The organism is Aeromonas sp. 130281 (assembly GCF_056642115.1).
On sequence record NZ_JBWVQS010000012.1, the window covers coordinates 1 to 55,759 of the forward strand.

Annotated in this window: 54 protein-coding genes and 2 pseudogenes (1 of these 56 cut by a window edge); 28 read left to right on the forward strand and 28 right to left on the reverse strand. The window is 62.4% G+C overall.

The window, feature by feature from the left end; all coding sequences use genetic code 11:
* Positions 1-282: 282 nt before the first annotated feature.
* Genes hemG through pepQ form a run of 4 tightly spaced genes read right to left on the reverse strand, consistent with a single transcriptional unit; the run spans position 283 to position 4,248 of the window.
* Positions 283-807 carry a menaquinone-dependent protoporphyrinogen IX dehydrogenase gene (gene hemG / locus AC1IN8_RS19690; RefSeq protein WP_161507752.1) on the reverse strand — a complete coding sequence of 175 codons (525 nt, stop codon included), beginning with the start codon at positions 805-807 and terminating at the stop codon, positions 283-285.
* Positions 808-814: 7 nt separating this feature from the next.
* Positions 815-2,272 carry a TrkH family potassium uptake protein gene (locus tag AC1IN8_RS19695; protein WP_139438646.1) on the reverse strand — a complete coding sequence of 486 codons (1,458 nt, stop codon included), beginning with the start codon at positions 2,270-2,272 and terminating at the stop codon, positions 815-817.
* Positions 2,273-2,308: 36 nt separating this feature from the next.
* Positions 2,309-2,926, reverse strand: coding sequence for a YigZ family protein (locus AC1IN8_RS19700; protein ID WP_479760275.1), 618 nt, complete (start codon positions 2,924-2,926; stop codon positions 2,309-2,311).
* Positions 2,926-4,248, reverse strand: coding sequence for a Xaa-Pro dipeptidase (gene pepQ / locus AC1IN8_RS19705; RefSeq protein ID WP_479760277.1), 1,323 nt, complete (start codon positions 4,246-4,248; stop codon positions 2,926-2,928). Before pepQ ends, AC1IN8_RS19700 begins: the two co-directional genes overlap by 1 nt.
* A 196-nt stretch (positions 4,249-4,444) precedes the next feature.
* Between pepQ and AC1IN8_RS19710 the strand changes: the two genes are divergently transcribed.
* The 6 genes from AC1IN8_RS19710 (at position 4,445) to AC1IN8_RS19735 (ending at position 13,834) form a co-directional block, all read left to right on the forward strand.
* Positions 4,445-6,382, forward strand: coding sequence for an acetoacetate--CoA ligase (locus tag AC1IN8_RS19710; RefSeq protein ID WP_479760278.1), 1,938 nt, complete (start codon positions 4,445-4,447; stop codon positions 6,380-6,382).
* Between the two features lie 204 nt (positions 6,383-6,586).
* Positions 6,587-8,734, forward strand: coding sequence for a fatty acid oxidation complex subunit alpha FadB (gene fadB, locus AC1IN8_RS19715; protein WP_479760280.1), 2,148 nt, complete (start codon positions 6,587-6,589; stop codon positions 8,732-8,734).
* 21 nt (positions 8,735-8,755) lie between these two features.
* Positions 8,756-9,919, forward strand: coding sequence for an acetyl-CoA C-acyltransferase FadA (gene fadA, locus AC1IN8_RS19720; RefSeq protein WP_277395096.1), 1,164 nt, complete (start codon positions 8,756-8,758; stop codon positions 9,917-9,919).
* Between the two features lie 284 nt (positions 9,920-10,203).
* Positions 10,204-10,926 (forward strand): response regulator, encoded by a 723-nt coding sequence (locus AC1IN8_RS19725; RefSeq protein ID WP_162519278.1) that lies wholly within the window; start codon positions 10,204-10,206, stop codon positions 10,924-10,926.
* Positions 10,927-10,995: 69 nt separating this feature from the next.
* The gene (locus tag AC1IN8_RS19730; protein WP_247627758.1) at positions 10,996-12,441 is read left to right on the forward strand and encodes an ATP-binding protein; all 1,446 of its coding nucleotides are present in this window, start codon (positions 10,996-10,998) and stop codon (positions 12,439-12,441) included.
* Between the two features lie 136 nt (positions 12,442-12,577).
* The gene (locus tag AC1IN8_RS19735) at positions 12,578-13,834 is read left to right on the forward strand and encodes an ABC transporter substrate-binding protein (protein ID WP_479760283.1); all 1,257 of its coding nucleotides are present in this window, start codon (positions 12,578-12,580) and stop codon (positions 13,832-13,834) included.
* A 45-nt stretch (positions 13,835-13,879) separates the two neighbouring features.
* On the opposite strand, the gene AC1IN8_RS19740 is transcribed toward AC1IN8_RS19735, so the two are convergent.
* Entirely contained in the window at positions 13,880-14,071 is a 192-nt protein-coding gene (locus tag AC1IN8_RS19740) for a hypothetical protein (protein WP_025328793.1), read from the reverse strand.
* 281 nt (positions 14,072-14,352) lie between these two features.
* Between AC1IN8_RS19740 and tusA the strand changes: the two genes are divergently transcribed.
* From tusA to AC1IN8_RS19760, 4 genes and pseudogenes are all read left to right on the forward strand, one after another.
* Positions 14,353-14,598, forward strand: coding sequence for a sulfurtransferase TusA (gene tusA / locus AC1IN8_RS19745; protein ID WP_043128975.1), 246 nt, complete (start codon positions 14,353-14,355; stop codon positions 14,596-14,598).
* Between the two features lie 21 nt (positions 14,599-14,619).
* Complete coding sequence (locus tag AC1IN8_RS19750) at positions 14,620-14,964, forward strand: RidA family protein (RefSeq protein ID WP_106885435.1); 345 nt, start codon at positions 14,620-14,622, stop codon at positions 14,962-14,964.
* Between the two features lie 10 nt (positions 14,965-14,974).
* Entirely contained in the window at positions 14,975-15,082 is a 108-nt protein-coding gene (locus tag AC1IN8_RS19755) for a RidA family protein (RefSeq protein ID WP_010672406.1), read from the forward strand.
* A 28-nt stretch (positions 15,083-15,110) separates the two neighbouring features.
* A pseudogene (locus tag AC1IN8_RS19760) lies at positions 15,111-15,200 on the forward strand (endoribonuclease L-PSP); the annotation flags it as partial.
* A 143-nt stretch (positions 15,201-15,343) separates the two neighbouring features.
* Here AC1IN8_RS19760 and AC1IN8_RS19765 read toward each other — a convergent pair.
* From AC1IN8_RS19765 to AC1IN8_RS19780, 4 genes are all read right to left on the reverse strand, one after another.
* Positions 15,344-16,000: an OmpA family lipoprotein gene (locus tag AC1IN8_RS19765; protein WP_247627755.1), complete on the reverse strand. Its 657-nt coding sequence runs from the start codon at positions 15,998-16,000 to the stop codon at positions 15,344-15,346.
* Between the two features lie 160 nt (positions 16,001-16,160).
* A complete protein-coding gene (locus AC1IN8_RS19770; RefSeq protein WP_005323913.1) occupies positions 16,161-16,403 on the reverse strand; it encodes a hypothetical protein in 243 nt (80 codons plus the stop codon).
* 104 nt (positions 16,404-16,507) lie between these two features.
* The gene (locus AC1IN8_RS19775) at positions 16,508-16,750 is read right to left on the reverse strand and encodes a hypothetical protein (RefSeq protein ID WP_106885433.1); all 243 of its coding nucleotides are present in this window, start codon (positions 16,748-16,750) and stop codon (positions 16,508-16,510) included.
* A gap of 167 nt (positions 16,751-16,917) precedes the next feature.
* Positions 16,918-17,172 carry a hypothetical protein gene (locus tag AC1IN8_RS19780; RefSeq protein ID WP_139438627.1) on the reverse strand — a complete coding sequence of 85 codons (255 nt, stop codon included), beginning with the start codon at positions 17,170-17,172 and terminating at the stop codon, positions 16,918-16,920.
* A 261-nt stretch (positions 17,173-17,433) separates the two neighbouring features.
* Here AC1IN8_RS19780 and AC1IN8_RS19785 point away from each other — a divergent pair, with 261 nt between their 5' ends.
* Entirely contained in the window at positions 17,434-17,994 is a 561-nt protein-coding gene (locus AC1IN8_RS19785) for a cysteine hydrolase family protein (protein WP_479760286.1), read from the forward strand.
* Positions 17,995-18,056: 62 nt separating this feature from the next.
* On the opposite strand, the gene AC1IN8_RS19790 is transcribed toward AC1IN8_RS19785, so the two are convergent.
* The gene (locus AC1IN8_RS19790) at positions 18,057-18,629 is read right to left on the reverse strand and encodes a DNA-3-methyladenine glycosylase I (protein ID WP_479760288.1); all 573 of its coding nucleotides are present in this window, start codon (positions 18,627-18,629) and stop codon (positions 18,057-18,059) included.
* A 188-nt stretch (positions 18,630-18,817) separates the two neighbouring features.
* On the opposite strand from AC1IN8_RS19790, the gene glyQ reads away from it, so the two are divergent.
* The 6 genes and pseudogenes from glyQ (at position 18,818) to AC1IN8_RS19820 (ending at position 24,623) form a co-directional block, all read left to right on the forward strand.
* Complete coding sequence (gene glyQ / locus AC1IN8_RS19795; protein WP_005339464.1) at positions 18,818-19,741, forward strand: glycine--tRNA ligase subunit alpha; 924 nt, start codon at positions 18,818-18,820, stop codon at positions 19,739-19,741.
* A 9-nt stretch (positions 19,742-19,750) separates the two neighbouring features.
* Positions 19,751-21,820 (forward strand): glycine--tRNA ligase subunit beta, encoded by a 2,070-nt coding sequence (gene glyS / locus AC1IN8_RS19800; protein ID WP_479760289.1) that lies wholly within the window; start codon positions 19,751-19,753, stop codon positions 21,818-21,820.
* A gap of 129 nt (positions 21,821-21,949) precedes the next feature.
* Positions 21,950-22,447, forward strand: a complete 498-nt coding sequence (locus tag AC1IN8_RS19805; protein WP_479760291.1) for a hypothetical protein — start codon at positions 21,950-21,952, stop codon at positions 22,445-22,447.
* Between the two features lie 274 nt (positions 22,448-22,721).
* Positions 22,722-22,844 (forward strand): annotated as a pseudogene (locus AC1IN8_RS19810) (alpha-amylase family glycosyl hydrolase); the annotation flags it as partial.
* A gap of 97 nt (positions 22,845-22,941) precedes the next feature.
* Positions 22,942-23,892, forward strand: coding sequence for a transposase (locus AC1IN8_RS19815; protein WP_479760293.1), 951 nt, complete (start codon positions 22,942-22,944; stop codon positions 23,890-23,892).
* A gap of 503 nt (positions 23,893-24,395) precedes the next feature.
* A complete protein-coding gene (locus AC1IN8_RS19820; protein WP_479760295.1) occupies positions 24,396-24,623 on the forward strand; it encodes a hypothetical protein in 228 nt (75 codons plus the stop codon).
* Positions 24,624-24,793: 170 nt separating this feature from the next.
* On the opposite strand, the gene AC1IN8_RS19825 is transcribed toward AC1IN8_RS19820, so the two are convergent.
* The 10 genes from AC1IN8_RS19825 to norV form a co-directional block, all read right to left on the reverse strand.
* Complete coding sequence (locus AC1IN8_RS19825) at positions 24,794-25,474, reverse strand: ArsR/SmtB family transcription factor (protein ID WP_479760296.1); 681 nt, start codon at positions 25,472-25,474, stop codon at positions 24,794-24,796.
* 24 nt (positions 25,475-25,498) lie between these two features.
* Positions 25,499-25,879 carry a hypothetical protein gene (locus AC1IN8_RS19830; protein ID WP_429110259.1) on the reverse strand — a complete coding sequence of 127 codons (381 nt, stop codon included), beginning with the start codon at positions 25,877-25,879 and terminating at the stop codon, positions 25,499-25,501.
* Positions 25,880-26,040: 161 nt separating this feature from the next.
* Positions 26,041-27,258 (reverse strand): aromatic amino acid transporter, encoded by a 1,218-nt coding sequence (locus tag AC1IN8_RS19835; protein WP_139438601.1) that lies wholly within the window; start codon positions 27,256-27,258, stop codon positions 26,041-26,043.
* A gap of 237 nt (positions 27,259-27,495) precedes the next feature.
* Complete coding sequence (locus AC1IN8_RS19840) at positions 27,496-28,710, reverse strand: aromatic amino acid transporter (RefSeq protein WP_479760298.1); 1,215 nt, start codon at positions 28,708-28,710, stop codon at positions 27,496-27,498.
* Between the two features lie 69 nt (positions 28,711-28,779).
* Positions 28,780-30,246 (reverse strand): tryptophanase, encoded by a 1,467-nt coding sequence (tnaA, locus tag AC1IN8_RS19845; protein ID WP_479760300.1) that lies wholly within the window; start codon positions 30,244-30,246, stop codon positions 28,780-28,782.
* A gap of 202 nt (positions 30,247-30,448) precedes the next feature.
* Entirely contained in the window at positions 30,449-30,532 is an 84-nt protein-coding gene (tnaC, locus tag AC1IN8_RS19850; protein ID WP_069652909.1) for a tryptophanase leader peptide, read from the reverse strand.
* Positions 30,533-30,703: 171 nt separating this feature from the next.
* Positions 30,704-31,921 (reverse strand): 4Fe-4S binding protein, encoded by a 1,218-nt coding sequence (locus tag AC1IN8_RS19855; RefSeq protein WP_479760302.1) that lies wholly within the window; start codon positions 31,919-31,921, stop codon positions 30,704-30,706.
* Between the two features lie 123 nt (positions 31,922-32,044).
* Positions 32,045-32,386, reverse strand: coding sequence for a TehB family protein (locus AC1IN8_RS19860; RefSeq protein WP_479760303.1), 342 nt, complete (start codon positions 32,384-32,386; stop codon positions 32,045-32,047).
* Between the two features lie 51 nt (positions 32,387-32,437).
* Complete coding sequence (gene norW, locus AC1IN8_RS19865) at positions 32,438-33,604, reverse strand: NADH:flavorubredoxin reductase NorW (protein ID WP_479760305.1); 1,167 nt, start codon at positions 33,602-33,604, stop codon at positions 32,438-32,440.
* Complete coding sequence (gene norV / locus AC1IN8_RS19870; protein ID WP_479760306.1) at positions 33,601-35,082, reverse strand: anaerobic nitric oxide reductase flavorubredoxin; 1,482 nt, start codon at positions 35,080-35,082, stop codon at positions 33,601-33,603. The genes norW and norV overlap by 4 nt, the downstream gene beginning before the upstream one ends.
* A gap of 170 nt (positions 35,083-35,252) precedes the next feature.
* Here norV and norR point away from each other — a divergent pair, with 170 nt between their 5' ends.
* On the forward strand, positions 35,253-36,776 hold the full coding sequence (norR, locus tag AC1IN8_RS19875) for a nitric oxide reductase transcriptional regulator NorR (protein WP_479760308.1): 1,524 nt from the start codon (positions 35,253-35,255) through the stop codon (positions 36,774-36,776).
* A gap of 76 nt (positions 36,777-36,852) precedes the next feature.
* On the opposite strand, the gene AC1IN8_RS19880 is transcribed toward norR, so the two are convergent.
* Positions 36,853-37,857: a substrate-binding domain-containing protein gene (locus AC1IN8_RS19880; protein WP_025328814.1), complete on the reverse strand. Its 1,005-nt coding sequence runs from the start codon at positions 37,855-37,857 to the stop codon at positions 36,853-36,855.
* A gap of 435 nt (positions 37,858-38,292) precedes the next feature.
* On the opposite strand from AC1IN8_RS19880, the gene AC1IN8_RS19885 reads away from it, so the two are divergent.
* From AC1IN8_RS19885 to AC1IN8_RS19910, 6 genes are all read left to right on the forward strand, one after another.
* Positions 38,293-39,414: a branched-chain amino acid ABC transporter substrate-binding protein gene (locus AC1IN8_RS19885; protein WP_162519276.1), complete on the forward strand. Its 1,122-nt coding sequence runs from the start codon at positions 38,293-38,295 to the stop codon at positions 39,412-39,414.
* Positions 39,415-39,480: 66 nt separating this feature from the next.
* On the forward strand, positions 39,481-40,407 hold the full coding sequence (gene livH / locus AC1IN8_RS19890; RefSeq protein WP_025328816.1) for a high-affinity branched-chain amino acid ABC transporter permease LivH: 927 nt from the start codon (positions 39,481-39,483) through the stop codon (positions 40,405-40,407).
* On the forward strand, positions 40,404-41,672 hold the full coding sequence (locus AC1IN8_RS19895; RefSeq protein WP_139438550.1) for a high-affinity branched-chain amino acid ABC transporter permease LivM: 1,269 nt from the start codon (positions 40,404-40,406) through the stop codon (positions 41,670-41,672). The genes livH and AC1IN8_RS19895 overlap by 4 nt, the downstream gene beginning before the upstream one ends.
* Positions 41,669-42,454 carry a high-affinity branched-chain amino acid ABC transporter ATP-binding protein LivG gene (gene livG, locus AC1IN8_RS19900; RefSeq protein ID WP_139438547.1) on the forward strand — a complete coding sequence of 262 codons (786 nt, stop codon included), beginning with the start codon at positions 41,669-41,671 and terminating at the stop codon, positions 42,452-42,454. Before AC1IN8_RS19895 ends, livG begins: the two co-directional genes overlap by 4 nt.
* A gap of 10 nt (positions 42,455-42,464) precedes the next feature.
* Complete coding sequence (locus AC1IN8_RS19905) at positions 42,465-43,166, forward strand: ABC transporter ATP-binding protein (protein ID WP_025328819.1); 702 nt, start codon at positions 42,465-42,467, stop codon at positions 43,164-43,166.
* Between the two features lie 2 nt (positions 43,167-43,168).
* Complete coding sequence (locus AC1IN8_RS19910; RefSeq protein ID WP_319914034.1) at positions 43,169-44,014, forward strand: AraC family transcriptional regulator; 846 nt, start codon at positions 43,169-43,171, stop codon at positions 44,012-44,014.
* Here AC1IN8_RS19910 and AC1IN8_RS19915 read toward each other — a convergent pair.
* Positions 43,993-44,586 (reverse strand): LysE family translocator, encoded by a 594-nt coding sequence (locus tag AC1IN8_RS19915; protein ID WP_479760312.1) that lies wholly within the window; start codon positions 44,584-44,586, stop codon positions 43,993-43,995. The two genes, AC1IN8_RS19910 and AC1IN8_RS19915, sit on opposite strands and share 22 nt — an antisense overlap.
* 167 nt (positions 44,587-44,753) lie before the next feature.
* Between AC1IN8_RS19915 and glpE the strand changes: the two genes are divergently transcribed.
* Both glpE and glpG read left to right on the forward strand, forming a co-directional pair.
* The gene (glpE, locus tag AC1IN8_RS19920; protein WP_043763931.1) at positions 44,754-45,077 is read left to right on the forward strand and encodes a thiosulfate sulfurtransferase GlpE; all 324 of its coding nucleotides are present in this window, start codon (positions 44,754-44,756) and stop codon (positions 45,075-45,077) included.
* 29 nt (positions 45,078-45,106) lie between these two features.
* A complete protein-coding gene (glpG, locus tag AC1IN8_RS19925) occupies positions 45,107-45,940 on the forward strand; it encodes a rhomboid family intramembrane serine protease GlpG (protein WP_479760336.1) in 834 nt (277 codons plus the stop codon).
* A 76-nt stretch (positions 45,941-46,016) separates the two neighbouring features.
* On the opposite strand, the gene AC1IN8_RS19930 is transcribed toward glpG, so the two are convergent.
* On the reverse strand, positions 46,017-48,434 hold the full coding sequence (locus AC1IN8_RS19930) for a VolA/Pla-1 family phospholipase (protein WP_479760314.1): 2,418 nt from the start codon (positions 48,432-48,434) through the stop codon (positions 46,017-46,019).
* Between the two features lie 301 nt (positions 48,435-48,735).
* On the opposite strand from AC1IN8_RS19930, the gene ubiK reads away from it, so the two are divergent.
* The gene (gene ubiK, locus AC1IN8_RS19935) at positions 48,736-48,993 is read left to right on the forward strand and encodes a ubiquinone biosynthesis accessory factor UbiK (RefSeq protein WP_010672374.1); all 258 of its coding nucleotides are present in this window, start codon (positions 48,736-48,738) and stop codon (positions 48,991-48,993) included.
* A 183-nt stretch (positions 48,994-49,176) separates the two neighbouring features.
* Here ubiK and fre read toward each other — a convergent pair whose 3' ends face one another.
* From fre to trxA, 5 genes are all read right to left on the reverse strand, one after another.
* Positions 49,177-49,875, reverse strand: coding sequence for an NAD(P)H-flavin reductase (gene fre, locus AC1IN8_RS19940; protein WP_042648685.1), 699 nt, complete (start codon positions 49,873-49,875; stop codon positions 49,177-49,179).
* Between the two features lie 155 nt (positions 49,876-50,030).
* On the reverse strand, positions 50,031-51,500 hold the full coding sequence (gene ubiD / locus AC1IN8_RS19945) for a 4-hydroxy-3-polyprenylbenzoate decarboxylase (protein WP_479760317.1): 1,470 nt from the start codon (positions 51,498-51,500) through the stop codon (positions 50,031-50,033).
* A 33-nt stretch (positions 51,501-51,533) separates the two neighbouring features.
* On the reverse strand, positions 51,534-52,538 hold the full coding sequence (locus tag AC1IN8_RS19950; RefSeq protein WP_479760318.1) for a hypothetical protein: 1,005 nt from the start codon (positions 52,536-52,538) through the stop codon (positions 51,534-51,536).
* A 107-nt stretch (positions 52,539-52,645) separates the two neighbouring features.
* Positions 52,646-53,911 (reverse strand): transcription termination factor Rho, encoded by a 1,266-nt coding sequence (gene rho / locus AC1IN8_RS19955; protein ID WP_010672370.1) that lies wholly within the window; start codon positions 53,909-53,911, stop codon positions 52,646-52,648.
* Between the two features lie 206 nt (positions 53,912-54,117).
* Positions 54,118-54,444 carry a thioredoxin TrxA gene (gene trxA / locus AC1IN8_RS19960; RefSeq protein ID WP_025328829.1) on the reverse strand — a complete coding sequence of 109 codons (327 nt, stop codon included), beginning with the start codon at positions 54,442-54,444 and terminating at the stop codon, positions 54,118-54,120.
* Positions 54,445-54,557: 113 nt separating this feature from the next.
* Here trxA and rhlB point away from each other — a divergent pair, with 113 nt between their 5' ends.
* Positions 54,558-55,759, forward strand: partial view of an ATP-dependent RNA helicase RhlB gene (gene rhlB, locus AC1IN8_RS19965; RefSeq protein WP_025328830.1) — the 5' portion only. It continues 88 nt past the right edge of the window; the window shows 1,202 of its 1,290 coding nt (coding positions 1-1,202); its start codon is at positions 54,558-54,560; its stop codon lies off the right edge, out of view.

Here is a 55,759-nt window from a genome sequence, read left to right on the forward strand (position 1 = left end):
GTCACGCTTATCGCGTTGAGGAGGCGCATCTTACGCTCCTCACTTCGAAAGTCAAGCGGTTGTTTTCGCTTTTCTTTCGGCGCCCACTTCGCTAGGAAGCTGGCTCATCAGGTTGGCGTGTTCCGCCGTGCTGGTAGGGGCGCATTATAGGGAGCCGCGCCGGGATGGCAAGGGTAAAACTGCAAAAAATGGCACTTTTTGCAGCTTGGTGGTTCAAACGCCTATTTATCAAACAAAACGCCCCGCATAAGCGGGGCGTCAACGAGCAAGAGTGCGGATTTGCTACCTTTTTGACCAGAACTCCCGGGCAAAGGCGCGTACCTTTTCCCAGTCGGTGAATTCGATGTCCTGGCTGGTATCCGTACTGCCACCAGTGATCGTCATGATCAGCTGGATGATGCGGGTCTGCCACCAGTTGTAGCGGGAGTATCGCAGCGCACCGGCAAACACCCCCAGGGTCTTTGGCTTCCACGGCGAGAGACGCAGAAACTTCTTCATATAGGCATTGGTCTGTGGTGTCTGCTTCTCGGGCTTGCGCGCCGTCAGGTTGACACAGAAGAAGGCGGCGTTGGCCACTTCCAGCTGTTCATGGTGAGCATGAATAAAGCTGAGCAGACTGGGGTGGAAGTTGCCATAGCGGATGGAGGCACCGATCAATACCTTGGCATATTTGCTAAGGTTGCACATCGGCAGGGTGTGCAGATCCTGCATCACCACTTCGCATCCTGATATCTCCTCCAGCATGACATCCACAATTTTCCGCGTTTGCCCGTCCCGGGAAGAATAAAGCACCAAAATCTTGTCCATACCAACCTCAACTACGCCAGAATGCAGGAGTAAACAGTACCAGAAGTGTGAAGATTTCCAATCGGCCAAACAGCATGGCGACCACCAGGATCCACTGTGCCGTCGCCGAGATATTGCCAAAGTTGCTGGAGACCTCACCCAACCCGGGCCCCACGTTGGTGAAGGCGGCCGCCACAGCCGTGAACGCGGTCACCTCGTTCAACCCTGTCATCAGCAACAGCAGCATGAAGATGAAGAACAGGATGATGTAGGTGGCGAAATAGCCCCACACCGCCTCGACGATCCGCTCCGGCACCGCGCGCCGCCCCAGCTTCAGGGTATAGATGGCCCGTGGGTGCACCAGCCGCTTGAGCTCGCGCATCCCCTGCAGGAAGAGGATCATGAAGCGCATCACCTTGATGCCACCCCCGGTGCTGCCGGCACAGCAGCCGATAAAGGCCGAGAACATCAGCAACATGGGCAGGAAGGAGGGCCAGTCGGCGTAGCTGGTCGTGCTGTAGCCCGTGGTCGTGCCAAGGGAGACCGCCTGGAACAGGCCGTGGTTGAGCGCCTCCTGCCAGGTGGCGTAGTGACCGTGGAACAGCAGGGAGACGAAACAGATCAGCACCAGCACGCCCTGGATCCCCAGGAACACCTTCAATTCGGAGTCCCGCAGATAGCTGCTCAACCGCACTGGCTTGTGGGCGAACACCATGAAGTGCAGGGCGAAGTTGACGCTGGCCAGCAGCAGGAACAGCACGGTGATCAGGTTGATGGCCGGGCTGTTGAAGAAACCTATGCTGGCATCGTGAGTCGAGAAGCCGCCCACCGACAAGGTGGAGAAGGAGTGGCAGATGGCATCGAACAGTGTCATTCCCGCCATCCAGTAGGCCAGGGCACAGAGGGTAGTCAGCAACAGGTAGATGAACCAGAGCGCCTTGGCCGTCTCGGCGATGCGCGGGGTCACCTTGTTATCCTTGACCGGCCCCGGGATCTCGGCGCGATAGAGCTGCATGCCCCCGATGCCGAGCAAGGGCAGCACGGCCACGGCCAGCACTATGATCCCCATGCCCCCCAACCATTGCAGCAGCTGGCGGTAGAACAAAAAGGCCTTGGGCAGGCTGTCCAGCCCGGTCAGCACTGTCGCCCCCGTGGTCGTCAGGCCGGAGAATGATTCGAAGAAGGCCTCGGAGACCGACATGTTCGGCACGTCGCTGATGATGAAGGGGACGGCCCCCACGCTGCCCAGCACCACCCAGAACAGCACAACGATGAGGAAACCCTCCTTGGATCTGAGGTCTTTCTTATGATGGCGATTGGGGAACCAGAGCAGGGTGCCGAGCAGGAGGGCGATGAAGAAGGAGTTCACAAACTCGGCACCGCCCCCATCGCGATACCCAAAAGCAACCATCGCTGGCAGCAGCATGGTCGAGCTGAACAGCGCGACCAAGAGACCGACGATACGAATGATGCTCAGAATCTGCATTCCGGCTCCCCCTTCAGGCTAAAAGAGCGATGGATTCTAGCCATCTAAGGAGCGAAGAGATACCCGGCCATGGGTTCGGTCTGTCATTTCCTGATCCACCTGACTCCAGATGGCCGCATTCCAGGCCACCTGCAGACGAACCTGCTGGCCATAATCGGCGGCCAGCAACTGGCCCTGATGGGTCGAGATCAGGGCTTCCACCACCCCCATGTCGCCATAGTCGCAGCAGATAAGGGAAGGAGTTTGCTGGCGCTTGATGCGGGTCTCGAGCCGCTTGAGCGCCGCCCCCACCCCGCCGCCATAGGCCTTGACCAGGCCGCCGGTCCCGAGCAGGACGCCACCGTAGTAGCGCACCACCACGGCCGCGACCTCGCCGATACCGGCTCCCATCAGCTGGGCCAGCATGGGCTTGCCGGCTGTGCCCGAGGGTTCGCCGTCATCGCTGAAGCCATAGACCTGGCTGTCTTGCGGCGCCCCGGCGACGAAGGCCCAGCAATGGTGCCGGGCCGTCGGGTGCTGCCGCTTCACCTCGGCGATCCAGGCCTTGGCGGCCTCGACCGTCGGCGCGTGGGCAATCAGGGTGATGAAGCGACTCTTCTTGATCTCCTCGCAAAACTCCAGCGGCGCAGCCGGTATGGCATAGTCTACGGCCATCAGAGCCCTGCTTGCCTGGTGAGGTTCTCCACCCCGTCCCCATGCAGAACCACGTTGTCCTCGATCCGGATGCCACCGAAGGGGCGCAGCGCCTCGACCTTGTTCCAGTTGACCCGTTTGCCCTGCTCGCCGCGGCGTAGCGGCTCCAGCAGGCTGTCGATGAAGTAGAAACCGGGTTCTATGGTGAACACCTGACCCACCTCCATCACCCGGGTACAGCGCAGGTAGGGGAACTGCTCGGGCGCCGCCAGATGGGTACCCCGCTCGTCCTGCATGAAGCCACCGGCATCGTGCACCTGCAGGCCGAGGAAGTGGCCGAGCCCATGGGGGAAGAACACATTGGTCACCCCGGTGTGGATCATCTCGTCCACCGACATGTCCACCAGCTCGGTGGCCTGCAGCAAGCGCGCCAGTCTGTGGTGCATCTGCAGGTGCAGCTCGCTGTAACGGCGACCGGGTTTGATCTCCGCGATGATCTCCTGCTGCTGGGCATCCAGCGCCGCGATGAGATCGGCAAACTCGCCCCGGCGCCAGGCCCAGGTCCGGGTGATGTCGGAGGCATAGCCGTGATAATCCGCCCCGGCATCGATCAGGAAGGAGTGGCGCTCCGCATCCGGCACCCGCTGGGTCGACAGATGGGTGTAATGAAGGATGGCCGCGTTGCGGTTGATGGCGACTATGTTGCCGTAAGGCGCCTCATTGGCCCCCTGCCCGACCGCCTTCATGTAGGCCAGGTTGATCTCGAACTCGCTCGCCCCCGCCATGAAGGAGTCCTTGGCCGCGATGTGGCCACGCACCCCGAGTCGATTCGCCGCCCGCAGACACTCCAGCTCATAGGGCGTCTTGTAGGCACGGTGGTAGTGCAGGTAGTTGAGCACAGCCTCCGGATTGGGCTGCCCCAGTCCCACCAGCTGGGCCACCTCGAGATGACCACCCAGATAGGCCCACTCCTGCTTGTCGGCTGGCAAGTGATTCGCCACCTGTTCCGGCCTGGTCAGCAAGCGGATGTCGAAGAAATCGACCCAGAAGGCATTGGGCAAGTCCGCCACCTTGTGCCAGAAGTCCACCGGCCGGTAGAACAGCAGCACCGGCTTGCTCACCCCGTCCACCAGCAACCAGCAGTGGGGATTGTCCAGTACCGGCAACCAGGCCTTGAAGTGAGGATTGACCTTGAAGGGGTAATCCTGGTCGTCGAGGAAGATGCGGTGAGTCTGGCCTGAATGAATGGCCAGTCCGCTGAGCCCCTGCTGTTGCAGTATGTCGCGGGTGCGCTGCTGCAGGGTGTCGAGATGCTGGGCAAAAAGTTGACTGTAACTGCTCATGGCGTCCTGCTCCGGGCAAATGTGACTTCAGCATAACATCAAGCGAATCAGGGCTCGAGCCGTCAGGCTGCCGCTTCGTGAGGTAACGCATGAGTCAGGGGGTTTTTGTTATGAAACGAAAACCTGCGATTAACAAATAAAGAACAATTCAATACACTGCCGATAGACAGTAGATATCAGCAGTCAGGAACGATTCATGCAAAACCTTTGTCTGTGGAAACCGGATCAGGACAGGATGCAGCACTCCAACCTCCACCAGTTCATGGCCGAGGTCAACCACTTCCACGGCCTGCAACTGCGCAGCTACGCCGACCTCTATCAATGGTCGGTGGAGAAGACCACCCGTTTCTGGCCACTGGTGTGGCAGCACTGCGGCGTCAAGGGAGAGCTGGGCGACATAGTGGCGGAGAACCGCCAGGATATGCAGCGCGCCCGCTGGTTCCCCGACAGCCGGCTCAACTTCGCCGAGAACCTGCTGCGCCGCCAGGACGAGAGCCCAGCCATCATCTCCCGCATCGAGGGTAGCCCAAGCCAGACCTTGAGCTGGCGCGAGCTGGCAGATCAGGTAGCCCGGCTGGCTCAGTGGCTGCGCAGCCAGGGCATAGGCCGTGGCGACGTGGTGGCGGCCTATCTGCCCAATATTCCGGAAACCGTCGTTGCCATGCTGGCTACCACCAGCCTGGGTGCTATCTGGACCTCCACCAGCCCCGACTTCGGCGAGGCCAGCGTGGTGGAGCGCTTCGGCCAGACCCGGCCCAGGGTGCTGTTTGCGGTGGACGGCTATCGCTATGGCGGCAAGGCCATCGACATTCAGGCCAAGGTCGCCAGCGTGGTGAGCCAGTTAGACAGCATAGAGCAGACTGTGGTGATCCCCCTGCTGGGCAACCCGCTGCAACTCGGTCACGACTGGCATCAGGTGCTGGCCAGTCAGCCCGGGGCCCAGCTCGCCTTCGAGCCCATGGCCTTCAACGACCCGCTCTACATCCTCTATTCGTCCGGCACCACCGGCAAACCCAAGTGCATAGTCCACGGCATAGGCGGCACCCTGCTGCAGCACCTGAAAGAGCACCAGCTGCACTGCGACATCAAGCCGGGGGAGCGGGTCTTCTACTTCACCACCTGCGGCTGGATGATGTGGAACTGGCTGGTGAGCGCGCTCGCCTCCGGCGCGACTCTGGTGCTCTACGACGGATCCCCCTTCTACCCGGACGGCAACGTGTTGTGGGATCTCGCCCGCGACGAAGAGGTCGCCCTGTTCGGCACCTCGGCCAAATACCTGGATGCGCTGCACAAGCAGGACTATGCCCCGATCAAGACCCACCCGCTGCCGCAGTTGCGGCTGATCTGCAGCACCGGCTCCGTGCTGTCGCCGGAGGGATTCGACTACGTCTACCAGCAGATCAAGCGGGATGTGCAACTCAGCTCCATCTCCGGTGGCACCGACATCTGCTCCTGCTTCGTCATCGGCAACCCGCTCAGCCCCGTCTATCGCGGCGAGAGTCAGGGGCGCGGCCTTGGCCTCGCGGTGCAGGTGTTCAACGAGGCCGGCCAGTCGGTACAGGGGGAGAAGGGCGAGCTGGTCTGCACCAAGCCCTTCCCGGCCCAGCCCATCTACTTCTGGGGCGACGAGAACGGCGACAAGTACCACGCCGCCTACTTCGAGCGCTTTGACAACATCTGGTGCCACGGCGACTGGATCGAGCTGACCCCGACCGGCGGCATCCTCTTCTACGGCCGCTCCGACGCCACCCTCAACCCGGGGGGGGTGCGCATCGGCACCAGCGAGATCTACCGCTACGTGGAGCAGCTCGACGAGGTAGAGGAGAGCATCGTCATCGGCCAGCAGTGGCAGCAGGACGAGCGGGTAGTGCTGTTCGTCAAGCTCAAGGCAGGCTGCAAGCTGGACGAGCCGCTGCGCGAGCGGATCCGCCAGCAGATCAAACGGCACTGCACCGCCCGCCACGTACCCGCCCGCATACTGCAGGTGGATGCCATTCCTCGCACCAAGTCCGGCAAGATAGTCGAGCTGGCAGTGCGGGAGGTGGTGCACAACAGGCCCGTCAACAACACCCATGCCCTCGCCGACCCCGAGGTGCTGAACCAGTATCGCGACAGGCCGGAGCTGGCCAGTTGATAAACGACTCATACCCAGAGCAGGCGCCGCAGGGCGCCTCTCTTTTGCCCGTTTTGTGATGAGGAGCTTTTACTCGAGATCTGTTAAACAAATGTTTTAAATAGGTGTTGAAAATGTCTCCTTTTGGATCAATAGTGAGCCTCGCCCCCTGCTGGGGAGAAAGGAGCAAAGCCCCCCACCGCGTGGGAACAAGGAGACACTCTCATGATCTACCAAGGCGAAACCCTGTCGGTCAGCTACCTCGAAGACGGCATTGCCGAGCTGAGGTTTGATGCCCCGGGTTCAGTCAACAAGCTGGATCGCGCTACCCTGCTCTCGCTGAGCGAAGCGATCCCCGCATTAAAGCAACAAGCCGATTTGAAGGGTCTGATCCTCACCTCCGGCAAAGACGCCTTTATCGTCGGCGCCGACATCACCGAATTCCTGGAACTGTTCAGCCTGCCGCAAGAAGATCTGCTCGGCTGGCTGAAAAAGGCCAACGACATCTTCAGCGCCATCGAAGATCTGCCGGTGCCGACCCTGTCCGCCATCAAGGGCCACGCCCTGGGCGGCGGCTGCGAGACCATACTCTCCACCGATTTCCGTCTGGCTGACACCACCGCCAAGATCGGCCTGCCCGAGACCAAGCTCGGCATCATGCCGGGCTTTGGCGGCACAGTCCGTCTGCCGCGCCTCATCGGCGCCGACAACGCCCTGGAGTGGATCACCACAGGCAAGGATTATCGTGCCGATGACGCCCTCAAGGTGGGTGCCATCGACGCCGTGGTCGCCCCCGCAGCGCTGCAGAGCGCCGCCGTGCAGATGATGAGAGACGCCATCGCGGGCAAGCTGGACTGGCAGAGCCGTCGCGCCGCCAAGAAGGCGCCGCTGCGCCTCTCCAAGCTGGAAGCCATGATGAGCTTCACCACCGCCGCCGGCATGGTTGCCGCCGTGGCCGGAAAACACTATCCGGCGCCCATGACCGCGGTGAAAACCGTCGAGGCCGCCGCCGGCATGAGCCGCGACGAGGCGCTCAACGTCGAGGCGCAAGGTTTCATCAAGCTGGCCAAGACCGACGTGGCCAAGGCGCTGGTCGGCATCTTCCTGAACGATCAGCACATCAAGGCGCTGGCCAAGAAAGCCGCCAAGCAGGCGAACAAGGCCACCGGCCACGCCGCAGTGCTGGGTGCCGGCATCATGGGGGGCGGTATCGCCTACCAGTCCGCCAGCAAGGGCATCCCGGCCGTGATGAAGGACATCAACGAGAAGGCGCTGGCGCTTGGCATGGGCGAGGCCACCAAGCTGCTCAACGGACAGCTCGAGCGCGGTCGCATCGACGGCATCAAGATGGGCCAGGTGCTCTCCGCCATCACCCCGACCCTCAGCTATGACAACGTCAAGCATGTGGACGTGGTGGTCGAAGCCGTGGTTGAAAACCCGAAAGTGAAGGCCGCCGTACTGGGCGAAGTGGAAGGCATTATCGGTGACGACGCCGTGCTCGCCAGCAACACCTCCACCATCCCCATCTCCCTGCTGGCCAAGGGGCTGAAGCGCCCCGAGAACTTCTGCGGCATGCACTTCTTCAACCCGGTGCACCGCATGCCCCTGGTGGAGATCATCCGCGGCGAGCAGACGTCGGACGACACCATCAACCGCGTGGTGGCCTACGCCGCCGCCATGGGCAAGTCCCCAGTGGTGGTCAACGACTGCCCGGGCTTCTTCGTCAACCGCGTGCTCTTCCCCTACTTCTTCGGTTTCAACAAGCTGGTTGCTGATGGCGCCGACTTCGCCGCCGTCGACAAGGTGATGGAGAAGGAGTTCGGCTGGCCCATGGGCCCCGCCTACCTGCTGGACGTGGTCGGCATCGACACCGGCCACCATGCCGGTGACGTCATGGCCCAGGGCTTCCCGACTCGCATGAGCAAGGAAGGGCGCACCGCCATCGACGTGATGTATGAGGTGAGCCGTTTCGGTCAGAAGAATGGCAAGGGTTTCTACGCCTACGAGCAGGACAAGAAAGGCAAGCCGAAGAAGGTGGCCGATGCCGCTGCCTACGAGCTGCTGGCCCCCATCGCCAAGGCGAAGCAGGAGTTCGACAAGGACGCCATCATAGCCCGCATGATGATCCCCATGATCAACGAGGTGGTGCTCTGTCTGGAAGAGGGCATAGTTGCCACGCCAGCCGAAGCCGACATCGCGCTGGTCTACGGTCTGGGCTTCCCTCCCTTCCGCGGTGGCGTGTTCCGCTATCTGGACACCATTGGTCTGGATCGCTACGTGGCCATGGCCGACCAGTATGCCGATCTGGGCCCGCTCTACCGCGTCAGCGACAAGCTGCGTGAGATGGCCGCCCAGGGCAAAACCTTCTACTGATTGCGGAAAGGAGATCCATTCATGAAAGACGTAGTCATTGTCGACTGTATCCGGACCCCCATGGGCCGGTCCAAGGGCGGCGCCTTCCGCAACGTGCGTGCAGAAGATCTGTCCGCGCACCTGATGAGCTCCATCCTGCTGCGCAACCCCAACCTCGACCCGAACGAGATCGAGGATATCTACTGGGGCTGCGTGCAGCAGACCCTGGAGCAGGGCTTCAACATCGCCCGCAACGCCGCCTTGCTGGCCGGCATCCCGAAACAGGTGGGGGCGGTCACCGTCAACCGCCTGTGCGGATCCAGCATGCAGGCGCTGCATGACGCCTCTCGCGCCATTCAGGTGGGTGATGGGGACATCTTCATCATCGGCGGCGTCGAGCACATGGGCCACGTGCCCATGAGCCACGGGGTCGACTTCCACCCCGGCATGGCCAAATCGGTGGCCAAGGCCTCCGGCATGATGGGGCTGACCGCCGAGATGCTCGGCAAGCTGCACGGCATCAGCCGAGCGCAGCAGGACGAGTTTGCCGCCCGCTCCCATCGCCGCGCCCATGCTGCCACCGTGGAAGGACGCTTCGCCAGGGAGATCGTCGGGCTGGAAGGGCACGACGCCAGCGGCGCCCGCTTCTTCTACGACTACGACGAGGTGATCCGCCCGGAGACCACGGTCGACACCCTGAGCCAGCTGCGCCCGGTGTTTGACCCGGTCAACGGCACCGTCACCGCCGGCACCTCCTCGGCCCTGTCAGACGGTGCCGCCGCCATGCTGGTGATGAGCGCTGACCGCGCCAAGGCGCTGGGACTCACCCCCCGCGCCAGGGTGCGCGCCATGGCCATCGCCGGCTGTGACGCCGCCATCATGGGTTACGGCCCTGTGCCGGCCACCCAGAAGGCGCTCAAGCGTGCCGGTCTGACCGTCGGCGACATCGACCTGTTCGAGCTGAACGAGGCGTTCGCCGCCCAGTCCCTGCCCTGCGTCAAGGATCTCGGTCTGCAGGATCTGGTGGACGAGAAGGTGAACCTGAACGGCGGCGCCATTGCGCTGGGCCACCCGCTGGGCTGCTCCGGCGCGCGCATCTCCACCACCCTGATCAACCTGATGGAGGAGAAGGATGCCACTCTGGGGGTCGCCACCATGTGCATCGGCCTGGGTCAGGGTATCGCCACAGTGTTCGAGCGGGTGTGATCTAGGCGGCTCACGCCAGGCGTGAGCCGCCATTGTCTTGTTGGGGTCGGCCCGTCCGGCCCGTTGTCGAGTCTGTGGAGCGCGCCACACGGGGTGCGCTCCTGCCGTCGGAATCTGCGTGTTGGCCGGCCCGTTTGGGTCGGCCTTTTTTATTCCGTTATCCCGATCAGGGCCAATTCGGGGGCTATATTGCCCATAACTTCACATTAGAGGGGGGCCTTGCTTGCTTTTTGCTCCCCCGACAGGTTCAATCTGCACAAAAAAATGGGTGGATGCACATACATATGTCAACGAGCAAACAACTGCTTATCGTCGACGACGATCAGGAGATCCGCGAGCTGCTCAACGAATACCTGACCCGGGCGGGTTTCCAGGTATTGACGGCGGCAGGAGGCGACGAGATGCGCCAGCAACTCGCCCAGCACAGCCCGGACCTCATCATTCTGGACATCATGATGCCCGGCGACGACGGCTTTACCCTCTGCCAGCAGATCCGTCGCGACTCCCAGGTCCCCATCATCATGCTGACCGCTGCCTCCGATGAGGCGGATCGGGTGATCGGCCTCGAACTCGGCGCCGACGACTACATCGCCAAGCCGTTCAGCCCGCGTGAGCTGCAGGCCCGCATCAAGGCGCTGCTGCGCCGTGCCGAATTCCGCCAGCCGGAGAAAGAGAAGGAGCCGAGCCGCCGCCTGCGCTTCGCCGACTGGACACTGGACACCCTGAGCCACCAGCTGACCCACGACGACGGCAGCCTGCTGGATCTCTCCGGCAGCGACGCCCTGCTGCTCGGCATGTTCCTGCAACAGCCCGGCGTGGTGCTGGACAGGGACACCATCTCCGATGCCACCCGGGGCCGCGAGAGCCTGCCCATGGAGCGCGGCATCGACGTGCAGATCAGCCGTCTGCGCCAGAAGCTGGGTGACAACGGCAAGAGCCCGCGCATCATCAAGACCATACGCGGCAGCGGCTACATGCTGATCGCGGAAGTACACGAGATCCCGTGAAAGGGGAGAGGCAAGCGGCACGGCTCAGAGGCAGGGCCAGATGCTGACTGACAAGAGGCACGCAATCCCATGAGAAGTCGGCGATTCTGGCAGGCACTGATCCCCCGCTCCCTGCTGTCACGGATGCTGCTGTTGTTGCTGCTCGCCATCCTGCTCTCCCAGACCATACTCACCGGCATCTGGATGCAGCAGATCCAGAAGCGGGAGCTGGAGGGCATGCTCAGCACCACCCGCAACCTGGCGCTCTCCGCCGCCTCCACAGTCAACTTCTTCAAGTCACTGCCGCTGCAGTACCGCCACATCGCCCTGGACCAGCTGCGCAACATGGGGGGCAGCCGCTTCTTCGTCTCCCTGAACGAGGAAGAGATCCACATCAGCGCCATCCCGGACAGCGAGCGCAAGACGCTGGTGCTGAAGGAGGTGGAGGAGGTGCTGACCCGCAAGCTCTCCGACGCCATGGCCATCAAGGTGGATTTCTCGCGGCCCGAGGAGCTGCACGTCTTCAACAACGACACTTTGCTGGCGGATCTGCCCTCCTCCTGGGCCCGCTACACCCTGTCGCTGGAGCCCATCAACCCGCCGGTGCTGGTGACCCAGATCGAGATAGAACCGGGGGAGTGGCTCTATCTGGCGGCCCTGCTGCCCGCCCCCTACATGACGCTGGATGACACCGTCATGCCGAGCAACCAGGTGCGCTTCATCGCCCTGATGACCGTCTTCCTCTGCTTCTTCACCTTCATGCTGGTGCGCTGGCAGACCCGGCCCCTGCGCCGGCTGGCCAAGGCGGCGGTCAACCTCGGCAAGGACATCGACCAGCCCTCTCTCAAGGAGGAGGGCGCCTCCGAAATCGTGGCGGCGACCCGTGCCTTCAACATCATGCAGCAGCGCATCCGCCGCTTCATAGACGACAGGGAACGCCTGTTCAGCTCCATCTCTCACGATCTCAAGACCCCCATCACCCGGCTGCGACTGCGGGTCGAGCTGCTCGACGACGAGGCCCAGATAGCCAAGTTCAACAAGGATTTGGACGAGCTGGAGCTGATGGTGAAGGGGGCGCTGCAGACGGTGAAGGAGACCGACATCCACGAGAACCTCGAGCTCATCGACATCAATGCCCTGCTGGAGCAGATGGCGGAGGCCATGAACCTGCACGAGGATCTGCTCACCATAGAGGGGCACTGCAAGTGGCCCTATCGCGGCAAGCTGCTGGCCCTCAAGCGCTGCATCGGCAACCTGGTGGACAACGGCATCAAGTACGGCCATAGGGTGCGCGTCATCCTGATGGATGACGAGGAGATGCTGATCCTCTTCATCATGGACGAGGGCCCCGGTCTGCCGGAGGATCAGTTCGAGCGCATCTTCGAGCCCTACTACCGCCTCAGCACGGATTCTGCCGGAACCGGGCTGGGTCTTGGCATAGCCCGCAACATAGCCCACGCCCACGGCGGCGATCTGGTGCTGGAAAATCGCCCCCAGGGCGGCCTGCAGGCCACCCTCTCCCTACCAAGGCAGTAAAGCTTATGAAGTGGTTGTCGTTTTCTGTCATCGCCCTGTTGTCCCTGCCCGTCGGCGCCTCCCAGCGCGTCGGGGTGCTGCACGGGTGGCGTGTGGTAGGCACCGACCACTCTCCTTCCATCAAGGCAGTCACAGTATGAAGCTGTTCCCGTTTGCCATTGTCGCCCTGCTCTCCCTGCCCGTCGGTGCCTCCCAGGTGGAGGTGTTGCACTGGTGGACCTCCGGCGGCGAGGCCAAGGCGGTAGAGGTACTCAAGTCGGAATGGGCCGAGCAGGGCAACCAGTGGAACGACTTCGCGGTACAGGGCGGCGGCGGCAAGAGCGCCATGACGGTGCTGAAAAGCCGGGCGCTGGCGGCCAACCCGCCGGAGGCGGCACACCTCAAGGGATATGAGCTGCACGAGTGGGCCAGCCTGGGCTTCCTGCGCGACCTCAGCCCCATGGCCGAGCACCTCGGCTGGTACCCGCAACTCTCCCCCATGGTCCGTGACACCCTCAGCCAGAACGGCGCCCTGATGGCGGTGCCCACCGGCATCCACAGAGTCAACTGGCTGTGGCTCAACCGCAAGCTGTTCGAGCGGCTGGGGCTGACACCCCCCACCGACTGGGTCCAGTTCGTGGTGGTGGCGGACAAGCTCAAGGCGCAGGGCGTCACCCCGCTGGCCATCGGCAACGAACCCTGGCAGCTGGCTGTGCTGTTCGAGACGGTGGCGCTAGGTGAAGGGGGCAAGGCCTTCTATCGCAAGGCCTTTCTGGAGCAGGACAGCGCCACCCTGACCGGCCCCGACATGGTGCGGGTGCTGACCCGATTCCAGCAGCTGCGCGCCTATGTACCGGAAAAATACGCCGGCCTGAAGTGGCACCAGGCCACCAACCTGCTGGAGAGCGGCGGCGCCGCCATGCAGATCATGGGAGACTGGGTGAAGGGGGAGCTGAGCGCCGGCAACTACAGACCCGGGGAGGACATCGACTGCCTGCCAAGCCCGGGGAGCCAGGGCCTCTTCAGCTACAACCTGGACTCCATCGCCATGTTCAAGCAGCGGGATCCGGCCCAGCTGCAGGCCCAGGGCGAGCTGGCCCGCCTGCTGATGACACCGCGCTTCCAGGAGGAGTTCAACCGGGTGAAGGGCTCCATCCCGGCGCTCACCAAACCGGACATGAGCAAGTTCGATCGCTGCGCCATCCGCTCCTATCAGGACTTCCTCCACGCCGAGCAGCAGGACAACCTGCTGCCCAGCATGGCGGAGGGGATGGCGGTTCCGACCAATATGCGCCAGGGGATCATGGATGTGCTGAGCAGCTTCTTCAACGACCCCAACGCCAACCCGGCACAGACAGCGCAGCAGCTGGAGCGCGCCATGCGCTCGACCCGCTCGGGCGCGGAGCAGAAATGACAAAGGCGGACATCGTCCGCCTTTGTGGGTGAATCGTCATCCGATTCAGGATTGATCGTTCTCGTCCTCATCCTCGTCGTAGTAGTCGCTGAGCTCGATCCAGAGCCCCAGCCCTATCATCACCATGGACCCGAACCAGGTGCCGGTGTTTCCGATCGGGCTGCCCAGCACTATCATGGCGAACGACAGGAACCCCATACCTGCGTAGGCTTGCAATCTGCCGTAGGAGACCTGCATATTCACACCTCCTTGTTGAATATGGTTCAATTTTTATATTACTCATCGGGCAAGGTCTGGATAGAGCCGGATCACACTTTGGTTACATATGCTGTCTGAAGACCCTGATGTTTGATTATTTTTTCGCCTTGAGTATCATTGGCAGCTGAATTGGTTGAAGGTTGATTATTGATGAGTGCTTTATTCTGCGATGCGACTCATGAGTTGGACGCAATCGGGCTTCGTTGCCCCGAGCCAGTGACGATAGCGCGCAAGAAGGTGCGGCTGAAGGTTGATTATTGATGAGTACTTTATTCTGCGATGCAACTCATGAGTTGGACGCAATCGGGCTTCGTTGCCCTGAACCCGTGATGATGGTTCGCAAGAAAGTGCGGCTGATGGCCGAAGGCGAGACCCTGCTGGTCAGTGCCGACGATCCTTCCACCACCCGCGACATCCCGAGTTTCTGCCGCTTCATGGATCACACCCTGATCGCCAGCGAGACAGAGCAGGCCCCCTATCGCTATCTGATCCGCAAGGGTCAATGAGCCCCAGTACCGGAGCAATCCATGACGATTACCCGAATCGGCACCACGGCCCGCTGGTCTGATGTTGTCATCCACAACGGCACCCTCTATGTGGTGGAAGTCCCCGCCACCGACGAGGCCGACATTCACCAGCAGACCCGCGAAGTGCTGACCAGCCTGCAACGCCTGCTGGAGGCCAACGGTTCCGGGGTCGACAAGATCCTGATGGCCAACATCTATCTCAAGGACATTGGCGACATCGCCGCCTTCAACGCCCAGTGGGATGCCTGGATCCCGGCTGGCACCGCACCGGTGAGAGCCTGCGTACAGGCCCGTCTGGCCCACGAAGGCTACAAGGTGGAAGTGCAGCTGACTGCCGCCGTCTAAACAAAGCAGAATGCCTGGCTCCCCTGATGCCGACACAGCCCCCGTTCGCGCCTGCGTGCAGGCCCGCCTGGCCCACGAAGGCTACAAGGTAGAAGTGCAGCTGACTGCCGCCGTCTAAACAAAGCAGGATGCCTGGCTCCCCTGATGCCGACACAGCCCCCGTTCGCGCCTGCGTGCAGGCCCGCCTGGCCCACGAAGGCTACAAGGTGGAAGTGCAGCTGACCGCTGCTGTCTGAGACACGGTTCGCCCCTCATCCCCGGCCCTTCTCCCGATGGGGAGAAGGGAGCAAAGAGCGCCGATACAATCGGGCCACGGCACCCATAGCAAAAGGCCCCGCCAGTAATGGCGGGGCCTTTTCGTTACCGGTAACCGGGCGACTCAGGCAGTCGGGGTCAGGGTGATGGTCACCCGACGGTTCTGGGCCTTGCCGGCGGCAGTGCTGTTGGTGGCAACCGGCTGATCCGGGCCCACGCCACTGGTGGAAATGCGGCTGCCGGTCACGCCCTGACCGATCAGCTGGGCGGCGACGGCGTCAGCACGCTGGGCGGAGAGCTTCATGTTCAGCTCGCGGGAGCCGGTGCTGTCGGTGTGACCGACCACGTTCAGGCGAGTCTTGTCGAACTCGGCCACCACCATGGCCACGCCGGACAGGGTGTTGGCACCGGCGGCTTTGAGCTGGGCGCTGGAGCTGTCGAAGGTGACGTTGTTCGGCATGTTGAGGATCAGCTGATCACCATTGCGGGTCACGCTGACGCCGGTCCCCTGCAGCTTCTCGCGCAGCTTGGCTTCCTGCACATCCATGTAGTAACCGATACCACCACCCAGGGCGGCGCCGGCGGCCACGCCGGTCAGGATCCCCTTCTTGCGATCCCCCTTGCTGGAGGAGAGCGCACCCACGGCAGCGCCGGTCGCCGCACCGGCCAGTGCGCCCCAGGCACCCTTGGAGGTCTGGGATTCACCGGTATAGGGATTGGTGGTGCAGCCTGTCATGGCGATGGTCAGGGCAAGCGCAGGAACCAGTTTCTTGAAATGCATGAAAAAACCTCTGAAAAAGAACGACTCTAGCCGATGGCCGCGCATTCTACCCCAGAGAGGCGCCAGAGTGTGACGCGCGCATTGCGGATATGAACAAGGGGGCCAAAGCCCCCCTGTGTCATGCCGTGAACGGCAGCTGCCTGCCCGGGCAGGCCGGACATCAATATTTGATGTCGCGCGCCTCGTCACGCCCTTCCTGCTTGTTGTCGCGATGCTCCTGACGGCAATCGGCATTGCCCACCAGGCCTTCGCGGCACTCCTGCTTGGCGTCGCGGGATTCCTGACGGGTATCCTGACGCACATCGCGCGCTTCGCGACGCTCCTGGGCCTGTTTGGTTGCCTGTGCAGGCAGGGCAGCCAACAAGGCGGTGGCTGCAAGCAGCGCGAATACGGTCTTCTTCATGGTGGCTCCTTGGCTAAACGAAATACACCGGCTTGGGATGTCTAAATTATACATTGGGGTCAAGATAACCGCCGGACGGGCGCCAGCAGGGCGACCCGGCGGGATCAGTATTTGACGTCGCGGGCCTCGTCTCGGCCCTCCTGCTTGCTGTCGCGATGATCCTGACGGCAATCGGCATTGCCGACCACGCCTTCACGGCACTCCTGCTTGGCATCGCGGGATTCATCCCGGGTGTCCTGACGCACGTCACGGGCATCACGGCGCTCTGCGGCCTGTTCGGTTGCCTGCGCCGGCAACGAGGAGAGCAGGGCGCTGGCAGCCAGCAAGATAAAGGCACATTTCTTCATGATTAACTCCACGGGGTCGACGAGATGGCGGGGCATCCGGCAACTGATTTATATGAATTCACGGGTGGTGGTGTCTGGCGAGTTACCCGCCAGCAGGCCCTTGGGGGCGGCTAGCCTGCTCGGCTGAGGGCCCGATATGCCGCTTGCCGGCTAATCGGGTGCGCTCATCAGCGTTTGACGTCGTTGGCTTTCTCTCTGACGTCCTGTTTGACTTCACGCTTGTCCTGACGGCACTCGTAGTTGTCCTTCTGATCGGCTTCACGGCAGTCCTGCTTGGCATCGCGGATCTCGGGACGCACCTCCTGACGCACGTCGCGGGAATCCTGGCGATCAGTCGCCTGGGCGGGCAGCGTTGCCAGCAGGGAACAAGCCGCCAGAAGCAAACTGCCGGCCGTGCGAATGCGAGATGAATTCAGTGACATGGATTAACCCTCAAAGTTGATGGGCCAATTTTGAGCAGGAGTGACTGTATGCCAGCTGTACCGAAAGGAGAAAACGGGCCCCTGCCCCGTTGGCGCCTGGCCTGGCAGCGGCGGCCGACGAGGTGCTCCTTCATCACGCCTGGGCCAGCACAAGGGTAGGGCGGGCAAGATGGGACAGCGCTTGCCTCCCCCCAGATGCGGGGTTGTCTCACAAGAGCCCATGACCCCAGAGTGGGTGACCTTTCTCACGGAGCCATGCCCATGTCGTCCCTCTCCCGCCCCGCTCTGCTCATCATCGACATCCAGGTGGGCCTCCTTCACGGCCCGGAGGCACCCCATGCCGGTGCCGAGACCCTGGCCAACATCAATCGCCTGAGCCAGGCGGCCCGCAGTGCCGGTCTCCCCGTGCTGGCGGTGCGCCACACGGGCCCGGCCGGCAGCCCCATCGCCGCCGGCAGCCCGTTCTGGCAGCTTGCCCCTGAGCTGGTTATCGGCGACGCCGACCGGGTGTTCGACAAGCAGCGTCCCAGCGCCTTTCATGGCACCGGCCTCGACGACTGGCTGAAGGAGGGCGGGGTGCAAACCCTGATCGTCACCGGCATGAAGACCCAGTACTGCATAGACAGCACCTGCCGGGCCGCAGCGGATCTCGGCTACGCCGTGGTGCTGGTGAGCGATGCCCACACCTGCATGGATACGCCACAGCTGGCCGCAACCCAGATCATCGCCCACCACAACGCCACCCTGGCCGGCCCCTTCGTGCGGCTGATGAGCAGCGACGAGCTGTGCGAGGCGCTGAGCCACGCCCTAGAACCCGGTTGATGGCGGCCCCACAACGAAGAAGGGAGGCCTGAGCCTCCCTTCTCTTTTGACGTGCGCCCGATCTACCCCTGCTGCTGGCACTCGGCGTGGCAGGGGCAGGTCACCAGATGATCGTTCACCATGCCCACCGCCTGCATGAAGGCGTAGCAGATGGTGCTGCCGACGAAGGTGAAGCCGCGTTTCTTGAGGGCCTTGGACATGGCATCCGACTCCTTTGATGTCGCCGGAATGTCGCCGTTGCCCTGGCGCTGGTTGACGATGGGGGCACCGCCCACGAAGCCCCACAGATACTCCACGAAGTCGATGCCTTCCGCCTCCAGCGCCAGATAGGCGTGGGCGTTTTTGATGATCGACTGCACCTTGAGCCGGTTGCGGATGATGCCGCTGTCTTGCATCAATCTCTCCACATCCTGCTCGTCGAACTGCACTATGCGTAGCGGATCGAAGTCGGCATAGGCGCGATGGTAGCTCTCGGTGCGCTTGAGGATGGTGATCCACGACAGCCCCGCCTGCTGACCATCGAGGCAGAGCTTGGCAAACAGCTCCTGCGGGTCACGGACCGGCCTGCCCCACTGCTTGTCATGGTATTCGATGTATTCCGGGTCCCTGGTCACCCAGGCGCAGCGCAGTTCCATTTCCTCTCCCTTGTCATTTCATCGGCCATCAACAGGCCGCTTCCGTCGGCGACATCATAGGGCAAGCGGCAGCATATCCCCACTAATCCCCTGTAATTTCGCCTATTATCCGACCATGCCAGACGGTATACTCCCTCGGTTCACATTCAGCAAATCTTGCTCTGATTTCATTTCGCGCGAAAAACACTATGCAAAAATTCGATGTCAAAACCTTTCAGGGCCTGATCCTGCAGTTGCAGGACTATTGGTCCCGCCAGGGCTGTACCATCATTCAGCCGCTGGATATGGAAGTGGGTGCCGGTACCTCCCACCCCATGACCTGCCTGCGCGCCCTGGGCCCGGAGCCCATCGCCTGCGCCTACGTACAACCGTCCCGCCGTCCCACCGACGGCCGCTACGGCGAGAACCCGAACCGCCTGCAGCACTACTACCAGTTCCAGGTCATCATCAAGCCTTCCCCCGACAACATTCAGGAACTCTATCTGGGCTCCCTGAAAGAGCTGGGCATGGATCCCGAGATCCACGACATCCGCTTCGTGGAAGACAACTGGGAAAACCCGACGCTGGGTGCCTGGGGTCTGGGTTGGGAAGTGTGGCTGAACGGCATGGAAGTGACCCAGTTCACCTACTTCCAGCAGGTTGGCGGCCTCGAGTGCAAGCCGGTCACCGGCGAGATCACCTACGGTCTCGAGCGTCTGGCCATGTACATCCAGGGCGTGGACAGCGTCTACGATCTGGTCTGGTCTGACGGCCCCCTGGGCAAGACCACCTACGGCGACGTCTTCCACCAGAACGAAGTGGAGCAATCCACCTACAACTTCGAACACGCCGATGTGGAGTTCCTGTTCCACTGCTTCGAGCAGTACGAGAAGGAAGCCCAGAATCTGCTGGCACTGGAAAAACCGCTGCCGCTGCCTGCCTACGAGCGCATCCTCAAAGCCGCTCACTCCTTCAACCTGCTGGATGCCCGCAAGGCCATCTCGGTCACCGAGCGTCAGCGCTACATCCTGCGCATTCGCACCCTGACCAAGGCCGTGGCAGAGGCATACTACGCCTCCCGCGAAGCGCTGGGCTTCCCTATGTGTCAGCGCAGTGAGAACAAGCAAGGTTAAGGAACGAACATGGCACAACATACATTTCTGGTAGAGATCGGTACTGCTGAGCTGCCGCCCAAAGCCCTGCGCTCCCTGGCCGAAGCCTTTGCCGACAACTTCAAAGCCGAACTGACCAAGGCCGATCTGGCCTTCGGCGACGTCGAGTGGTTTGCCTCACCGCGCCGTCTGGCGCTGAAAGTGAGCGAGCTAGCTGGCGAACAGCCGAGCAAGAGCGTAGAGAAGCGCGGCCCGGCCGTATCTCAGGCGTTCGATGCGGACGGCAAGCCGACCAAGGCTGCCGAAGGCTGGGCCCGTGGCAACGGCATCACCGTTGAACAGGCCGAGCGTCTGGTCACCGATAAGGGCGAGTGGCTGGTTCACACCGCCAAGGTCGAAGGCCGTCCGGCCAAAGATCTGCTGGGCGAGCTGGTTAGCCAGGCGCTGGCCAAGCTGCCGATCCCGAAAATGATGCGCTGGGGCGACAAGACCATCCAGTTCGTGCGTCCGGTCTTCACCGTGACCCTGCTGCTGGATGGCGATCTGGTTCCCGCTCACATTCTGGGTATCGACTCTGCCCGCACCCTGCGCGGCCACCGCTTTATGGGCGAGAGCGAGTTCACCATCGACAACGCCAGCCAGTACCCGCAGATCCTGCAGGAGCGCGGCATGGTGATTGCCGACTTTATGGCGCGCAAGGCCAAGATCAAGGCTGACGCCGAAGCGGCCGCTGCCGCCTTCGGTGGCGTTGCCGATCTGGACGACGCCCTGCTGGAAGAGGTCACTGCACTGGTCGAGTGGCCTGTGGTGCTGACCGCCAACTTCGAAGAGAAGTTCCTGGCCGTTCCAGCTGAAGCGCTGGTTCACACCATGAAGGGTGACCAGAAGTACTTCCCGGTCTACGACAAGAACGGCAAGCTGCTGCCGAAGTTCATCTTCGTCACCAACATCGAGTCCAAAGACCCGAGCCAGATCATCAGCGGCAACGAGAAGGTGGTTCGCCCCCGTCTCTCAGACGCCGAGTTCTTCTTCAAGACCGACCTCAAGCAAACTCTGGCCTCCCGCCTGCCACGCCTTGAAACCGTGCTGTTCCAACAACAGCTGGGCACCGTCAAGGCCAAGGTCGAGCGCATCGAGAGCGTCGCCGGCTTCATCGCCGAGCGTATCGGCGCCGACGTGGCTCAGGCCAAGCGTGCCGGTCTGCTCTCCAAGTGTGATCTGATGACCAACATGGTCGGCGAGTTCACCGACACCCAGGGTGTCATGGGGATGCACTACGCCCGTCACGATGGCGAAGACGAAGCGGTCGCCGTGGCCCTCAACGAGCAGTACATGCCGCGCTTTGCCGGTGATGCCCTGCCGTCCGGTCTGGTTGCCTGCGCCGTGGCGCTGGCCGACAAGTTCGACACCCTGGCCGGTATCTTCGGCATCGGCATGCTGCCGAAGGGCGACAAAGACCCGTTCGCCCTGCGTCGCGCCGCCATCGGTGCCCTGCGCATCATGACCGAGAAGCAGCTGGATCTGGATCTGGTTGAACTGGTTGAAGAAGCGGTACGCGTCTACGGCGACAAGCTGACCAACAACACCGTCGTCACCGACGTGGTCGACTTCATGCTGGGCCGCTTCCGCGCCGCCTATCAGGACGAAGGTATCGGTGCCGATGTGGTGCTGGCCGTACTGGCCCGCCGCCCGACCCGTCCGCTCGACTTCGATCGTCGCGTCAAGGCCGTCAGCCACTTCCGCAGCCTGGATGCCGCACTGGCACTGGCTGCCGCCAACAAGCGCGTGAGCAACATCCTGGCCAAGGTCGAAGGCGAGTTGCCGACTGCCGTCAAACCGGAACTGCTGGTCGATGCCGCCGAGAAGGCGCTGGCCACCCAGGTTGCCCAACTGCAAGCCGAACTGGCCCCGCTGTTCGCCGCCGGTGACTATCAGGCTGCCCTCACCCGTCTGGCCGCCCTGCGCGAGCCGGTCGATACCTTCTTCAACGAAGTGATGGTGATGGCCGACGACGAGGCCCTCAAGGCCAACCGTCTGGCACTGCTGAACAACTTGCGCAACCTGTTCCTGCAAGTCGCGGATATCTCCCTGCTGCAGTGATTAGAGTTTGCTAACCAGATCAAAAAACGGCGTCGTAAGGCGCCGTTTTTATATGGCAAGATACAAAAACATATTACGATATAAGCGTTTTTTGAAAAACTAGGTTAATCACCCCATGGATGGAACACTATGAATAAAATATTAATTACCACCACTTTATTTTTAATCAACTCTTCATTTGCAGCTGATGACGCCACAATACCTCGTTTAGTAAGAGACTACAGTGAGACTGTCGCTTGCCAAGTAGATGGCGAAGGGGAGCTTGGTGAGTTAAAACAATATAGTGCGGTAAGATTATCAGAAGGTTACTCTGTAGAAGATGATGTAGGCTCGAAATGGTTAGTTTATTGGGCTGGTGATATAGGATGTAATGGTGGGAATGGAACTCGGCTACCACAACTAACCGTGGTTGCAATTAATGGCTTTAGGAACACACCTGTTGTTGACACTAGTTATAAATTACCTGATATCAATCTCGTGCAGGTAACAGAAATGAAAAATGACCAAGGCATGGTAACCATTTCCGGTCTTGCTTATGGTGATAATGATACCCAACACCATCCACGAGAAAAAGTTACATATAAGTTTAAATTTGATGAGCAAAACAATAAGTTTATTCCACAGTAAATATTAAAATTAGTTTTTATACAGATAGAAAAACTGGGACACCCATCTAACCCCTGCTTTGACAACTAACTCTCCCTCCACTTTCCTTAAACCGAAAGACCCGAGGAGAAAGCCGCCATGACCATCGCCCGTTCACGCCAGATCAGCCTCGCCGATACGCCCTATCGCGAAACACTGGGACACCAAGAAAAAGTTGGGGCACCCACCCAATCCCAGCTTTGACAACTCACTCTCCCTCCACTTTCCTTAAACCGAGAGAGCCGAGGAGGTTTCCATGACCATCGCCCGTTCACGCCAGATCAGCCTCGCCGATACGCCCTACTACCACGTGGTGAGCCGCTGTGTCCGGCGTGCCTTTCTCTGCGGCCAGGATGATCACTCAGGCCAAAGCTACGAGAAAGACGGAAAAGCTGGGACACCCACCTAATCTCTGCTTTGACACCTCACTCTCCCTCCACTTTCCTTAAACCGAGAGACCCGAGGAGAGAGCCGCCATGACCATCGCCCGTTCACGCCAGATCAGCCTCGCCGATACGCCCTACTACCACGTGGTGAGCCGCTGTGTCCGGCGGGCCTTTCTCTGTGGCCAGGATGATCACTCCGGCCAAAGCTACGAGCACAGACGCCAATGGGTTGCCGACAAACTGGGCCAGCTGTCGCAGGTCTTTGCCATAGGCATCTGCGCCTATGCCGTGATGAGCAATCACTATCACCTGGTACTCAAGGTGCAGGCCAACATGGCCCATGAATGGAGTGAACATGAGGTGGCTGAACGCTGGTCACGCCTGTTTCAGTGGCCCTTGCTGGTGCGACGCTGGTATCAGGGGGAGGAACTGATAGCACCCGAGCTGAACGTCGTGCACCAGCTGATCGCCCAGTGGCGGGAGCGTCTCCATTCCATCAGCTGGCTGGTGCGTTTGCTGAACGAGTCGCTGGCCCGCCAGGCCAATCAGGAAGATGGCTGCAAGGGCCACTTCTGGGAGGGGCGCTTCAAAAGCCAGGCCCTGCTCACCGAGTCGGCACTGCTGGCCTGCATGACCTATGTCGACCTCAATCCCATTCGAGCTGGCATCGCAACCACTCCGGAGGAGAGCGACTTCACCAGCGTCCAGCAACGTATCGAGCACACCGCTGATCTAGCCACAAAGCTCCCCTTGCTGCTGCCCTTTGCAAGAGAAGGTCAGCCAGAGGCACTCCCCTGCTATTTTGCCGATTATCTGGCGCTGGTGGATTGGACAGGACGAGCCATTCGCCTCGATAAGCATGGCCATATCCCGCATCATCTCGCACCTGTACTCCAGCGCCTGGGCATAGAAGAGGGGCAATGGTTGGGGCAAGTCACCCTGTTTCGGCGTCACGGTATCCGGGCAATTGGTGACAAGCTTTGCTGCCAGCGCTATGCGGTCCATTGTGGCCAGACGCGATGTTATCAACCCAGCCCTTGATATCTTAAAAACTCGCGACTTCACTACCAATCCATCGATGACAGCGGCCCTCATAGGCGTTGCACGGGCACTGATTGCCCACTGGCAGCCACTGACGCTCGTTCAAGCTCACAGCTAGCACTACCACCACCGTTTAATACCTTCGAATCAGTCTGCACATGAGCGGGGCTTTCAAGTTATCAGCCATTTCCCCTTAGATGGATGTCCCAGTTCATCCGTTCAGCCAGGTGGGCGTTCAGCCAGGTGGGTGTCCCAATTCAGGGAGGAGAAGATACCGATCTGCCTGTGTCTTTCGGTGGGGTTCTGTCTTGGAGGTGATGGATTGGATGGCAAGGGAATATTGCTTTCTGCGTCTTCATTCAGCCCCGGTTAATATCTTCAGGTCAGGGGTCTATATAATGGCGAAATATCTGCCATTGGATTGGCCGGAATAGCTGCCAGGCCAATTGATAGATCAACATATTTGCTGCATTTCAATATGCATCACTGCAAAGGGTATTTTCATGAAACGTCACCTTATCCTTCTTTGCGCCATTATGGTACTGAGCGCTTGCTCTTCCACTCCCAGCAGTGAATATACGAAAGCGGGTGCCTCTGAAGCCCAGAGAACAGATGCCTTATCCGAGTGCCAATATCAGGTCAAACTCAACAAGATCGAAGACGAAGAGCAGGCCGAGCTGATCAACCTGTGCATGCAAGGCAAAGGCTTCCGTCTGACCCCGGTGGAATAACCCACCATGAACGCCTGAAGCAATATCTGCCCACAATCAAAAGCCCCGCATGATGACCATGCCTGGGCTTTCTATCCTGCGGCGACAATGGAAAAGCTGCTATCAATCAAGCTGCAGCCGAGATCCCGACTCTCACCTCGCCGTTGCCTCCCCGGCAAGGCCATGACTCCTCACAGCACGACGCCGAGCTGCCGTTGCAACTGCCGTTGCCCCTTGGGGGTCAGGGTCAGCTCACGGCTATCCGGCTCACGCACCAGCCACCCCTTGTCCAGCATATGGCCGAGCAGGCGGGCACCCAGCTGGCCGCCAAGATGCATGCGCCGCTCGCTCCAGTCGAGACAGTGGCAGGCGAAGGGGCGCTTGCCGGTCGCCACGCAGTCGATGCCAAGCTGAGCCAGATGCTGCTCTCCCTGCAGGGTCAGTCCATAGCCTTCCACCTCCAGCCAGCCTTGGCTCATCAGGCCGTCATGGAGCCTCACCCCCAGCTCCCCCGCCAGATGGTCATAACAGCTACGGGCAAAGCGCAGCCGCTCCGGGGTCTTGCTCCTGAGCGCCCCAGTGCCCATGTCCACCAGCCCCATCAGCTGCTCCACCACCAGCGCCACGTCATGGCTCGCGATGCGGTAGTAGCGATGCTTGCCCTGCCTGACACAGGCCGTCAGCCCCTGCTGCTGGAGCCGGGCCAGGTGACTGCTGGCGGTTGACGCCGACACCTCGGCCACCAGACTCAGCTCGGTGGCCGTCCAGGCGCGCCCATCCATCAGGGCGCACAGCATGCGGGCGCGGCTGCCATCGGCGATGGCGGCCGCCACCTGCGCCAGACCTTGTTCCAGGGTCTCCTGCTTGCTCATCTCACTACTCTCTGCTTGCCCCTGTCACTGCCACTCTGCCGTGACCCTGCGGGCCTTGTCGATGTCGTCGGTGACCAGGATCAGCTGGTTGGCATGGTCGCTGTACAGGGTAATGATGTTGACCGAGGCCTTCCCCAGGGCGCTGCAGATGGCCCCCAGCTGCCCCGGCACCTCCTGTTTGAGGCGACGCACCAGCACCTCGCGCACCGCCACCACCTCCAGCCCCCCTTGTTCGGCGGCCCGGGCCGCAGCGGCGCCATCCTCCACCAGAAAGTGGGCATGGCCTGCGCCCCCCAGGGTGAACATGCCGCCCCCTTCCAGACTGACACCGGCCCGCCCCATCAAGCTCCCGAACAGTCCCAGTGTGCCCGGGTTATCGGGCAGCATCACGTGAATATCGTACATCCCAGACTCTCCTTGGTGACAAGAGACTCCAGAGTAATGGCACTGCCCGGGCAATGCTTCGATGGCGGGCGAAGTATCAGGCCTCAGCTGCCCATGCTGACCACGGCAAAACGGCGCCCGAAGGCGCCGCTTTTTCTACATCGGATCGCAAGGAATGCCGATCAGCCGGTATAGACAGGCAGCAGCCCCGCCATGTTGAGCAGATGGAAGGCGGCGGTCAGCACCCCGAACAGGATCACCAGCCCTATCATCAGGATACCGCCGGGAGCGCGGAAGCCCGCGCTGCCATCAGGCGCCGCCTTGCGCACCTTCCAGGCCAGCAGCGGCGGTATGATGCAGGTCCACAGGGTGGCCACGGCGCCCGCATAGCCGATGGCCACCAGGAAGCCGAACGGGAACAGCAGGGAGAGCACCAGGGGCGGCAGGAAGGTAACGCCCCAGGACTTGGCGCGACCGGCGCGGCTGTTGTCGAACTTGAACAGATCCGCCAGATAGTCGAACACCCCCAGGCCCACCCCGATGAATGAGGAGAGAATGGCCGCCATGGAGAAGGCGTTGAGGGCATTGGCCACCGCCCTGGATTCGATCACCGAACCGAGCGCCTTGAGCAGGGCATCCACGTTGCCCCCTTGTTCGATCACCGGGCCGAACTCGCTGCGGGGCAGGTTGCCGAACACGCTCACCAGCCAGATGAGGTAGAAGGTCAGCGCGATGACGGTGCCCCCCATGATGGCGCGGCTGGCGCGGCGCTCCTCGCCGTAGTAGGCCCGCATGGACGACACCGAGTGGTGATAGCCGAAGGAGGTGAGCGCCACCGGCAGCATCACCAGGGCATAGGGGGCGTAGTGGGTCTCGCTGCCGACCCGGTCGAGCAGCAGATCGAGGCGAACGTTCATCGACAGGCCAGAGATGCCGAAGGCAAAGCTCAGCCCCATCAGGATCACCAGCAGCACTGAGATGCGGTCCACCGCCCGGGTGGAGTGCCACACCAGCAGGGAGAAGAGCAGGGTAAAGAGGATGGAGCCCAGCTGGCTGCCCATCCCCGTCATGCCGTCTATGATGAGACCGGCCGAGGTGATGTAGGCGTAGAGCAGGATGCCGCCGACGAAATAGACGCTCAGATTGTTGAGGGCGTTGACCTTCTCCCCCAGCAGATCCCGGGTCACGGTATCGAAGGAGACGCGCAGGGGATAACCCCGATAGGATTCCAGCAGCATCCAGCCGGAAACCGTCATCACCACCATGGTCAGCGCCACCGCGAGCATGGACCAGAGGCTCCAGGCACCCGCGCCCGCACTCGGCAGTCCCAACATACCGGCTCCCACACAGACGCCGGCAATGATGCATGCCCCGCCCACCAACGATGGTTTCTGTTCCATTACTCCCCCAAACGGATTGTTGACTGGTCACGGCGCGCCGCCGTGCTTCTCCTGCGTTCGCCAGTGCTGGCGCCGGGGGACTTTACCCTGCATGCCTTCGGGTATCAAATCCGGAGGGAAAATGGGGGGAAACAGGGGGGATATCCGGCCGCTGCCATCTGTTCGGGGCGGTTCAGACGCCAGATACCACACGGGGCGCCCGCAGGCGCCCCATGTCGGCTTGCCGGAAGGTTGAGGTCATCCGGTATAGATGGGCAGCATGCCCGCCATGGCCATCAGGTGGAAGACGGCCGTCAGCACCCCGAAGACGATGACAGCCAGTATCATGGGCTGACCACCGGGGGCCTTGAAGCCGCCCCCCTGTGGCGCCAGCTCCCGGGACTTCTTCGCCAGCAGGGCGGGGATGATGCAGGCCCAGACGGTCGCCGCCGCCCCGGCATAGCCGATGGCCACCACGAAGCCGAACGGGAACAGCAAGGAGAGCAGCAGGGGCGGCAGGAAGGTGACGCCCCAGGACTTGGCGCGGCCCTGGCGGCTGTTGTCGAACTTGAACAGATCCGCCAGATAGTCGAACACCCCCAGGCCCACCCCGATGAAGGAGGAGAGGATGGCCGCCATGGAGAAGAGGTTGATGGCGTTGGATACCCGCTTCGACTCGATCACCGAGGCCAGCGCGCCGAGCAGCACATCGACGTCGCCCCCCTTGGCGATGATGGGGCCGAAGGCATTGCGAGGCAGGTTGCCGAAGATGCTGAGCAGCCACAGCAGGTAGAGCGCCAGGGCGATCAGGGTGCCCCCCAGGATCGCCTGCTTGGCCTTCTGCTCCTCGCCATAATAGGCCCGCATCGACGCCACCGAGTGGTGGTAGCCGAAGGAGGTGAGCGCCACCGGCAGCATGGCCAGGGCATAGGGGGCCTGACCCAGCTCCTCGGTGAGGGAGTGGAACAGCATGGTCGCGTCTATGTTGGCGGCAAGGCCCGACACCCCGAACACGAAGCTCAGCACCATAAAGGCGATCAGCACCACAGAGATGCGATCCACCGCCCGGGTCGAATGCCAGACGAAGCAGGAGAAGACCAGCACGAACAGCACGGAGGCCAGCTGGCTGTTGATGCCGAGCAGGCCGCTCAGGATCAGACCCGAGGAGGTGATATAGGCATAGAGCAGGATGCCGCCCACGAAATAGACGGTCAGGTTGTTGAAGACATTGATCTTGTGACCGAGCAGATCCTTGGTCACCGAATTGAAGGAGGCGGTCAATTCATAGGGTTTGAAGGCTTCCAGCAACATCCAGCCGGAGACCGTCATGACGATCATGGTGAGAATAATGGCGAGCGAGGACCAGCTGGTCCAGGCGCCCGCCCCCGCACTCGGCAACCCCAGCATGCCGGCGCCGACACAGACGCTGGCAATGATGCAGGCCCCTCCCGTCACGGATGGTTTCGATGTCATGTGTTGTCACTCCCGAAATTTCACAGAGCTGTGAAAAAATGGGGCACCTGATTAAGTGCCCCTGACTCGTTATGCTTCTATTAATTTTTCACTCTTCTTGCTGACCACCTGGCCCTGAGGCTCGACCTCCTTCAACCTGGCGGTGAAGTGGCGCAGCACCGCCGGCTCATAGATGAAGTCCAGACCCTTCACGTTCCTGGCATTCTTCTTCACCTCGCCGAAGGCCTCGATGACAAAGTCCATGTGGGTCTGGGTATAGGTGGCGCGCGGTATGGTCAGGCGCAGCAGCTCCGCCGGGCAGGGGTGCTGCTTGCCGGTAGCGGGATCCCGCCCCAGCAGCAATGAGCCAATCTCCACCGCGCGGATGCCCGCCACCTTGTAGAGCTCGCACGCCAGGGCGTGGGCCGGGAACTGATCCGCCGGGATGTGGGGCAGCAGCTTGCCTGCATCCACGAAGGCCGCATGGCCCCCCGCCTGCTGGCACACCACGCCGATGGCCTCGAGACCGTCCACCAGGTACTGCACCTGGCCGATGCGATAGGCCAGCCAGTCCTGGCGCATGCCGTCCCGCAGCCCCACCGCGAGCCGCTCCATGGCGCCCCCCTCCAGACCGCCATAGGTCGGGAAGCCCTCCTGCACCACGCACAGGGTGCGGCACTCGGTGTAGACGTCCAGCATGCTGTCGTCCTTGAAGCAGAGCAGGCCCCCCATCTGCACCATGGCATCCTTCTTCGCCGACATGGCGAGGCCGTCCGCGTACTTGTAGGACTCCTTGGTGATCTCCTCGATGGACCAGTTCGCGTAGCCGGGCTCCCGTTGCTGAATGAAGTAGGCGTTCTCGGCGAAGCGGGCGGAGTCCATGATGACGGGGATGTCGTACTTTTTGGCGATCTCGTAGACCGCCTTCAGGTTGGCGATGGAGACCGGCTGCCCCCCGGCGGAGTTGCAGGTGATGGTGCTGACGATGTAGGGCACGTTGGCGGGGCCCGCCTCCAGGATGGCCTCCTCCAGCTTCACCAGATCGAAGTTGCCCTTGAAGTCGGCGGTGACAGAGGTATCGAACGCCTCCCTGGTGTAGACGTTCTTCGCCACGCAGCAGTTGATCTGGGTGTGGCCCTGGGTGGTGTCGAAGAAGTAGTTGGAGAGCGCCACCATCTTCTTGCGATCCAGCCCCTTCTCCTGCTCCCGCTTCTTGATGAGCACAGGGATGTAGATCTGCTCGGCGCCGCGCCCCTGGTGGGTGGGGATGGTCAGGGAGTAGCCGAAGATCTCCTGCACCGCCTGCTGCAGCGCATAGTAGCTGCGGCTGCCGCTGTAGGCCTCGTCACCGCGCAGCATGGCGGCCTGCATGTCTTGGGTGATGGCGCCGGTGCCGCTGTCGGTCAGCAGATCGATGAAGACATCTTCGCTGTCCAGCAGGAAGGGGTTCATGCCGGCGCGGACGATGGCCTCCTCCCGGTAGGCGCGGGTGGTGCGCTTGACCGGCTCGATGACACGAATACGGAAGGGTTCGGGCAGATGCTTGAAGTTTTCCATAATATAAACACCCCAGATTTAAATATTCAGAATGTGTCTCTTCCCCCGCCGAAAATAGAATATCCGGCAGGTGGGAAATATTGAGAATGGGTGCACGACATCGCCTCGCCGGAATAAACAGGTGAAGACGGGTGCAGCTATTTCAGTTCAGGAATGGAGGCGAGCTAGTGGCATGGCAGACATGCCGCGCCGCCGCGGGGAATTACAGCGGGAAGAAGAACGCGATTTTATGGTCCAGGGTAAACCACTTGGGATAGCTGACCTTGATATTCATGTTGTTGCTCATCTGGTTGGAATTAACAACGCCAATTAACAGGGTCCATTATGGTGGGCCCTTGCATATGATCAATTCCAACATGAGCAAAGTGGGATGGCGCTAACAATTTGCCGGGGGAAATTTATACAGGTCGTCGTCGCAACGGGGTGGACACTGTCCCACCCCGACGCACACGGCGACTCAATGGCTCAACCAGGGCAGCCGTTGCAGCAACTCGTAGCGATCGGCCAGCGGTGTCTGGCTGACCCAGACCTCCAGCAGGCCGTAAGAGAGCAGCGGCAACACCAGCAGCAACAGACAGAGCAGCCCCAGCAACTGGCGGGGGGCAATTCGGCGCCCCTGCGTGCCCAGGTGCAATGCATCGGCCCGCTTGGGGCAGGCGGCGATGCAGCTCATACAACTGGTGCACTCCAGGCTCTGCACCGCGATGAGCTGGTGCACCTGGATGCGGGACGGGCAGGCCCGGCTGCACTTGTCGCAGTCGTGGCCCGCACTTCGCAGGCAACGGGCCGAGTCACGGCGAATGCGCAGTGGGGTCAGCAGGCCGAGCAGGGCCAGCCAGGCGCCATAGGGGCAGAGGTAGCGGCAGAACCCCTGCCGGAAGGTGGCGGTGAGCAGCAGCACCCAGCCAAGGCAGAGGCCGGAGATCAGGGTCAGGTTGAAGAAGAAGGCCCCCATCTTCATGTCCGCCGCCTGATGGTAGGGGCTGGTGAAGTAGCCGGGCAGGGCGGCGGCGGGCACCGCCAGCAAGATGATGAAGAGCAAGAAGCCGAGCACCAGAAACTTCTGGCCGCGCAACACGACATCGAGCCAGCGGGGCGGCGTCCACTCCCCCACTATCCATCGGCTGCGCAGGCCGTGCAGCCACTCACCCACCAGCCCGAGGGGGCAGAACCAGGCACAGAACGCCCGCCCCAGCAGCAGGGCAGACAGGGAGAGCACCAGCACGGTGACGGTGGCCGCCGGATGGTGCGGATCCACCAGCCCCTGCCCGAGCCAGGCCCGCAGCCCGAGGCCGCCTGCGATGGGCAGGAAGCCGTCCACCACATCAGGACGCACCAGCCAGGGGCTTATCTCCTGCCCCAGCTGCCAGATGTGCAGGCCGTATTGCACCGTCACCAGCCCCCAGCAGAGCAACAGCAGCTGGCGTGTGCGTCCCCGCAGCCACTGGCCGTCGAGCGCCTCGAGGGCGGGCAGCGGCCGCCGCTGGTGCCAGAGGGCAAGCGCGGCGACCACCAGCCCCATGCCGAGCCAGAGCAGGCTGTCTGCCACCACCAGCCAGATCAGACCCAGCAGGCCGAGGGCGAGGCGCCACTGCCAACCGGTGCGCGCCTGCCACGCCAGCAGCACCAGATAGGCCAGGCCGGCGGCCATGGTCACGGCTTCGATCAGGCTCATGTATCTCCCTCATAGCACTCATGCGGATAAGGGGGCAGGATAACGAACATCTGAGTTGATTATTTTGATCTGCATGGGCAGAGGGGGACATTTGCGCCCAATGCCCCTCCCCATGGTTGAACCTTATGCCCTGCGGCTGTTGAACAACGGCTGGTCGGATTCTGCCTGCTCGGCCCAGAAATGGATGTTGAAGCGGGCATCCTCCGACAGCTCGACCCTGTGCCAGTACTGGGGTGGGCTGGTGGCAAACTCCCCGGCCCGGATCACCAGGCTCACCTCAGGCTCCTCGGCCTGTTCGTTGGCAAAGCCGTGATAGGTGACGGTCCCCTCCATCACACAGAGCTGGCCGAACACCCCGGCCGCGGTGTTGTGGTGGCTGAGCAGGGCTGCGGGCACGTTGGCGCGAGTAAAGAAGGGGGTGGAGCGGCGCACTACCCAGTGAGACGGTATCGGTTGCATGGCCATATCGGTTCTCCTCGAGTGGCCGGGTCGACCCGGCCGGTGCAATGAAAGGGGTTAACGGGGCAGCTGACGCAGCAGCGGGAAGGCGGCGCTCATCTGATCCCCACCCACCACGAAACCGCACAGCTCGCCATCCTCGCCGTGCGCCTCGGCCACCATGCCGTGGCTGTTCCAGCGGCACTGCCAGGCGAGATCCTCGCCCTTGGTACGGCCCGCCAGTTGCAGCGGGTAGCGCGGCGTCTTCACCTTCACCAGCATGGGCGGCAGGGTCAGCGGGGTCGGCGTGCCGAGCAGGGTGCGCGCCAGCGCAGTGGCCCCCAGCACGATTGGTTGCAGGAAGGGGAGCAGCTGACCCCGCCACTGCACGCAATCCCCCAGCGCGAAGATATGAGGGTCGCTGGTCTGCAGCCGATCGTCGACCAGGATGCCGCGCTCCACTGCCAGCCCGGCCCCACGGGCCAGGGCCAGATTCGGCCGCAGGCCGATCGCGGCGATCACCAGATCCTGCTCGCTGGTGCGGCCGTCGGTCAGGGTGACGCGCCAGCCGTCGCCGGGCTGGGCGTCTATCCTGGCGATACCCAGCCCGAATTGCAGGCTGATCCCCTGACTGCGCAGGGCCTGTTGCAGCGGCTGGGTCAGGGTGGCGGGCAGCAGGGCGCTGAGCGGGCTATCGGCCAGATCCAGCAGGGTGACCTCGCGGCCATCGCTCGCCATGTCCATCGCCAGCTCGCAGCCGATGAGGCCGGCCCCCAGCACCAGGATGCGGCGGGCCTGCTGGATTGCCCCCTCGGCGGCGGCGTACTCCTGCTGGCTGTTGAGGGTGACCAGATGCTCGCTGCCTGGCAGCTCGGGGCGCGCCGCGCTGGCACCGGTGGCCAGCACAAGCTGACCGTAGGGGAATTCCCCCTGGGCGGTCAGCACCAGCCGCCGACCAGGATCGATCCCAAGCACGGGGCAATGGGGCAGCAGTGCAATGCGCTGCTGCTCGGCAAAGTCGCTGCCGCTCTGGCGGGTCATGGCCGCGGCAGGGCAGCCCCTACTCACCACATGGCTCAAGTCCGGCTTGTTGTACTCGTCACCGCTGTCGGCCGTGATGAGGCGGATGAGCTGATCGGCGTCCAGCTTGCGCAGGCTCTTGACCAGCTGCTGGGCGGCAAAGCCGCTGCCGATCACCACTATTTCCCGGCTGATGCCGGCCTCATTCAGGGTTGCTGCGTTCATACACAGGCCTCCACGGCGCAGGGTTCGAATACCTCCTTGCCGATGCCGCAGCCGGGGCAGAGGAAGCTGTCAGGTACCTGGGCCCAAGGAGTGCCCGGCGCCACCCCCTGATCCGGCTCCCCCTGGGCCGGGTCATAGACCCACTGGCAGACGACACAGAGCATGGCCTGATCGTCGTCCCATTCGGCGGCAGCCGCTGTGGCTTGCGGGGCCTTGGCTGGCACGAATGCTGGCGTCACGGCTGTCTGGGTTGTGGTGATCGGGCGGGGCGCGTCCAGCGGATGCAGCGCCCACTGACGGGCGAGCCGGCGGCCATGTTCGCGGCATTCGGCCAGCGCCGAGCCATCCGGCCGCCACTTGGCCTTGAGGGAGAGGCTGATGTCGAAGCCCGCATCCATCAACCGGGTCTGGATCCGGTCCACCGCACCGCCGGTCCAGCCGTAGCTGCCGAAGGCCGAGGCGCGCTTGTTGCGAAAACGCAGGCCGGTGATCTCTTCGAGCATGCCCGCCACCTTGGGCATCATGACGTTGTTCATGGTGGAGGAGCCCACCAGTATCCCCTTGGAGCGGAACACCTGGGTCAGGATCTCGTTCTTGTCATGGCGGGCCACGTTGTAGATCTTCACCGCCACGCCCGGGTCCACCTCGTGGATACCCTGGGCGATGGCATCGGCCATCATGCGGGTGTTGTTGGACATGGAGTCGTAGAAGAGGGTGATGCGGTCTTCCTGATAGTGGTCGGCCCACTCCAGGTATTTCAGGATGATCTGGGTGGGGTCCTCACGCCAGACGATGCCGTGAGAGGTGGCCACCATGCTCACCGGCAGGTTGAAGCCGAGCACTTCCTTGATCTTGGCGGTCACCAGCGGGCTGAAGGGGGTGAGGATGTTGGCGTAGTAGCGCTGGCACTGCTCCATCAGCTCGGTCTGATCCACCTCGTCGTTGAACAGGTGCTCGTCGCAGTAGTGCTGGCCGAAGGCGTCGTTGGAGAAGAGCACGGCATCCTCGGTCATATAGGTCATCATGCTGTCGGGCCAGTGCAGCATGGGGGTCTCGATGAAGACCAGCTGCTTGCCGTTGCCTATGTCCAGGCTGTCACCGGTCTTGACCGGGTGGAAGTTCCACTCCGGGTGATGATGGTGGCCGGTGATGGAGTCGATGGCGTTGTGGGTGCAGTAGATGGGGGTGCCGGGGATACGGGCCATCAGCTCGGTCAGGGCGCCGGCGTGATCCTCCTCGGCGTGGTTGATCACCACATAGTCGATGGCGGCGAGATCGATCTCGGCCGCCAGGTTCTGCACGAACTCGCGGCTGAACTTGTGATCGACGGTATCGATCAGCACGTTCTTCCCTTCGCGAATGAGGTAGCTGTTGTAGCTGGTGCCCTTGTGGGTCTTGTACTCGGTGCCGTGGAAGTCCCGTACCTCCCAGTCCCGTTGGCCGACCCAGTGGATGTTGTTCTTGACGTGAATGCTCATCAGGCAGTTCCTCGAATGCAATAGTGGATGTTCGACTGAACTCGCTATTGCAGCAGGCATACCAACTTATAACTCATTGTTTTTATTGGATACAAACCCCAGTCATTGTCATTAAGACAATCACGACATATAGTCAAAATCACAAACATACTGTCATTTGGACAATCATCGTGATCTCGACCGACAGCCTGGCGCGCATCGCCCTCGACCTGCAACTCGGCATCTCCCATCAGGACAGATTCCACCGCCTGATCCAGAGCGTGCGCAGCCTGCTGCACTCGGACGCCTCGGCCCTGCTGCGCTTCGAGGGGGGCCAGTTCATCCCGCTCGCCATCGACGGCCTGATGCAGGACGTGCTGGGCCGCCGCTTCGCCTTGCGGGATCACCCGCGCATGGAGGCCATAGCCCGGGCCGGCGACGTGGTGCGCTTCCCCGCCGACAGCGCCCTGCCCGACCCCTATGACGGCCTGATCCCGGATCACGACGACTTCAAGGTGCACGCCTGCGTCGGCCTGCCGCTCTTCTCGGATCAGACCCTGATCGGCGCCCTGACCATAGACGGCATGAACCCGACCCAGTTCGACGGCATCAGCGACGAGGAGCTGCGGCTGGTGGGAGCCCTGGCCGCCGCCGCCCTCAGCAACGCCCTGCTGCTGGAGCGGCTCGCCCGCCAGAGCAGCGAGCCGCTCGCCTCAGTCCCCCATGCCGAGGGCCAGCCGGAGATGATAGGCCGCTCCCCCGCCATGGCCCGCCTGCGCCACGAGATAGAAGTGGTCGCCAGCTCGGAGCTGAACGTGCTGATCCTGGGGGAGACGGGGGTGGGCAAGGAGCTGATCGCCAAGGCGGTGCATCAGGGTTCACCCCGCGCCAGCGCCCCCCTGGTCTACCTCAACTGCGCCGCCCTGCCGGAATCGGTGGCCGAGAGCGAGCTGTTCGGCCACGTGAAGGGGGCCTTCACCGGCGCCATCCACAACCGGGCGGGCAAGTTCGAACTGGCGGACAAGGGCACATTGTTTCTCGACGAGATCGGCGAGCTGTCGCTGGCGCTGCAGGCCAAGCTGCTGCGGGTGCTGCAATACGGCGATCTGCAGCGCATCGGCGACGACACCCCGCTCAAGGTCAATGTGCGCATCCTGGCCGCCACCAACCGGGATCTGAAGCAGGCTGTGGTCGAGGGGCAGTTCCGGGCCGATCTCTACCACCGTTTGAGCGTCTTCCCGATCCAGGCCCCGGCGCTGCGGGAACGCCCCGGCGACATTCCCCTGCTGGCCGGTTATTTTTGCGAACGCTGCCGGGTCAGCCTGGGGCTGGAGCGGCTGCGCATCCTGCCCGGGGCGCTGGCACTGCTCGAGGGTCACGACTGGCCGGGCAACGTGCGGGAACTCGAGCACGCCATCCACAGAGCCGCCGTGCTGGCGCGGGCCGAGCAGGGCAGTCAGTCCCCGGCCCTGGACGCTCACCACTTCAATCTGGGGGCGGCGGTCTCGCCGCCGCCTGCCGCCAGCACGGCCACCCCTGCCCCGCCCATCGCCACCGGCCTCGGCCTGCGCGCCGCCACCGACGCCTTCCAGCTCCAGCTGATAGAGCAGACCCTGGCGGCCCATGACGGCAACTGGGCCGCCACCGCCAGGGCGCTTGAGCTGGACGGCGGCAACCTGCACCGGCTCGCCAGGCGGCTCGGCCTCAAGCCCTGAGGGGCGGCGCCGAGCCCCAAAAACAAAAACCCCCTCGCGAGGGAGGGGGTTTTTCGTGGTGCCCGAGGCCAGGCGGTCAGCGCAGGGATTTGACCGAGCGGCGAACGATCAGCTCCGGCTGGACCGTCATCGACTCGACTTCCAGCTCCTTGTTGCGGATCCGGCTCACCAGCTGCTGCACCGCCAGCAGGCCCAGCTCGGCCTTGGGGTGACGGATGGTGGTGAGCGGCGGGCTGGAGAAGCGCGCCATCTCGATGTCGTCATAGCCGATCATGGAGATGTCGTCCGGCACCTTGACCCCGGCTTCCCAGGCGGCGCAAATGGCGCCGATCGCCATGGGATCGTCGAAGGCGAAGACAGCGGTCGGCCGCGGCGTCAGGGCCAGGATCCGCTGCATGGCGTCGTAGCCGCTCTGGCTCTCGTAATCCCCTTCGAAGATCTGCTCGTCCTTCAGGGTCAGGCCATGCTCGCCCAGGGCGTCACGCACCCCGTCCAGCCGCTGCTGGGTGGTCGGCTTGTCGATCTGGCCCGTGATGCAGACGATCTCGGTGTGACCCTGCTCCAGCAGATGACGCACGGCCAGGCGCGCACCTATGCGGGCGTTGTCGTTGATCACGTTGGCAAAGTCGCACTCGGTTCCCCAGTCCAGTACCACCTGAGGCACGTTCTTGTGGATCCGCAGCATGTCCCGCAGCGGGGTGTCGATGTCGGTCCCCAGCACCAGCAAGCCGTCGACCCGCTTCTCCATCAGCATGCGCAGATAGTGCTGCTGACGGGGGGGCTGGTTCTCGGTGTTGCACAGGATCAGGCTGTAACCCTGTTCGAAGCAGTAGGCTTCCACCCCTTGCACCACTTCCGCGAAGAAGGGGTTGGCACTGGTGGTGACCAGCATGCCGATGGTCTTGGTCGAGTTGATCTTGAGGCTGCGCGCTACCGAATTGGGCGCGTAGTTGAGTTCTGCCACCGCCTCAAGCACTTTCTGGGTTGCATCTTCGCTGACCCGACGGGTGTGATTGAGTACATGTGAGACGGTGGAGATGGATACGCCTGCCCTGGAGGCGACATCCTTGATAGTGGCCATCTCTGTCTCCTGAATAACAAAGGCGGAACAGTAGCAGATTTCCCGAATAAAGGCTTGGTTTTAACGAGAGCTGCCAGCGAATTGTCAATCTTGGCTAATCTAGGCGGTCATTTCTTTTTGCGCAAACGGAATTTGGTCAAAATGAGAGCGGACGCAGAATGAAATATCGTCAGTTTTTTACTCTGAAAATTGTCACCGTGACAATTTGTTGTCAGTATGTTAATCGACATCCGCGATATTAAACTCCAAAATATAATTTTAAGCAGGGCATTTGTTTCATAAAAGCCCTACCCAACCCGTTCCGGTTAGTATCTTTAACATCTTGTTATTGCACGGTGAGGAATGATAGAACCTTATCTATTGCCGGGCTGGCGGGACACAGGCTCGGAATGACACACGGAAAATGAAACAATCCACTGATTAAGGGACGAATCAATGAATAACTTGAGCAAAATGGCAGTCAGGGCAGCGGTTTCTTTGGCTCTGTTTGGATCAGTCTCCATGGCCAATGCGGCCGATACCATCAAGATCGGCATCGCCGGCCCCCTGACCGGCCCGGTCGCCCAGTACGGTGACATGCAGTTCACCGGCGGCAAGATGGCGGTCGAGCAGATCAACAAGGCGGGCGGCATCAAGGGCAAGCAGATCGAAGCCGTCATCTATGACGACGCCTGCGATCCCAAGCAGGCCGTGGCCATCGCCAACAAGGTGATCAACGACGGCGTCAAGTTCGTGGTCGGCCACCTCTGCTCAGACAACACCCTGCCCGCCTCCGACATCTATGAAGATGAAGGGGTGCTGATGGTGACCCCGGCCTCCACCAACCCCAAGATCACCGAGCGTGGCTACCAGCTGACCATGCGTACCATAGGCCTGGACAGCGACCAGGGCCCGACCGCCGCCAAGTACATCATCGAGCAGGTCAAACCCCAGCGCGTGGCCGTCATCCACGACAAGAAGCAGTACGGTGAAGGCATCGCCTCCAGCGTCAAGGCTGCCCTGGACAAGGCGGGCGTCAAGGTAGTGGCCTTTGAAGGCATCACCGCCGGGGACAAGGACTTCTCCGCCCTGATCGCCAAGCTGCAGAAAGAGAACGTGGACTTCGTCTACTACGGCGGCTACCACCCGGAGCTGGGCCTGATCCTGCGCCAGGCTGGCGAGAAGGGCCTGAAGGCCAAGTTCATGGGTCCGGAAGGTGTGGGTAACAAGGACATCTCCGCCATCGGCGGCCCGGCCTCCGAAGGCCTGCTGGTCACCCTGCCGAACAAGTACGATCTGCTGCCTGCCAACGCCTCCATCGTAGAAGCGTTCAAGGCCAAGGGTCAGGACTCTTCCGGTCCCTTCGTCTGGACCACCTACGCGGCCATGCAGGCTCTGGCAGCCGGTATCGCCAAGGCGGGCGAGGATGATCCCGCTGCCGTGGCTGCCGCCATGAAGGCCGCACCGATCGACACCGTCATGGGCCCCCTGAGCTGGGCACCGAACGGTGACCTCAAAGGCTTCGAGTTCGGTGTCTTCCAGTGGCACGCCGACGGTACCTCCAGCCAAGTCAAATAATCTGCCGGTCGGGGGTGACAAGCGTCACCCCCTCCTTTCTTTGCGGGCAAGTACAGGGAACGCAGTATGTCCGAACACCTTCTTTATCTGGTTCAGCAGTTGCTGAACGGATTGACCATAGGCAGCACCTATGCGTTGATCGCCATCGGCTACACCATGGTCTACGGCATCATAGGCATGATCAACTTCGCCCACGGCGAGGTCTACATGATCGGCTCCTATGTCGCCTTCATGGTGATGGCGGGGCTCATGATGATGGGCATCGACAGCACAGTGCTGCTGCTGGGCGGCGCCTTTCTGATCAGTATCCTCATCACCGGCAGCTATGGCTGGACCATAGAGCGGGTCGCCTATCGCCCGCTGCGGGGCGGCAATCGCCTCATCCCCCTCATCTCCGCCATCGGCATGTCGATCTTCTTGCAGAACATGATGCGGATGGCACAGGGCTCGCGCGACATCGCCATGCCCACCCTGATCTCCGGGGGCTGGACCCTGGGCGGTGAGGACGGCTTCCAGGCCAGCCTCTCCTACATGCAGCTCATCATCTTCGTGGTGACCTTCATCACCATGCTGGCGCTGACCCAGTTCATCAACCGTTCCCGCATGGGCCGCGCCTGTCGCGCCTGTTCGGAAGACATCAAGATGGCCAACCTGCTGGGCATAGACACCCATGTGGTCATCTCCATCACCTTCGTGCTGGGGGCCGCCCTGGCCGCCATCGCAGGCGTGCTGCTCGGCATGTATTACGGCGTCATCAACCCCTACCTCGGCTTCATGGCCGGTCTCAAGGCGTTTACGGCAGCGGTATTGGGCGGCATCGGCAGCATTCCGGGTGCCGTGATCGGCGGCCTGCTGCTCGGCGTGGTCGAGGCGCTCACCGCCGGTTACCTCAGCACCGAATACAAGGATGTGATGGCCTTCGCCCTGCTCATCTTCGTGCTCCTCTTTATGCCCACCGGCATCCTGGGTCGTCCGGAGGTCGAGAAGGTATGAAAAAACAATTTATCCATGCCTGCATCGCCAGCCTGATGCTGCTGGTGCTCTCCTTCTGGCTGCTCGGCTTCAAGCTGGAGACCGATGGCTCCAGCCTGCTGGTGGTGAGCCGCCTCGATGTCTCCCTGGCCTGGCTGCTGGGGGGCGCCACCATCGTCTTCTGGTTCCAGATGCTGCGCGGCCAGATCAGTCGCCTGTTCCAGGCCTCCATCAGCGGCTTCTCCGTCGGCTTCACCAAGCTGGTGCTGCCGAGCCCGGAGGAGGCGCCCAAGCTCTATAACCTCACCGCCATCCTGGTGCTGCTGTTTGCGGTCAGCTGGCCCTTCATGGCCTCGCGCGGTGCCATCGATCTCGCCACCCTGGCGCTGATCTACATCATGCTGGGGCTGGGGCTGAACGTGGTGGTGGGCCTCGCCGGCCTGCTGGATCTCGGTTACGTCGGCTTCTACGCGGTCGGCGCCTACAGCTACGCCCTGCTCAACACCTACTTCGGCCTGAGCTTCTGGGAGTGCCTGCCCATCGCCGGCCTGATGGCGGCCACCTTCGGCTTCCTGCTCGGCTTCCCTGTGTTGCGGCTGAGGGGGGACTATCTGGCCATAGTCACCCTGGGCTTTGGCGAGATCATCCGCATCCTGCTCAACAACATGACCACCCTCACCGGCGGCCCGAACGGGATCTCCGGCATTCCCAAGCCGACCCTGGGCGGCCTGGAGTTCAACCGCACCGTCAAGGACGGAGGCTTTGGCACCTTCCACGACTTCTTCGGCATCGCCTACAACGCCAACCACAAGGTGATCTTCCTCTACCTGATGGCCCTGGTGCTGGTGGTGGCGACCCTGTTCGTCATCAACCGCCTGCTGCGGATGCCGCTGGGCCGTGCCTGGGAAGCGCTGCGGGAAGACGAGATCGCCTGCAAATCCCTGGGGCTCAACCCCACCATCATCAAGCTGACCGCCTTCACCATAGGCGCCTGCTTCGCGGGCTTCGCCGGCAGCTTCTTCGCCTCGCGCCAGGGCTTCATCAGCCCGGAGTCCTTCGTCTTCATCGAGTCGGCCATCGTCCTCGCCATCGTGGTGCTGGGCGGCATGGGCTCCCAGATCGGGGTGGTGCTGGCAGCCATCGTGATGACGGTGCTGCCGGAGCTGGCCCGTGAGTTCAACGAGTACCGCATGCTGATGTTCGGCCTCTTGATGGTGTTCATGATGATCTGGCGGCCGCAGGGACTGCTGCCCATGAGCCGACCCCATATGGAGCTGCGCAAATGAGCAAGCTGAACGATACCAACAACAAATTGCTCGACGTCTCCGATCTGTCGATGCGCTTCGGCGGCTTGCTGGCGGTCAACGGCGTCAAGCTGGACGTGGACAAGGGAGAGGTGATCTCCATCATAGGCCCCAACGGGGCGGGCAAGACCACCATCTTCAACTGCCTGACCGGTTTCTACCGCCCGACCGGCGGCACCATCCGCTACCGTGGCGAGGAGATCCAGGGGCTGCCCGGCCACCTCATCGCCCGCAAGGGGATAGTGCGCACCTTCCAGCACGTGCGGCTGTTCAAGGAGATGACGGCGGTGGAGAACCTGCTGGTGGCCCAGCACAGACACCTGAACACCGGCTTCATCGCCGGCCTGTTCAAGACCCCGGCCTTCCGCCGTGCCGAGAAAGAGGGGCTGGAGCAGTCCGCCTTCTGGCTGGAGAAGGTGGGCCTCAAGGATCTCGCCAACCGCCCCGCCGGCAACCTGGCCTATGGCCAGCAGCGTCGCCTCGAAATCGCCCGCTGCATGGCGACCCGGCCCGAGCTGCTGATGCTGGATGAGCCGGCCGCCGGCCTCAACCCGCACGAGACCGACGAGCTCAACGACCTCATCTCCAACCTGAGGGACGAGTTTGGGGTGTCGGTGCTGCTGATCGAGCACGACATGAAGCTGGTGATGGAGATCTCCAACCGCATCTTCGTGGTGAACCAGGGTACCCCGCTGGCCCACGGCAAGCCGGATGAGATCCGCAGCAATCCGGCCGTGATCAAGGCCTATCTGGGCGAGTCGTAAGGAAATCAAGATGTTAGAACTTCGCAACGTATCGACCCACTACGGCAAGATCCAGGCGCTGCACGACGTCAGCGTCGAGATAAAAGAGGGGGAAATCGTCACCCTGATCGGCGCCAACGGCGCCGGCAAGACCACCTTGCTGATGACGCTGTGCGGCGAACCCAAGCCCAGCAGCGGCAGTATCTGGTTCGAGGGGGAGCAGATAGACTCCCTCAGCACGGCCCGCATCATGCGCAAGGACATTGCAGTGGTGCCTGAGGGGCGCCGCATCTTCGCCCGCCTGACGGTGCAGGAGAACCTGCTGATGGGGGCCTTCTTCGTCGACAAGGCCGAGCAACCCGCCCTGCTGGATCAGGTATTCACCCTGTTCCCCCGGCTGCACGAGCGGCTGGAGCAGCGGGCGGGCACCATGTCCGGCGGCGAACAGCAGATGCTGGCCATAGGTCGGGCCCTGATGAGCAAGCCGCGTCTGCTGCTGCTGGACGAGCCCTCCCTGGGGTTGGCCCCCATCATCATCCAGCAGATCTTCGACACCATAGAGCAGCTGCGCCAGAAGGGGATGACCATCTTCCTGGTGGAGCAGAACGCCAACCAGGCGCTCAAGCTGGCGGATCGGGGCTATGTGCTGGAGAACGGCCGGGTGGTGCTGCAGGACACGGGGGCGGCCCTGCTCGCCAACCCGGCAGTACGCCAGGCCTATCTCGGCGGCTGATCATGAGCAGGGCAGAGGCAGGGCCGGACAGACACAGCTTCTGGCACGACCCTGCCCTGCCCTTCATCGAGGCGCGGGCGGTGCAGGATGGCCGCCACGTCTGCTACGACAAGCACAGCCACCCCCACTTCTCCATCGGCGCCATCACCGGCGGCCACAGTCACTACCTCAACCAGCGCAGCCTGCAAGAGGTCGGCCCGGGTTCCCTGGTGCTGATGAACCCGGAAGAGGTACACGCCTGCAACCCCATCGCGGATCAGCCCTGGTCCTATCTGATGTTCTACCTCGATACCGACTGGCTGCGCAGCCAGCAGGAGGAGGCGGGCCTCGGCAGCGAGTTCAGGCCCTTCGACATGACGGCGAGCCGGGATCCCCTGCTCTACCGGGGCTTGCAACACCTCCATCACCAGCTGGTAGAGGCGCCGGATCCCCTGGCCCGCGAGGTGGCCTGCCACCTGTTCAGTCGCCAGTTGCTGGCCAGGCTCACCCCGGCCAGGTGGGACGATCGCCCGCCCCAGCACCTGCAACGGGCTGCCGAGCTGATGCAGGACGACAGCGCCAGCCCCCTCAGCCTGTCACAGCTGAGCGCCGTGGCCGGGCTCACCCCCTCCCACTTCGTGCGCGCCTTCAGCCACCACTACGGCATGACACCCCACGCCTATCTGCTGGATAGACGCATCCGCCACGCCCGCACCCTGCTCAGGCAGGGGCAGCCCCTGGCCGAGGTCGCCCTGGCCAGCGGCTTCGCGGATCAGGCCCACTTCCAGCGCCAGTTCAAGCGCCGGGTCGCCGCCACCCCGGGCCAGTACAGGATCCAGCTCGCCCGTCAGGCTGAACGCACCAGATAGACGGCGCTGAGCAGCAACAAGAGCGCCATGGCCCGGTTGAACCAACGCAACCGGCGAGGCACGAGCAGCAGCCCCTGCATGCAACTGCCGGCATAGGCCCAGCAGGCGATGGAGCCAAGGCAGATCACCAGATAGATGCTGGTAAACAGGGCCACCTGCCCCACCCCGCCCGCGACACCATAGGCTCCCATTCCCATGCTGGCGGCCAGCCAGGCCTTGGGGTTGAGCCACTGCATCAGGGCCCCGTACCAGAAGGCGGGGGGCGCCCCCTCGACCCGCTCCAGCTGCCCCCTGTCCACCAGCAGTTGCCAGGCCATGTAACAGAGAAAGAGCACGCCGCCCCAGTGGATGGCGCCCGCCGCCACCGGCCAGCGGGACAGGGCACCGCCGAGGCCCAGCCCCATCAGCAGGAGCAGCAGGATGAAGCCCAGGGTCGCCCCCACCACGTGGCGCAGGCTGGCCGGAAAGCCATAACGAGCGCCGGTGCCGAGGGCGACCAGATTGACCGGACCGGGGGAGATGGACATGGCCAGGGCAAACCCGGACATGGACAACAACAGACTGATTTCCATGGATGATGCTCACGCAAAGGATTGAGCCACCAGCCTATCCGGCCCGCCCAAGCCGATATTGAAGGAAATTGCGATCCTGCGGCACATGGCAAGGCACATTGCGGACTTAGCGCAAGCCACGGCTTGCGGTAAACTGGCCCTCAATCCTCCATTTTCAGGACATCTCAATGGACCAGTTTGCCCATATCAGCGCCCATGATGCCCACCAGAAGCTGAGCGCAGGCGAAGCCCGTCTCGTGGACATTCGCGATCCCCAATCCTTCGAGACGGCCCACGCGGTCGGCGCCTTCCACCTCACCAACGGTTCCCTGGTTCGCTTCATGAACGAGGTGGACTTCGACACGCCGGTCATAGTGATGTGCTATCACGGCAACAGCAGCCAGGGAGCGGCCCAGTATCTGCTGCAACAGGGCTATGACGAGGTCTACAGCCTGGACGGCGGCTTCGAGGCCTGGCGCAGGGAGTTCCCGATCCAGGCGGGGGACGCATGACAGGGGCGGGGCACTCCTCCCCGGCCGGCATGATCCAGCTGCTGGTGCTGGGGGACGCCCGCATGGCCCAGGCGCTGGTGGATTACCTCGCCACCCTGGGCATCTCGTGCGAGCTGACCCAGTCCGAGCTCGGCGTCTCCGTCTGGCTGGCGGACGAGCAGCGCCTCGCTCAGGCCCAGCAGGAGGTGAAGCGCTTCCTCGCCGAGCCCAATCACCCCCGCTACATGGAGGCCTCCTGGCAATCCGGCCGGGCGGATGCCCGCATCGACTACAGCAAGGGGATGACGGATCCGGTCACCGACTTCCTCCATCAGGCGGGCCCCCTGACCCTGGTGGTGATCATCGCCTGCCTGGCCATCTATGCCCTGGATGCCATAGGCCTGCCCATCTTCGACGAGCTGGCGTTCCACCCGACCCTGGCCCAATTCACCGACTGGCAGGCCTGGCGCTACGTCACCCCGGCCTTCATCCACTTCTCGGTGCTGCACCTGGTGTTCAACCTGCTGTGGTGGTGGTATCTCGGCGGCCAGATCGAGCAGCGGCTCGGCAGCGGCAAGCTGTTTATCCTGCTGCTGGTCGGGGCCGCGCTGCCCAATATCGCCGAGTTCTTCGTGAGCGGCCCGCGCTTTGGTGGCCTCTCCGGGGTGGTCTATGCCCTGCTCGGCTACAGCTGGATGCGTGCCAGACTGCAGCCCGCCTGCGGCCTCACCATGCCACCGGCCCTGATGGGCTTCATGCTGATCTGGCTGGTGCTCGGCTTCTTCGACATGCTAGGCACCCCCACCGCCAACATGGTCCTTTGGGTCGGTCTGCTGATCGGCCTGGCGCAAGGCTGGCTGGACAGGCACCACAAGCCCGCCTGACGCACTTCCTCGCAGGTACCATCACCAGAAACGAAAACGCCGCCCCCAGGGGCGGCGTTGTTATTGGTCGGCCGGCTTACTGCTTGAGCAGGCTGGCGTCGGTCACCTTGACCGCGGAGCCACCACTCGCGAAGAAGCTGCCGAACTGGGTCTGCATCTCTGTGGTGACGGCGCCGGTCGGATCGAAGTTCTCGTCCGGTGCCAGCAGCGAGCTGTGACCACCGGCCACGAAGCGGGTGGCGTGGTGGTTGGCCGCGCCGGTCGCGCTCAGGGGTTGCAGGGCCAGTACCTTGAACAGCGGCTCAGTGCCACCCAGAGGGGCGGTGGCAATGCTGTTCGGGATCACCCGATCCGACAGGCTCAGGACGCCATCGCCGACGACTTCAGTGGCAAACAGCGGGAAGTTCGCCGCTATGCCGCGACCCAGGTTGATCGGATCAGCCGAGTCCAGCACCGACTGGGCCGCGAAGCTGTAGCTCTGCAGGGTACCGGCCGCGGTGGCCTGGGTGGCGGCGTCCTGGCTCGGCAGGAACTCGTTGACGAAGCAGGTCGGCACCGCCGTCTTGCAGTTCGGCGCATAGGCGGTGAAGGCCGCCTTCAGGGCCGCACTGCCAGCGGTCAGCACGCTCATCTGGATCGTCGGGCCGAAGGTCGGCGAGTTCAGCAGCAGCGGCGCTATGCCGCCACCCGGCATGGCCAGACCGCCGGTGTCGAACTTGAACAGGGCATCGGCCTGGGGATTGCCAACGGACTGGTTAGCCACCGCCAGCAGGTTGGCCCCCGCGATGGCCCCCAGGGAGTGACCCAGGAAGTGCACCTTGAGGCTGCCTGCGGTGCCGATGGCCCCCTTGGCATTGGCCAGCCCCACCGCCAGACGCAGGCCCAGCAGATCCGCCACGCTCTGTTTCAGGTTGTCGCGGGCCACCGTCAGGTAGCTCAGGTTCAGGTAGGGGGTCGGGTTGTCGGAGGTGGTCACCGAGTCCATGCTGCCGGTCAGGGCGAAGCCGCGCTCACCGTGCAGCGGATGATCGATCACCACCACGGCCACGTTCTTGCTCGCCTGGGCACCGGCGCCGATCTGGCCAAGGGCCAGGGCGTAGGCGTTCTCCTTCACCGAGGTGACGCCGTGCTGATAGATGATCACGTCGGTGATGGCTGTCAGCGGCGCGGCGGCGAAGATCCGCATCGGCACGGACTGCACCTCTTCCAGCGCTGGCAGCGGGTTGAAGCGGCCTATGTTCATCTCGGGATCCAGTGGCTGGCCGCCGGAGGTGAGGGTCACCCCGATCAACTTGCTCGCCTCCGCCAGCAGCTCGGCCTGACGGCTCGGGTCGGCGATGAGCTCGCCCAGCAGGGCCGGATCCACACCGGCGCCCACCAGACCGCCGATCACCTCGGCATCCTGTGCCTTCAGCGCATTGGCGATGGCATAGAGGCTGGGGATGGCGCCGTGCCAGGACTGGGTCCTGGCCTTGTCCCAGGAGCCGGCGGTGGCCGGGGAGGAGAGGAAGTAGGGCAGCTTGACGGTGCCGCTATAAACCTTGGCAGCCTGCGCCAGGCCGTTGAGCGGGGTGCCTGGGCCAAAGGCGGCGGCAATGGCATCCTTCTGCTCCTGAGGCAGGAAGGGCTCGGCTTCCAGCTGGGTCAGGAAGGCGGCGTTTGCCGTCACCCCCAGGGTGTAGGTGCCGGGCAGGCTGGTGTTGCCCAGGGCATCCTGCTTCCACAGGGCGGCAGCGTCCAGAGTCGGGCTCTTGAGTACGGAAGCGGCCGCACCCTTCACCGCCACCAGCACGTCGGCCCCGGACTGGGTACCGAACCAGTCGGAGAAGATCACGTGGTCGCTGGTGATGCCGGTGGCAGCCTTGAACAGCCCTTCCTGCAGCGCGATCAGGCCGCTGATGGTCTGCTCCTGGGCATTGCTGCCGGTGCTGGTCTTGTAGTTGCTGTAGTCGCTACCCGGTCGCAGGGGGTTACCGCTGCTGTCCTTGAGCGAATCGGTCGCCACTATCATGTAGTAGGAAGCCGGATTGAGCGGCTTGAGCGGCACCAGGTTCAGCTTGCCCGCCGACTCGGCGACCACGAAGTCCACCCCGTAGGTCAGCACCTTCTTCACGCCACTCGGGCGCAGGGCGGCGCTGTCGAACTCCAGCTCCAGCAGGTAGAGCGGAGCCACCGAGGCACCGAATTCGGCGGCGGACGGCGCCTTGACCGTGATGCCTGAGGCCGTCACGGGCACTATCTGGATCGCCTGGGTAGTGGACCAGCCATCCAGGGTGGAGAGGGCGGAGACTGGATTGGAGAGATCGGCCGTTTCGGTCGAGAACTTCAGGGTGCCGTCACTGGCACGGGCGGCCAGGGCGCTGGGGCGCGCCGCATTGGTGCCGCTCAGCAGATAATCGAGATAGCTTGAGGTATCGCCTTTGTTGTCGTCACTGCCACCACAACCGCTCAGCAGCGCACTGACGACGGCCGCGTAAATTAGCTTCTTTTTCATATCCTTATCTCTTTTATGTTGTTATCCATGATGAGCCTGACGGGGTAGGGTCCAAACCCGACCGAGTCATATTAACAGCAACGCAACAATTAATAAGCCTCTGGTCGGTCATCTGATCTGATTTTTTTGTGTACAACATCAAGGAATTGGAATTGATCCCCGGCGAAAGAGGGTAGCAGCCTTCCCCTTATCACCAGACCCGACCAGAGCCTTTCAGCGCCAGTGGCGCAAAAAGCCACCCCGATCTCGGCAAAGGGGGGGATTTGTCGGTAGAATGGCGCCATTGCTTAAGGAGAACCCCATGATCGACCCGAAAAAACTGGAAGAGATCGCCAAACAGATACACAACGCCCTGCCGCCCGGCATTCGCAGCATGGGTGAAGAGGTGGAGAAGAAGACCCGTCAGGTGCTGCAGGCCCAGCTGAACAAGCTGGATCTGGTGAGCCGCGAAGAGTTTGACGTGCAGACCAAGGTGCTGCTGCGCACCCGGGAGAAGCTGACCGCCCTCGAGGCCAAGCTGGCCCAGCTGGAACAGCAGCTCGCCGCCAAGGGCGAGTAATCCGGCGCGACGCCCCGTCGGCACATAAGACAAACCCCAGCCAGGCTGGGGTTTGTTGTTTCTGATGCCCGAGGGGGATGGGCCGATGCGGGCTGGCGAACCAAGTTGCTCACCCCCTCATCCCAACCCCTTCTCTCGCGAGGGGAGCAGGGAGCGGATCGGCGTTCCTCGGGAAGGCGGTGATCAGATAAATTCGTAGGCGTCGCCGAAGATGCGCTCGGGTTCGGCACCCAGCACCTTGAACTCCTCGCGGGCGGCACCCGCCATCTCGAAGCGACCGGCCACATAGATGTCGTAGTCATGCAGGCTGACGAAGTCATCCATGATGGCCTTGTGCACCAGGCCGGTCTTGCCGGTCCAGTCCGCTTGTGGCTCCTGTACCACGGGGATGAAGGTGAGCGGCGCATAGTCGCGCTCCCACTGCTGCATCTGCCCCTGCTCATAGAGCCAGTGCGCCTGGCGCACGCCCCAGTAGAGGAACACCGGGCGCTTGCTGCCGGTATCGATCAGATACTCCAGGATGGCGCGGGCGTAGGAGAAGCCGGTACCGCCCGCCATCAGGATCAGGGGGCGCGGTGATTCGTCGCGCAGGAAGGCCTTGCCCGCCGCAAGCTCGATCTCGATCTCCCCCTGCTCGCGCATGCGGGCCAGCACCTGACCGGCGTAGGCGTTTTCCGGGGTGGCACCGATCTGCAGCTCCAGCACACCGGAGCGGGTCGGCGAGTTGGCGATGGAGAAGGGGCGCTTGTCCGAATCGCTCATCACCACCAGCAGATACTGACCAGGCTTGAAGCTCACCGCTTGCTGCGGCGTCAGGGCCACGTGCCAGATGGTGTCGACATATTCGCGCAGTTCCTCTACGCGGCACTTGATACGTTGCATTCTTGTCCTTGTGAGGGGCCTGCCCGGCCCGCTTCGCTCATGGTTTCACTGTTTTTATGGCGACCAGTTGGTGGTCAAGTCAGTCGAGCATACCCAATTCGGCACGGCAATACCGCACTTTTGCGTCGGAATGGCCGCCAGCCCGGGTGGGTCGCTCAGTCGAGGAGCTTCAACTCATCCCAGATCCCGTCGATCTTCTGCTTCACCGCCTCGTCCTGGACTATGGGCTGACCCCACTCCCGGTTGCTCTCCCCAGGCCACTTGTTGGTGGCATCCAGTCCCATCTTGGAGCCGAGCCCCGAAACCGGCGAGGCGAAGTCGAGGTAGTCGATGGGGGTGTGCTCGATCAGGGTGGTGTCCCGCGCCGGGTCCATCCGGGTGGTGATGGCCCAGATCACGTCCTTCCAGTCCCGGGCGTTGATGTCGTCGTCGCAGACGATCACGAACTTGGTGTACATGAACTGGCGCAGGAAGGACCAGACTCCCAGCATCACCCGCTTGGCGTGGCCGGGATAACGCTTCTTGATGGTCACCACCGCCATCCGGTAGGAGCAGCCTTCCGGCGGCAGGTAGAAGTCCACGATTTCGGGGAACTGCTTCTGCAACAGCGGCACGAACACCTCGTTGAGCGCCACTCCGAGCACAGCAGGCTCGTCGGGCGGACGGCCGGTGTAGGTGCTGTGATAGATGGCATCACGGCGCATGGTCATGTGGGTGATGGTGAACACCGGGAACTCGTCCACCTCGTTGTAGTAGCCGGTGTGATCCCCGTAGGGGCCCTCGGGTGCCATCTCCCCCGGCTCCAGATAGCCTTCCAGCACGATTTCGGCGCTGGCGGGCACCTCCAGATCGCAGCTCAGGGCCTTCACCACCTCGGTGCGGCTGCCCCGCAGCAGGCCGGCGAAGGCGTACTCGGAGAGACTGTCCGGCACCGGCGTCACAGCGCCGAGTATGGTCGCAGGATCGGCGCCGAGCGCCACCGCCACCGGGAAACGCTCACCCTGGTGGGCCTCCTGCCACTCGCGAAAATCGATGGCGCCGCCGCGGTGATCCAGCCAGCGCATGATCAGCTTGTTCTTGCCGATCTTCTGCTGGCGGTAGATGCCGAGGTTCTGGCGCTTCTTGTAGGGGCCACGGGTGATGGTCAGCCCCCAGGTCACCAGGGGCGCCACATCGCCGGGCCAGCAGTGCTGGATGGGGATCTGGTCCAGATCCACCGCATCCCCCTCAAGCACCACCTGCTGACAGGGGGCGGAGGAGAGCCGCTTGGTCGGCATGTTGAGCACCTGCTTGAAGATGGGCAGCTTCTCCATCAGCTCCTTGAGGCCGCGGGGCGGCTCTGGCTCCTTCAGGTAGGAGAGCCAGACCCCGACCTGGCGCAGGGCACCGACGTTGGGCTGGCCCATGCCCATGGCGACCCGATCCGGGGTGCCGAACAGGTTGGTCAGCACCGGCATGGAATAGCCTTTGGGATTCTCGAACAGCAGGGCCGGGCCGCCCGCACGCAGGGTGCGGTCGCTGATCTCGGTCATCTCCAGATAGGGGTCTATCTCGCGGCTGATGCGCTTGAGCTGTCCGGTTTGTTCCAGCTGCGCGATGAAATCACGCAAGTCCTTGTATTTCATGCAGGTACCCTAGCGGGGTCAGGAGGTTCCGCATTATAACCCTGGCCGCGCATCCGGTGTACCCGTATCGGGCAGCATGATGGACGAGGCGTGACGCCGCTCCTGCCGGGTGAGCCTGTCCGCCAGCTGGCCCAGCAGCCTGGGCTCGTCCATCTGCAGCAAGAGACCGGCCACCAGGCCGCCATACTGGTGCTTGCCGAGCTCCGCCAGCAGATACTCCTGGGCACCGTCCGGCAGCGGCGAGAGCTGGCTGAGCTGCTGCAGGGCGGGGATCATCAGCCGCCCGTTGCGGCTGGCGGCGATCAGCAGATCGCTCGCCTCCTGGCCGGTATGGAAGCGGGAAATGGAGTGCAGGGCAGCCAGGCTGTCGTGATCCACAGGCTGGCGCCACAGCTTCAGGTAGAGCGCTGTGTCGCCCGTCCGCTCGATGAGGTGCAGCAGCAACTGGTTGTCAGGCAGGAAGAGATTGAGGGAGGCGAGCCGGTCTGCCTCGCGTCGCAGCACTGGGGCGGGCTGGTCATCGAGCACGGCCAGCAGCGCCTGTTGCTGCCGGGCCAGCTCAGGGTTGCGGCTGTAGTAGAGCTGCTTGTAGTCGAAGCTGTTCTGCTCCAGCAGTTGGCGGTAGTTGTCCTGCCAGGCCAGTTGCTGCCAGTGGTTGAGCACCAGCCGGGCCTCGGCGGCAAAATCATAGGCAGGCAGCTGCACTAGGAAACCGTCCACCTCCCCCTCCACCAGCCATTGCGGCGCCTTGGCGGCCTGCTCACGAACCCAGGCCAGCAGGGCGGGGCTGGGGGCGGCCGATGACTTGAGCCCGCCCAACAGCTGATGCAGCAAGTACTCCCGCTGCCCCACCGACAGGGTCTCGAGCAGCGAATCCATGGCATCAAACTGCCCCAATGCCATGCGGCTATCCAGGTACGCCCGGTGCCCCTCCAATCCCTCGTCCGCCACCAGAGGTGCCTGCAGCTGCGGCGGGGTATCGGCATGCACAGGGGCAGCCAGCATCCAGCAGAGTCCAATGAGAAATACCAGCTTCATGACGTCCCTTTCCTTGTGACATCGAGGCTACATACTACTAAGCCAGCCGTGAAATAGATAAACAAAAACCGCGACCTGGGCCGCGGTTCTGTCATTCCAAGATGCAGTTATTTCTGCTGACGCTTCATGGAGTCGAAGAATTCGTCGTTGGTCTTGGTGGCTGCCAGCTTGTCGATGAGGAACTCGATGCTGTCGATCTCGCCCATGGGGTGAATGATCTTGCGCAGTATCCACATCTTCTGCAGCTCGTCCGGCGCGGTCAGCAGCTCTTCCTTGCGGGTGCCGGAGCGGGTGATGTCGATGGCCGGGTAGACGCGCTTCTCGGCAATCTTGCGCGAGAGGTGCAGTTCCATGTTGCCGGTACCCTTGAACTCTTCGTAGATGACTTCATCCATCTTGGAGCCGGTGTCGATCAGCGCGGTGGCGATGATGGTCAGGCTGCCGCCTTCCTCGACGTTACGGGCCGCACCGAAGAAGCGCTTCGGACGATGCAGGGCGTTGGCATCCACACCACCGGTCAGCACCTTGCCCGATGACGGGATGACGGTGTTGTAGGCGCGCGCCAGACGGGTGATGGAGTCCAGCAGGATCACCACGTCCTTCTTGTGCTCGACCAGGCGCTTGGCCTTCTCGATCACCATCTCGGCAACCTGGACGTGACGGGAGGCGGGCTCGTCGAAGGTGGAAGCGATCACTTCACCCTTCACCATGCGCTGCATCTCGGTCACTTCTTCCGGGCGCTCGTCGATCAGCAGAACGATCAGTTCGCAGTCCGGGTGGTTGTAGGCGATGCTCTGGGCGATGTTCTGCAGCAGCATGGTCTTACCGGCCTTGGGCGGTGCGACGATCAGGCCACGCTGACCTTTACCGATGGGGGACGCCAGATCCAGCACGCGGGCGGTGATGTCTTCGGTAGAGCCGTTACCCCGCTCCATGCGCAGACGCTCGTTGGCGTGCAGGGGGGTCAGGTTTTCGAACAGGATCTTGTTGCGGGAGTTTTCCGGACGGTCGTAGTTGACGTCGTTGACCTTGAGCAGGGCGAAGTAGCGCTCACCCTCTTTCGGCGGCCGGATCTTGCCGGAGATGGTATCACCGGTACGCAGGTTGAAGCGGCGGATCTGGCTCGGGGAGACATAGATGTCATCCGGGCCTGCCAGATAGGAGCCGTCTGCGCTGCGCAGGAAGCCAAAGCCGTCGGTCAGGATTTCCAGCACACCGTCGCCAAAGATATCCTCGCCACCCTTGGCGTGCGCCTTGAGGATCGCGAAGATGATGTCTTTCTTGTGCGCCCGAGCCAGATTTTCCAACCCCATGGATTCGCCAAGCTGTACCAGCTCGGACACAGGAGTGTTCTTTAATTCAGTCAGATTCATAGTGGTGAAAGTCTGTAAGCAAGGATTGAAATGAGGAGACAGTCTGCTGGATTGATGCTGATCGGATTTGACTTGCCAGGCTGCTGTTAAGCAAAGAGTCAGGCAAAAAGGTTAGCAAACGAGCGATAAACTAGCACCAATCGGGATGAGCGTCTAGGTGATAAAACACAAGGAGCGCATTATTGCAATGCGCTCCTTCTTGATTATTACAGGTTACCGTCCAGGAACTCTTTCAGCTGAGTCTTGGACAGGGCGCCGACCTTGGTCGCTGCCACTTCGCCATTCTTGAACAGCAAGAGGGTCGGGATACCGCGAATGCCATACTTGGGCGGAGTGTCGGCGTTATGGTCGATGTTCAATTTCGCCACTGTCACGCGACCGGCATATTCTTGGGCGACTTCGTTCAGGATCGGGGCAATCATCTTGCACGGACCGCACCATTCAGCCCAGAAATCGACCAGAACGGGGCTGTCGGCTTTGATTACATCGGCCTCGAAGCTGGCATCGCTCAGCTGAACAATCTTGTCACTCATCTCCAACTCCAGTCAGTAATTAAGGCTTTATTGATGGTTCAACAAAGGCAATAGTTGCCCTATTTGAAATGATCCTGTTTATTATTGCAAGCCTAACCTGATAACCTACCGCCATGAGCAAAACACATCTAACGACCGAAAAATTCGCCCAAATGGGCCTCGAACCCGAAGTTCTGGCTGGTCTGGAATCAAAGGGATTTCACTATTGTACGCCCATCCAGGCACTGTCTCTGCCGCTGCTGGTAGAAGGCCATGACCTCGCCGGTCAGGCCCAGACGGGGACCGGCAAGACCCTTGCCTTCCTGGCCGCGACCTTCAACTATCTATTGACCCATCCGCTGACCAGGCCGCGCCTCGTCAATCAGCCCCGCGCCATCATCATGGCCCCGACCCGGGAGCTGGCGGTCCAGATCTACAACGATGCAGAAGGCATGTCTGCCTCCACCGGGCTCAAGCTCGGTCTCGCCTATGGTGGCGAAGGCTATGACAAGCAGCTGGCCGTGCTGGAACAGGGTGTCGACATCCTGATCGGCACCACGGGCCGCATCATCGACTACTTCAAGTCCAAGGTCATCGATCTCGGCAACATCCAGGTGGTGGTGCTGGACGAAGCGGATCGCATGTTCGATCTCGGCTTCATCAAGGACATCCGCTTCCTGTTCCGCCGCATGCCGCCCGCCACCGAGCGTCTGAGCATGCTGTTCTCCGCCACCCTCTCCCTGCGGGTGCAGGAGCTGGCCTACGAGCACATGAACCACCCGGAACACGTGCAGATCGAGCCGGAACAGATGACCGGCGTACGCATCAAGGAGGAGCTGTTCTACCCCTCCAACGAAGACAAGATGCTGCTGCTGCTCTCCCTGATGGAAGAGGAGTGGCCGGAGAAAGCCATCGTCTTCGCCAACACCAAGCATGTCTGCGAAGACGTGCATGCGTGGCTGGAGAACGACGGCCACCGCGTCGGCCTGCTGACCGGTGACGTGCCGCAGAAGAAGCGGATGAAGATCCTGGAAGACTTCACCAAGGGCACCCTGGACATCCTGGTCGCCACCGACGTGGCCGCCCGTGGTCTGCACATCCCCGACGTGACCCATGTCTTCAACTACGACCTGCCCGACGACGCCGAAGACTATGTACACCGTATCGGTCGTACCGGTCGTGCCGGCAAGAGCGGTCACTCCATCAGCCTGGCCTGTGAAGACTATGCCTTCAACCTGCCGGCCATCGAGGAGTACATCCATCACCCCATCCCGGTCAGCAAGTACGATCGCGACTCCCTGCTGGATGACGTGACCCCCCCGAAACGGGTGTTCCG

Coding starts and splice junctions, on each gene's coding strand:
- hemG (WP_161507752.1), bottom strand. CDS start 807: ATGGACAAGATTTTGGTGCTTTATTCTTCCCGGGACGGGCAAACGCGG.
- AC1IN8_RS19695 (WP_139438646.1), bottom strand. CDS start 2,272: ATGCAGATTCTGAGCATCATTCGTATCGTCGGTCTCTTGGTCGCGCTG.
- AC1IN8_RS19700 (WP_479760275.1), bottom strand. CDS start 2,926: ATGGCCGTAGACTATGCCATACCGGCTGCGCCGCTGGAGTTTTGCGAG.
- pepQ (WP_479760277.1), bottom strand. CDS start 4,248: ATGAGCAGTTACAGTCAACTTTTTGCCCAGCATCTCGACACCCTGCAG.
- AC1IN8_RS19710 (WP_479760278.1), top strand. CDS start 4,445: ATGCAAAACCTTTGTCTGTGGAAACCGGATCAGGACAGGATGCAGCAC.
- fadB (WP_479760280.1), top strand. CDS start 6,587: ATGATCTACCAAGGCGAAACCCTGTCGGTCAGCTACCTCGAAGACGGC.
- fadA (WP_277395096.1), top strand. CDS start 8,756: ATGAAAGACGTAGTCATTGTCGACTGTATCCGGACCCCCATGGGCCGG.
- AC1IN8_RS19725 (WP_162519278.1), top strand. CDS start 10,204: ATGTCAACGAGCAAACAACTGCTTATCGTCGACGACGATCAGGAGATC.
- AC1IN8_RS19730 (WP_247627758.1), top strand. CDS start 10,996: ATGAGAAGTCGGCGATTCTGGCAGGCACTGATCCCCCGCTCCCTGCTG.
- AC1IN8_RS19735 (WP_479760283.1), top strand. CDS start 12,578: ATGAAGCTGTTCCCGTTTGCCATTGTCGCCCTGCTCTCCCTGCCCGTC.
- AC1IN8_RS19740 (WP_025328793.1), bottom strand. CDS start 14,071: ATGCAGGTCTCCTACGGCAGATTGCAAGCCTACGCAGGTATGGGGTTC.
- tusA (WP_043128975.1), top strand. CDS start 14,353: ATGAGTACTTTATTCTGCGATGCAACTCATGAGTTGGACGCAATCGGG.
- AC1IN8_RS19750 (WP_106885435.1), top strand. CDS start 14,620: ATGACGATTACCCGAATCGGCACCACGGCCCGCTGGTCTGATGTTGTC.
- AC1IN8_RS19755 (WP_010672406.1), top strand. CDS start 14,975: ATGCCTGGCTCCCCTGATGCCGACACAGCCCCCGTTCGCGCCTGCGTG.
- AC1IN8_RS19765 (WP_247627755.1), bottom strand. CDS start 16,000: ATGCATTTCAAGAAACTGGTTCCTGCGCTTGCCCTGACCATCGCCATG.
- AC1IN8_RS19770 (WP_005323913.1), bottom strand. CDS start 16,403: ATGAAGAAGACCGTATTCGCGCTGCTTGCAGCCACCGCCTTGTTGGCT.
- AC1IN8_RS19775 (WP_106885433.1), bottom strand. CDS start 16,750: ATGAAGAAATGTGCCTTTATCTTGCTGGCTGCCAGCGCCCTGCTCTCC.
- AC1IN8_RS19780 (WP_139438627.1), bottom strand. CDS start 17,172: ATGTCACTGAATTCATCTCGCATTCGCACGGCCGGCAGTTTGCTTCTG.
- AC1IN8_RS19785 (WP_479760286.1), top strand. CDS start 17,434: ATGTCGTCCCTCTCCCGCCCCGCTCTGCTCATCATCGACATCCAGGTG.
- AC1IN8_RS19790 (WP_479760288.1), bottom strand. CDS start 18,629: ATGGAACTGCGCTGCGCCTGGGTGACCAGGGACCCGGAATACATCGAA.
- glyQ (WP_005339464.1), top strand. CDS start 18,818: ATGCAAAAATTCGATGTCAAAACCTTTCAGGGCCTGATCCTGCAGTTG.
- glyS (WP_479760289.1), top strand. CDS start 19,751: ATGGCACAACATACATTTCTGGTAGAGATCGGTACTGCTGAGCTGCCG.
- AC1IN8_RS19805 (WP_479760291.1), top strand. CDS start 21,950: ATGAATAAAATATTAATTACCACCACTTTATTTTTAATCAACTCTTCA.
- AC1IN8_RS19815 (WP_479760293.1), top strand. CDS start 22,942: ATGACCATCGCCCGTTCACGCCAGATCAGCCTCGCCGATACGCCCTAC.
- AC1IN8_RS19820 (WP_479760295.1), top strand. CDS start 24,396: ATGAAACGTCACCTTATCCTTCTTTGCGCCATTATGGTACTGAGCGCT.
- AC1IN8_RS19825 (WP_479760296.1), bottom strand. CDS start 25,474: ATGAGCAAGCAGGAGACCCTGGAACAAGGTCTGGCGCAGGTGGCGGCC.
- AC1IN8_RS19830 (WP_429110259.1), bottom strand. CDS start 25,879: ATGTACGATATTCACGTGATGCTGCCCGATAACCCGGGCACACTGGGA.
- AC1IN8_RS19835 (WP_139438601.1), bottom strand. CDS start 27,258: ATGGAACAGAAACCATCGTTGGTGGGCGGGGCATGCATCATTGCCGGC.
- AC1IN8_RS19840 (WP_479760298.1), bottom strand. CDS start 28,710: ATGACATCGAAACCATCCGTGACGGGAGGGGCCTGCATCATTGCCAGC.
- tnaA (WP_479760300.1), bottom strand. CDS start 30,246: ATGGAAAACTTCAAGCATCTGCCCGAACCCTTCCGTATTCGTGTCATC.
- tnaC (WP_069652909.1), bottom strand. CDS start 30,532: ATGAGCAACAACATGAATATCAAGGTCAGCTATCCCAAGTGGTTTACC.
- AC1IN8_RS19855 (WP_479760302.1), bottom strand. CDS start 31,921: ATGAGCCTGATCGAAGCCGTGACCATGGCCGCCGGCCTGGCCTATCTG.
- AC1IN8_RS19860 (WP_479760303.1), bottom strand. CDS start 32,386: ATGGCCATGCAACCGATACCGTCTCACTGGGTAGTGCGCCGCTCCACC.
- norW (WP_479760305.1), bottom strand. CDS start 33,604: ATGAACGCAGCAACCCTGAATGAGGCCGGCATCAGCCGGGAAATAGTG.
- norV (WP_479760306.1), bottom strand. CDS start 35,082: ATGAGCATTCACGTCAAGAACAACATCCACTGGGTCGGCCAACGGGAC.
- AC1IN8_RS19880 (WP_025328814.1), bottom strand. CDS start 37,857: ATGGCCACTATCAAGGATGTCGCCTCCAGGGCAGGCGTATCCATCTCC.
- AC1IN8_RS19885 (WP_162519276.1), top strand. CDS start 38,293: ATGAATAACTTGAGCAAAATGGCAGTCAGGGCAGCGGTTTCTTTGGCT.
- livH (WP_025328816.1), top strand. CDS start 39,481: ATGTCCGAACACCTTCTTTATCTGGTTCAGCAGTTGCTGAACGGATTG.
- AC1IN8_RS19895 (WP_139438550.1), top strand. CDS start 40,404: ATGAAAAAACAATTTATCCATGCCTGCATCGCCAGCCTGATGCTGCTG.
- livG (WP_139438547.1), top strand. CDS start 41,669: ATGAGCAAGCTGAACGATACCAACAACAAATTGCTCGACGTCTCCGAT.
- AC1IN8_RS19905 (WP_025328819.1), top strand. CDS start 42,465: ATGTTAGAACTTCGCAACGTATCGACCCACTACGGCAAGATCCAGGCG.
- AC1IN8_RS19910 (WP_319914034.1), top strand. CDS start 43,169: ATGAGCAGGGCAGAGGCAGGGCCGGACAGACACAGCTTCTGGCACGAC.
- AC1IN8_RS19915 (WP_479760312.1), bottom strand. CDS start 44,586: ATGGAAATCAGTCTGTTGTTGTCCATGTCCGGGTTTGCCCTGGCCATG.
- glpE (WP_043763931.1), top strand. CDS start 44,754: ATGGACCAGTTTGCCCATATCAGCGCCCATGATGCCCACCAGAAGCTG.
- glpG (WP_479760336.1), top strand. CDS start 45,107: ATGATCCAGCTGCTGGTGCTGGGGGACGCCCGCATGGCCCAGGCGCTG.
- AC1IN8_RS19930 (WP_479760314.1), bottom strand. CDS start 48,434: ATGAAAAAGAAGCTAATTTACGCGGCCGTCGTCAGTGCGCTGCTGAGC.
- ubiK (WP_010672374.1), top strand. CDS start 48,736: ATGATCGACCCGAAAAAACTGGAAGAGATCGCCAAACAGATACACAAC.
- fre (WP_042648685.1), bottom strand. CDS start 49,875: ATGCAACGTATCAAGTGCCGCGTAGAGGAACTGCGCGAATATGTCGAC.
- ubiD (WP_479760317.1), bottom strand. CDS start 51,500: ATGAAATACAAGGACTTGCGTGATTTCATCGCGCAGCTGGAACAAACC.
- AC1IN8_RS19950 (WP_479760318.1), bottom strand. CDS start 52,538: ATGAAGCTGGTATTTCTCATTGGACTCTGCTGGATGCTGGCTGCCCCT.
- rho (WP_010672370.1), bottom strand. CDS start 53,911: ATGAATCTGACTGAATTAAAGAACACTCCTGTGTCCGAGCTGGTACAG.
- trxA (WP_025328829.1), bottom strand. CDS start 54,444: ATGAGTGACAAGATTGTTCAGCTGAGCGATGCCAGCTTCGAGGCCGAT.